Origin of the sequence: Pseudoduganella lurida, from assembly GCF_007830455.1 — a bacterium.
In the GTDB taxonomy this organism is placed as follows: Bacteria; Pseudomonadota; Gammaproteobacteria; order Burkholderiales; family Burkholderiaceae_D; genus Rugamonas; species Rugamonas lurida.
On the sequence record NZ_VLLB01000004.1, the window covers coordinates 229397 to 286362 of the forward strand.

Sequence of the window (56966 nt, forward strand, 5' to 3'; positions counted from 1 at the left end):
TTCGGATCTTCCAGCACCTTCGACATGGCGGCGGTGGCCTGCGGCACCATGCGGTCGACCTCGGCCAGCTTGTCTGTCTTCTGCTGCTCGGTCAGCGTGGTGCTGCTGCGGATCTGGTTCTGTGCACTGCCCCGCATCATCGCCGGCATGTTGGCGATCATCTGCTTCATCATGGCGGCCGTGGTGGCGCGGTAGTTCATCGCCTCCAGCAGGTCGCGCGCGGCGGCACTCGTTTTCGGGTCCGGCGCCACCGCGGCGGGCGGCTGGGTGGACAGCGTGGGCTGGGCCAGGGCGGGCACCGCCAGCGTGGTGGCGGCCAGCGAGACCAGCAGGGTTGCAGCGATCTTGTTCATGGTGGATGCACTCTCGATTGGTCAATGAGAATGGGCCCGGTCCGGCATTCGGAACGGGCCCATCGCCTGTCACTCCTCGGTCGGTCCTTCTTCGGACGCCGTGTTGCCGGCCGGGTCGTCTTCGGCCCGCGCCGCCACTTCGTTGGCCGCCTCGGTGGCCGCCGCGGCATCCGAGGCCGCCGCCGCTTCGGCCAGCTCCTCCTCGTCCGCCTCGACGATGCGCTGCAGGCCGGACAGACGGGTGCCGTCTTCCACCGCGATCAGCGTGACGCCCTGCGTGGCGCGCCCCATCTCGCGGATCTCGGAAACACGCGTGCGGATCAGCACACCGCCCGTCGTGATCAGCATGATCTCGTCGCTCGGTTCGACCAGCGTGGCCGCCACGACCTTACCGTTACGCTCGGTGGTCTGGATGGCGATCATGCCCTTCGTGCCGCGGCCATGGCGGGTGTACTCCGTGATCGGCGTGCGCTTGCCGTAGCCGTTCTCGGTGGCCGTCAGCACGGTCTGCTGCTCGTTCTCGGCCACCAGCAGCGCGATCACGTTCTGGCCTTCGTCCAGGTTCATGCCGCGCACGCCGCGTGCCGTGCGGCCCATCGGGCGCACGTCGTTCTCGTCGAAGCGCACGGCCTTGCCGGCATCGGAGAACAGCATCACGTCGTGCTTGCCGTCGGTCAGCGCGGCACCGATCAGGAAGTCGCCTTCGTCCAGGTCCACGGCAATGATGCCGGCCTTGCGCGGGTTGGAGAAGTCGCGCAGCGGCGTCTTCTTCACGGTGCCCAGGCTGGTGGACATGAACACGTAGTGGTCTTCCGGGAAGGTGCGGTTCTCGCCGGACAGCGGCAGCACCACGGTGATCTTCTCGTTGTCCTGCAGCGGGAACATGTTGACGATCGGCCGGCCGCGCGAGTTGCGCGACCCCTGCGGCACTTCCCACACCTTCAGCCAGTACATGCGGCCGCGGTTCGAGAAGCACAGGATGTAGTCGTGCGTGTTGGCGATGAACAGCTGGTCGATCCAGTCCTCTTCCTTCGTGGCCATGGCCTGCTTGCCGCGGCCGCCGCGCTTCTGCGCACGGTATTCGGAGATCGGCTGCGACTTCATGTAGCCCAGGTGCGACAGCGTGACGACCATGTCCTGCGGCGTGATCAGGTCTTCCGTGCCCAGGTCGGTGGCGTTGTGCTCGATGACGGAGCGGCGTTCGTCCTTGGTGCCGTAGTCCGTCTTGGCCAGGTTCAGTTCGTCGACGATGATCGCGGTGACGCGCGCCGGCTTGGCCAGGATGTCCAGCAGATCGGCGATCTGCGCCATCACTTCCTTGTACTCGTTGACGATCTTGTCCTGCTCCAGGCCCGTCAGGCGCTGCAGGCGCATCTGCAGGATTTCCTGGGCCTGGTCGTCGGACAGCTTGTACAGGCCGTCGGCCTGCATGCCGTAGTGCTTCGGCAGGTGCTCGGGGCGGAAGGCGTTGATGTCCACGTCGCCGCCGTCGCCGGTGCGGGCCAGCATTTCGCGCACCAGGGACGAATCCCAGGCGCGTGCCATCAGTTCGGACTTGGCCAGCGGCGGCGTGGGCGCGGCCTTGATGATGGCGATGAAGTCGTCGATGTTGGCCAGCGCGACAGCCAGGCCTTCCAGCACGTGGCCCCGTTCGCGCGCCTTGCGCAGCTCGAACACGGTGCGGCGCGTGACCACTTCGCGGCGGTGCGACAGGAAGACGGACAGCAGCTCCTTCAGGTTCAGCAGCTTCGGCTGGTTGTCCACCAGCGCCACCATGTTCATGCCGAACGTGTCCTGCAACTGGGTCTGCTTGTACAGGTTGTTCAGCACCACTTCCGGCACTTCGCCCCGTTTCAGCTCGATCACCACGCGCATGCCCGATTTGTCGGACTCGTCGCGGATGTCGGAGATGCCTTCCAGCTTCTTGTCGCGCACGTTCTCGGCGATACGCTCGAGCAGCGATTTCTTGTTGACCTGGTACGGCAGCTCGTCGACGATGATGGCCATGCGGCCGCCGTCCTTGCCGTATTCCTCGAAGTGCGTCTTGGCGCGCATCACCACGCGGCCGCGGCCGGTGCGGTAGCCGTCGCGCACGCCGGACACGCCGTAGATCGTGCCGCCGGTCGGGAAGTCCGGTGCCGGAATCAGTTCGATCAGCTCGTCGATCGAGCAGTCCGGGTTGGCCAGCACGTGCAGTGCACCGTTGATCACTTCGGAGAGGTTGTGCGGCGGGATGTTCGTCGCCATGCCCACCGCGATGCCGGACGAACCGTTGATCAGCAGGTTGGGCACGCGCGTCGGCAGCACCGTCGGCTCCTTTTCCTTGCCGTCGTAGTTCGGCTGGAAGTCGACGGTTTCCTTGTCGATGTCGGCCAGCAGTTCGCCGGCGATCTTGTCCAGGCGGCACTCGGTGTAACGCATGGCCGCCGCAGCATCGCCATCGATCGAACCGAAGTTGCCCTGGCCGTCCACCAGCGTGTAGCGCAGCGAGAAGTCCTGCGCCATGCGCACCAGCGTGTCGTAGATCGACGCGTCGCCGTGCGGGTGGTACTTACCCATCGTGTCGCCCACCACGCGGGCGCACTTCACGTACGGCCGGTTGTAGTGGTAATTACTTTCGTGCATGGAAAACAGCACCCGGCGATGCACCGGTTTCAGGCCATCGCGCGCATCCGGCAGGGCCCGGCCCACGATCACGCTCATCGCGTAATCGAGGTAGCTCTTGCGCATCTCTTCTTCGAGCGAAATAGGGATTGTTTCTTTTGCGAATTGATCCATTAGCGGGCTTCTCTGGCGTGGGTTCCGGCTGCCCGTAGAGGCAGACAATCGTTCGATTTTACCATGCTGGGGAGGTGCTCGGACCGTTTGCTATTTCCACAAGGCCATAGCGCGCCGCCACGGTGGCGGACTGTGCAGAATGACGCTGCAGGGCCGATGCGGAAGCTCATGTAATCGTGCAGACATATTTGCGTTTTATCATCGCCTGTCCCCACAAAATGCGTTGCATTAACACAACATTTTGGTCGGACGCGACGACCGCTCCAGTTGGAACGCGCACATGCACCACAAGGGCGTATGAGAGAATGCAGGAAAGTCAAAGTTGGCGGATGCACAATCTGCCAGCGCGCCCGATCTGCGTGTGCATGGGTGCGGTATCGAACAGAGCAAGCGTTACCGCGTGTTAATATTCGCACTATGCACCAAGGTCGTGCAGCTTCGACCGCCGATATCACACCGAAAGGAAAGAAAAACATGAAAAAATTCATCGCCACGATTTTCGCCGCGTCTGCCGTACTGGCCGGCACCGTTGCCGCGCAGGACAAGCCGACCGCGCCGCCGTTCGCGCCCGTGACGCAGGACATCAAGGCGCCGACGCCGAAAAGCGCATACGTGCAGGATGCCCGCGGTGTGATCGCCCGCAACCCGTTCGGCCTGTGCTGGCGCACCGGCTACTGGACGCCGGCCGATGCGGTGCCAGGCTGCGACCTGCCGATCTGCGTGGAACCGGAACGCCTGGAAAACGGCAAGTGCGTGGCGCCGCCGCCACCGCCGGTTGCACCGGCACCTGAAGCACCGGCCGCCGTGCCAGCACCGGCACCAGTGCCAACCTCGGAAAAAGTCACGTACAACGCCGATGCGTTCTTCGACTTCGACAAGGCCGTGCTGAAGCCGGAAGGCAAGCAGGCACTGGACGAGCTGTCGTCGAAACTGGGCGCCATCAACGTGGAAGTCGTGATCGCCGTGGGCCACACGGACTCCGTCGGCACCGATGCCTACAACGAGAAGCTGGCCGTGCGCCGCGCCGAATCCGTCAAGGCTTACCTGCTGAGCAAGGGCGTGGAAGCGAACCGCGTGTACACCGAAGGCAAGGGCGAGAAGCAGCCCGTGGCCGACAACAAGACCGCCGAAGGCCGCGCGAAGAACCGCCGCGTGGAAATCGAAGTCGTCGGTACCCGCAACAAGTAATCGGGCCCTGCCCTCGTGAAAAATCCCGCTCCGGCGGGATTTTTTTCGTCCCGTGCCGGAGGCGCCTTCGCCTGTTTTGCAGGCGTGCTTTGGAACACGACAAATTACCGCTATGATGCCGATCATGAACGCTAACGCCGACCCACTCGAGATTCAAAAATTCAGCGAACTGGCCCACCGGTGGTGGGACCCGACTTCGGAATTCCGCCCCCTGCACGACATCAATCCACTGCGCCTGGAATGGATCAACGCGCGCGCCCCGCTGGCCGGCCGCAAGGTGATCGACATCGGCTGCGGCGGCGGCATCCTGTCCGAATCGATGGCCCGCAAGGGTGGCGACGTGACGGGCATCGACCTGTCGCAGCGCGCCCTGAAGGTGGCCGACCTGCACAGCCTGGAATCGGGCGTGCAGGTGCGCTACAAGCTGATCGCCGCGGAAGACATGGCCGCCGAGGAAGCCGGCCAGTATGACGTGGTCACGTGCATGGAAATGCTCGAGCATGTGCCGGACCCGGCCTCGATCGTGCGCGCCGCCACGGCCCTCGTGAAACCGGGCGGCCACGTGTTCTTCTCCACGCTGAACCGCAATCCGAAGTCCTACCTGTTCGCCGTGATCGGCGCCGAATACGTGCTGCGCATGCTGCCGAAGGGCACGCACGACTACGAGAAATTCATCACGCCGGCGGAACTGTCGCAGTACATCCGCAGCGCCGGCCTGCAGGTCGACAGCCTGAAGGGCCTGGGCTACAACCCGCTGACGAAACTGTATTCGCTGAACAACGACACCAGCGTGAATTACATGGTGGCGTGTACCCGCCCTGTATGATGTATCTGGCAGGCAATGCCTGCCATTCTTCCCCTCGATCGACTGCCTGCCCATGAGCTTTGCCACCGCCCCGCGCGCCATCCTGTTCGACCTGGACGGCACCCTGGCCGACACCGCGCCCGACCTGGCGGCCGCCCTCAACAAGCTGCGCACGGACCGCAACCTGCCGCCCACTTCCTACGACCTGCTGCGCCCCACCGCCTCGGCCGGCGCGCGGGGCATGATCGGCATCTCGTTCGGGCTGACGCCACAGGATGACGGCTACGAGGCGCTGCGCCAGGGCTTCTTCGACAATTACCAGGCGGCGATGATGCAGCACAGCTCGCTGTTCGACGGCGTGCCGGCACTGCTGGACGGCATCGAGGCGGCCGGCATGGCCTGGGGCATCGTCACCAACAAGCCGGCCCGCTTCACCGATCCGCTCATGCCGCTGATCGGCCTGGATCACGCCGCCTGCGTGATCTCGGGCGACACGATGGCCCACCCGAAGCCGCACCCTGCCCCGCTGCTGGAAGCGGCACGCCGCCTCGGCCTGGCACCGGAGCAGTGCTGGTACGTGGGCGACGACCTGCGCGACATCCAAGCCGGCCGCGCCGCCGGCATGCCGACGGTTGCCTGCCAGTGGGGCTACTGCGGCGCCACCGAGCCGGCCAGCTGGGAAGCCGATCATCTCGTCGCAACGCCGGCCGCCCTGCTGGCCCTGCTGCAGCAAACCGTCCCCGCGACGCGTACGCTGGCAGCTTGAAATCGTTGCAAGGCCACACTGCCGGCTGATTTCGCTGTTGCCCCTAGCCAATAAAAAGGCGTACCATGGAGGTAACTAACGATAAAAACCACGTGATGACCGGAGGAGGCAGCAATGCCTGGTGACGATACGACCGGGCAGGTCCTGACGCCGCGCAGCAGCGCGCCGCAACGCTGGACGGCCACGGTCGCCGAATCGAAATGCTATTGGTACGACCTGCTGGCGACCGGCACCGGTCTGCCGGATTTCCGCGACCCCGTCGGCCGCTACCTGCGGCGCCAGCAGTTCGCCCTCGACGGCACGATGGAAAAGCGCCTGCTGTACTTCCTGGTCACGCGCCCGCGCCTGCGCATCGACACGCAGCGCGCCGTCAGCTGGGGCTTCTTCTCGCTGAAGCTGACGGTGCCCGTGCTGATCGGCGCGGAAGAACGCAAGGGCACCATCACGATCGACCTCGACGTGCCGTTCGACGCCACCTATAAAAAGCCGCTGGTGCAGCTGCAGGACCGTTTCCTGATCCTGAACTGGGGCTCGATGATGGAACCGCTCAGCATCCACGACCTGGTGCAGCGCTACGACACGGGCCTCGACGCCCCCAGCACCGTGCGCTACGTGGGCCAGACGCGCGATGCGGCCGGAAAGCTTGCCAAGGGCGAGTGCACGATCGTCAACCGCCTGCGCGAAGCGCACCGCGCCGACTCCGACACGTTCCTGATGGTGCAGCGCTTCGACATTCAAGTGCAGACAGCCGCGACGGACATGGCCGAGGAAGCGTCGGTACGCACCCGCGTGGACGTGCTGGAAAACGCCCTGATCCGCTACTTCGAAGGCCCCGCCCCCCGGCTGCGCAGCGAGGTGGAACTGGGCACGCGCCGCGAGACCATGGAAGAACTGGTCGATACCTACTACCTGGACGACCTGACGGTGGACCTGGGCTTCGCCGGCGCGGACGGCTTTCACGACCTCGCATCGGAGCATGCCCCCGCCTCGCGCCGCCACCTGTTCCGCTGCGTCTTCGAAGAAGGGCGCGCCCGGGTCGAGCCGATCGCCGCGGCAGGCCGCCCCTTATCCGAACTGAAAGAGTAGGTCTTGCACCGCATCACACGCATCCGCATGCAGCGGGACGCGGATTGGAGTACAATCCTCTTTCCATCTGTGGGGACGACCTGGTTTCGACGTGGGTTGCAAAGCAGAACAGGGCATACCGAGGCCTGGTTACCTCGTAAATACACCCAGAAACAAACTAACTGCAAACGATAACTCGTACGCACTGGCAGCTTAATCGCTGTTAGCTCCACAACACCTCGTCCCTGGGGTGGGCCGTTAAAAGCTGTGGAGTCATTTACAGGGACTCGCGCTCGGAGGGGTCACTTCGAAGAGCGCTAAATCTAAGGTGAATCGTCCTCACGCAGCGTGCTCGTCCGCGTCGTGGGGATTAAATCAAATGGCAGAGCTAAGTATGTAGAACTGTCTGTAGAGTGCTTGCGGACGCGGGTTCGATTCCCGCCGTCTCCACCACCGAACAAAAGGAAATGGCCCAAGCTTGCTTGGGCCATTTCCTTTTGTTCTCCGGTTCCGATGAGGGGAATCCTGCCGCATCCGGTACGGACGCGGGGGATTTGCGGGGTTTCGGCGAGTCCACTCGCCGCCGCAAATCCGGGTTGCGCCTACCAGCGCAACCCTCTTCGATTCGCCCAATCTGCCGTTGCTTCTTATTAGGCCGCCGGGAATCTGTCGCGTCCGGCACGGACGGCGCATCGGGAATCCGGTCCGCCCGCGGCCTGCCCGGATACGCCTGCCGCCACTCCCTTACTGCAAGTTCACGGCCGCAATCTTTTGCTGCGAAACGATATACAGCACGCCGCGACTGGAGATGGCCAGCGTGCCACCCAGCGGATAGGTCCACACGGTCTTGTGCGTACTCAGATCGATCGCCAGTGTCTTGCTCTCGTTGCTGACGAATGCCAGGTTGCTGGTGACGATGATTTGGCGGTAGGTTCCGTCCAGGCTGGCCACCCACTGCGCCACGCCGGATGCCGGATCGCGCGCTTCCAGCACGGTGCCGTTGGCATGCAGCAGATACAGCGCGCTGGCGCTCAACGCCGGCTGGGCAACGGCACCGTTACCCTCCAGGTACCAGGCGATGGCACGGGTGCCGAGGTTCAAGGCGGTCAGGCGGCCGCCTTCATACGCGTACAGCATGTTTTTCCCCAGTACCACCGAGCTATCGGCAGTCCAGCCATGCCAGCTGAAGCGCGGGTCGTTCACCGAAAAGGCAGTCGCACCGGTAGCCCCATCGAGCGCATAGAAATTACCGCCGACATAGGTGTAGGCATACTGGCCGTCAACGGCGGGCGTCCAGCCGTCGTATTGCGGCAGGCCCACGGCCCACTTCTCAGCGGCGGATGTGCCGTCATATTTCGCCATGCCGCCGTAGTAGCCGGCGTCGGAGTAGACGCTGCCGTTGTAGATGGTCGGCGCCATATAGTTTTCCCATTGCGAGCTCATTGCCTGCTTTGCAAGCAAAGTGCCGTTCTTCTGGTCGAAGATCCACAGGAAGGAATCGGCGTGGCCGGTGGAAGTAACGTACACCTTTCCATTGGCGGCAGCTGGAGGATTGACGTTGCTCAGGGTGCCCAGGTCGACATGCCAGGCCTCCTTCCCGGTGTCTTCACTGATGGCTTGCAGCGTCCAGCTGCCAAACCTGCTGCCCAGCACCGCGAAGATCGTATTGCCGTCGGTGGCGATCGTCCTGGCGTACTGGCCGGTGGTCGGCAGGTTGAAGCGGCGTGTGAACTTGGCCGGATCGACGCTGGCGGCGATCGCGCCAGTGTGGCCTGCATTGCCCTGATGGGTGCTCCACGACGGCACCCCTGGGAGCGCGGCCAGCGCCGTCAGATTGACGGTGGGCGACACCGTCAGTTTCAGCGGGATTTTCCATGGAGAACCGCTGACCGGCTGCGCGCAGATCGACGGATTATCCTGGCACACGCGCACTTCCAGGGTGCTGCTGTACTGCCCGGCAGCGAGCGCGCCATTGAGCGGCAGATCGATGCTGTAGCGCTTGTCGCCTTTCGACTGCAGATTGCCGCCGCCGCTGCTTACCAGGCCGGATTTCTCGAACACGCCTACCTGGGCCTCGCCGACCAGTACCCGGCTGGCCACCGCGTTGAAGGTGACATTGATCGGCTCGCCCTGAACGAAGCTCAGGGAGTAGGCGGCCTGGTCGAATTGCAGCGTGACCGGTGCCGGCGGCGGTGGGGTGACCGGCTCGATGGGGGCTGTCGGGGTGGCTGGAACGACGGGATCAGCCGGGCTGGTCGGTGTGGTTGGATTGGTCGGGCTGGCCGGACCGGTACTTGCAGCCGCCACGTTGACTTTCAGCGGCAAGCGCCACGGCGACCCGCTGACCGGCTTGTTGCAAACCAGAGGATCATCTTCGCACAGCTTCACGACCAGCGTACCGCTGCGGCTGCCGGGCACAAGCAGCGGGCTGACGCGCAGCGTCGCGTTGTAGTCGTAAGGCGTTGCACCGCCCGTCACCTGGACATCGGTGGTGATCAAGCCGGTGTCTTCAAAAATGCCGATATTGATAACCTGCGCGAGTGTCTTGCTGGCGTGCGCCTTGATGGTAAACGCAGTCGACTCGCCCTGCCTTGCATCCACTGCGACAGGATTTGGGGTGAAGGTCAGCCAGCTCTGATCGCCGCTCGGAGAGCTGCCGGTTGAGCCGCTGCCGGAAGCCGCACCATCGCCACCACCGCCGCCGCATGCACTGAGCAGCACGCTAGCCGTCAGCGCAGCAAAAGATTTCTGTATTTTCATCAAATTTATCTTATAGAAATTAATTGCACCGGATTCTACCGCCAGATTTACGAAAATGATAACTTTTTCTTTACATGCATTAACATCTGTTGCGCCAGATGCACATGATTTGGGAGGGCGATGAGTTAGTCGAAACGTGTCCAGCGGCTCCAGTTACCTTGCTGATTGCGTGCAAAGTACTGACTGAGGCCGCAATTGCGGGGAAGGTTCGTGCCTTCAGTGTCGGCGGGTGAGTGCATGCTGTCCGGCGAGGGCCGAACTTCGCACTGTGGATGGTGAGCCATGCCGGGCGTTTCACGCACTGCTGCTGTACCGAATTCACAACAGATCCCTGCGATCAAACCTTGTTCTTTTGCAGCGAACCAAGCGCTTTCACTCTACAAGCCTTTGCCACGCCGATACAAAAGATTCCCGAGAAAAATTCACATATGTAAGACTTAAAATCTACTTAAGATTGCACAGTAAATTATAAAAAAAACATGCGAAACTGAAGCCGTCCTGTCGAGACACCTCGGCAGGCCTCCCTCCCCATTTGATGAAAGAGACCCAAATGAACCTGACCAAGTTCTTCCGCACAGCCATCGCCATCAGCGCGCTGTTCGTCGGCGTCGCACAAACCGCCAAGGCGGATATCGTTACCTGGACCGGTGATACCACCGGTGGTCCGACGGTGGACCTGACGCCATTGGGAGCCGATGCCTCGGCGGTGCCTTACGATGCGTGGTCGTTCACCGTCGACCAGAGTGGCGAATACACGTTCCTGCTGACCGCCGTGTACAACATCGACAGCGTGATCGTGCTGTATGAAAACTCCTTCGACCCGAACGATGCCTTCTCCAACAGCATTGCCGCCGGCGACGATGACGTGTCCCTGAATACCTCGTCGACGTGGGCAAGCCTGACGGCCGGCACCCATTACACCCTGCTCGTGGCCGGTTTCGGCGACACGGATTACGGCGCCTACAGCGTCACGATCGGCGGCCCCGGCCTGATCACGGCCGTGCCGGAACCATCGACCTGGCTGATGCTGGGCCTCGGCCTGGCCGCAGTCGGTTATACGGCGCGGCGCAAGTCGCAGCTGTAAGCAGTTCGCTGCGGAAGGCGGCGCCATCAGGAAAGCGGCTGACCATCAGCCGCTTTTTTCATTGGGCGCGCACATTGCCTGCACTCCTACAGTGCCTTGTCGCGCGCGCCTATTCAGCGGTCGTCGCGCACGGCCTACGATGGGAGCTCACCAAATCAACAGGAGACCATCATGTCCAACGACGACAACGCAACGCCAGGCCGCAAGCTGTACCAGAACACCAAGGACGGCACCAGCAGTGCAGGCAGCGTGGGCACGGGCGGCACGGGCGTGTCCGGCACCGATCAGGGCTACGACGAAGCGGTCAACACGCCATGGAATGCCGGCAATGCGCATTCGGCCGGCCGCACCGACGATCTGCTCTCGCCCGGCGATGAAGCGGACCAGGAAGGCAACGGCTTCGTCAGCGGCACGAGCGCCAACGACCTGGGCAACAGCAGCGGCACCGGCGCGGGTAACCGCCAGTCCGACAGGGACGGCGACAAGCAGAGCCTGTCCGGCGGCGGCCGCCCGAGCGATCCGACCGGCCTGCAGGGCGCAGCGGGCAACGAGGGCTCGGCCAGCTATCCGGGCGAGAGCGACCAGTCGCGATAATCTGCCAGCGAAAAATCGACCGGCCGGCACGTCCGGCGCGGCTTCCGGCCCCGGGGAGCCAGGCTTTCCGGGGCGCCGTCGTTGTGGCATTTTTGGCACAATGGTGGCAGGACTCAACACAAACGACACAACAAGGGACATCCCATGACCGACACCATCCACCGCAACTTCAAGACCGTTGCCGATGCCGAATCGGCCCGTGCGGCACTGCTGGACGCCGGCTTCCACGGCTCGGCCGTGCAACTGAACCTGCACACCGCGAGTGCCACGGACACGTCCACCAATGCCGTCAACAACATCTTCGATTCGCTGACGCCGGATGACGCGGACAACACCGACCACGGCAAGGCACGTCCCGCCGCCCTGCTGTCGGTGGACGTCGACACCGATGTGCACCGCGAGCAGGCCAATACGATCCTGCTGCGTTACGGCGGCGTGGAAGCCTGAGGCTTCGGCACCCTTACGCGGCTGGGTGTTCGAACACCTGCCGCAGGTAAGCGAGGAACGTCTCGTCCTTGCTCATCGTCTTGCCCGGCGAGTCGGACAGCTTTGCCACCGACTGGCCGTTGCAGCGAACGAGCTTCATCACGATATTGAGCGGCTGGATGCCCAGGTCGTTCGTGAGCCAGGTACCGATCCCGAAGCCGGTGATGATGCGGTCGGCGAAGTGGCGGTACAGGCAGATCGCCTTCTCCAGGTTCAATCCGTCCGAGAACACCAGCCGCTTCGTGTGCGGATCGATGCGCAGCTTCGCGTAGTGCGCGATCGCCTTCTCGCCCCACTCCACCGGATCGCCCGAATCGTGGCGCAGCCCGTCGAACAGCTTGGCAAAGTACAGGTCGAAGTCGCGCAGGAACGCATCCATCCCCACCACATCGGTCAGCGCCGTGCCCAGGTCGCCGCGGAACTCCTGCACCCAGTCCTCCAGCGCCGCCTTCTGGAAGTCGCGCAGACGCACGCCGAAGGCCTGGAACGACTGCATGTACTCATGCGCCATCGTGCCGATCGGATGGATCCTGCAGTGCATGGCCAGGTACACGTTCGACGTGCCCTTGAAGAACTCCGGCACCTCCGCCACCAGGCGGCGCACCACCTCGTCCTGCCAGGCGGCCGAGAAGCGCCGGCGCACGCCGAAGTCGGAGAACTCGAACGGATTGCGCAGCATCGGCTCCTTGCCGAAGGCCTTCAGCGCGGCGATCTTGTCGTCCAGGCGGCGGCGCCCTTCGGCCAGCGCGGCCTGCTGGTCGAAGCGGCGGAAGTACAGCTCGTTGACGATGTACAGCACGAAGATCTCGAAACCCATCACGTGCACTTGCGGGCCCTCCGCGTGGATCAGCAGCTTCTCGCCGTCCGTCTTCACCGTGATGAAATGGCGCTGGAAGCGGAACACGGTGAGGAAGTCGACGAAGTCGCCCTTGATGTAGCGGAGCGAGCGCAGGTAGTCCAGCTCCTCCTGGCGGAACTGCAGCGTGCACAGGTGGTCGAGCTGGCGCTCGAGTTCTTCCTTCAGTTCGGCCAGCGGATACGCGGGCTGGTTGCGGCAGGCGAATTCGTATTCGGCGATCGCACCCGGATGCCAGTGCAGCAGCGCCTGCCACATGGAGAATTTGTACAGGTCCGTCTCCAGCAGGCTGCGGACGACGGGTTGGAAGGGTGCGGTCATGTTCGGGTGGTCGGTGGAGGGAAAGTTCATCGGTGATACTCAGCGGCCCGCGTTCAAGAGCAGCTCCTGCAGCACTTCGTCGGCCGTGGCGAAGCGCACGCCGAGCTCGCGCATCTGTTCGAAGAACGCGCCCTGCTGCGCCTCGAACCCGGCAACGGGACTCATGCAGTCGCTGATCAGCACCAGGCGGTCCGTCTCGTCGCCGAAGTGTTCGGCGATGTGTTCGGTGGTGGCCTTCACGCAGTGGCTGCCCGCCTCGCCGGCGATGTACACGCGGTCGGCCTGCAGCAGGCTGTCGATCAGCTGCATGTTCAGCTGCGTCCCGGGGTCTGCTTCATCGGGCACTTCGGCCATCACGGCGGAGTAGTGTTCCGTCCATGGATTGGAGCCCTTGGCGATCTTGTCGACCACGCCCAGCGCCGCGTCTTCCCAGCGGTTGTAGGCGGCGCGCAAGTCGTCGTGCACGTTGTGGCCCCACGTGCCGATCTCGCAGTGCACCGGCCACACCATCAGGCGGTAGCGGCCGGCCGCTTCCAGCGCATCGAGATAGGCCAGCGCACGTTCGCGGGCCTGCGGATGGCGTGGCAGGAAGCGTGCGGCGCGCACGTCCTGCGCGGTGATTTCGGTGAAGGGTGCGACCGGGCCGCCATCGCCGGCCAGCCAGAACGTGGGATGGGCGATGTGGTAGCGGTGATGGGAGTCGAGCGTGATGGTGATGGCGGCGAGGCCGTCGCGGCCCCGTTCGATCAGGCGCGCCAGGCGCTGCATGTCGGCATGCGCGCCGGCCACGGGCAGCGTGGGGGCGCGGCGGGCCTGGCCGTCCGCGCTGGCGGAATCGATGGGCCGGTACTCGGGCGGCAGGTCGCAGAAATCGTTCTGCGGGTCGATGACGAGCAGATGCAGGCGGTCTTTCATTCGGAGCTCCGTGGCAGGTAGTGCAACCTTATGGGTGCATGATACCGGCTGCCACGGATTTCTTCAGTACTGGTCGGCAGCGGGTGCCGACCTGCCGCCTCAGTTCGTGGCGAGCGCCTCGATCGAAGCACGGCCCTTGGCCATGGTGTCGGCCACGGCCTGTTCGCCCAGCGCCACGCCTTCGGCCTGCACGAAGCTGATGTCCGTCATGCCCAGGAAGCCCAGCACGGCGCGCAGGTAGGTGGCCAGGAAGTCATAGCCGGCGGCCGGACCTTCGCTGTACACGCCGCCGCTGGCCGTGAACACATACACCTTCTTGCCGGTGACGAGACCGACCGGGCCCGTTGCCGTGTACTGGAACGTGCGGCCGGCGCGGGCGATGTGGTCGATGTAGGCTTTCAGGCCGGACGGCACGGAGAAGTTGTACATCGGCGCGCCGATCACGATCACGTCGGCGGCCAGCACTTCGTCCACCAGTTCATCCGAGGTGCGCACCGTCTGCGCTTGCGCGGCACTGCGCTGGTCCGGCGCCGTGAAGAACGCGCCGAGCATTTCTTCCGTCAGGTGCGGCACCGGATTGGCGGCCAGGTCGCGGGTCACGATGGTGTCGGCCGGGTGATTGGCCTGCCACTTGGCGACGAACTCGGCGGACAGCTGGCGGGACAGCGAGCCGGCGGTACGCACGCTGCTGTTGATGTAGAGGACGTTAGCCATGATGAGCTCCTGAAAGTTGATTGATTGCAGCCATCATAGGACAGGTTTAATATCGATGAAATCCACTTTATATAGATCGAAACAATCGATTTAAGCGATAGGCGAATGGAAGACACATGAGAGACCCCGGCCTGCCCTCCCTCGACCAGCTGCGCGTGTTCATCGCCGTCATCGACCATGGCGGCTTTGCCCACGCGGCGCGGGCCCTGCACCGCACCCAGTCGGTGATCAGCTACACCATCGCCAACCTGGAGGACCAGCTGAACGTGGCGCTGCTGGACCGCAGCAAGCGCAAGCCCACGCTGACGGAAGCGGGCAAGGCGCTGCTGGCCGATGCGCGCGCCGTGTCCGCCAAGGTGGACGACATGCGCGCCCGTGCCCGCGCGCTGGGTGCCGGGCTGGAGGCCGAGATCTGCCTCGTCGTCGACATCATGTTCCCCATGTGCCGCCTGGTGCGGCTGCTGGAAGCGTTCCGGCGCGAGTACCCCACCGTCTCGCTGCGGTTGCATACGGAGGCGCTGGGCAGCGTCACGCAGATGGTGCTGGAAGGCCGCTGCCAGCTCGGCATCAGCGGCACGCCCGTGCAGATGCCGCCCGCCATCGAGCGTCAGCTGGCCGGCCACGTGCTGATGATGCCGGTGTGCGCGCCGGGCCATCCGCTGGCGCAGATCGAAGGCGTGGTGCCGACGGCGGCACTGCGCGAACACCTGCAGCTGGTGGTGACGGATCGCAGCCCGCTGACCTCCGGCCAGGACTTCGGCGTGCTGGGCCACCGCGACTGGCGCCTGGGCGACCTGCATTCGAAGCATGCGCTGCTGCAGGGCGGCCTGGGCTGGGGCAGCATGCCGGAAGCGATGATCGCCCGCGACCTGGCCAGCGGCCGGCTGGTGCGGCTGCGCGTGCAGGATGGCGACGAGCTGCAGTATCCGCTGTTCGTGATTCACCGTACCGATGACCACCTGGGCCCTGCCGGCAGCTGGCTGAAACAGCAGTTCCTCGACCTCGATTATTCGCAGCCGCACGAAGACGACTGACACGCCGGCAGGCCGCAGCAGCGCCCACGCAGATCCTAACGTCTTCAAAACCCTTCCTACAGCGCCGCGGCATGTGCGCTGACACCCTTCCCGCGGCCCCAGGTCTACGATAGCTCCATGCCGGGGCCGCTGCAGGCCGCCCCGTCCCCAGACTCAACCAAGGAGATGACATGACCCGGGAGAAGGACACGGTCAGTACCGAAGACGCGGGCTACAAGACCGAAAGCGGCAACCATGCCGCCGGCAGCCCCGCCAACGACACCACGCAGGTCAATCGCGAACCCAACATCAACGCCAGCCAGCAGCGCAGCGCGGCCGGCAGCCAAGGAGGACACACCATGACGGAACAATCGATCGGCGGACGCAACGCACAGGACGGCATCCAGGGCACCCCATCGGGCACGCAGGGCGGCCAGAGCGGCCAGGGCGTCGACCAGGGCGGCCAGAGCCAGCAGCGCAGCCAGGGCCAGTCCGACTACCTGGGCGGCTCGCCCGGCGGCCAGGGCGGCCCGGCCACCGCGCAGGGGGCCCGCCCGGACATCCAGTACAGCCCGCAGGAAAGCAACCATGACCAGTACGGCGACCAGGAAACCGGTGCCACGTCGGGCCAGGTGGGCGATGGCCGCACGCCGCAGCAGGTGGCGCACAGCGGCAGCCAGCCGACCCAGCACAGCGAAGGCCGCGACGACGGTTCGCTGCCGAGCGCCCAGCGCCTGGGCGGCCTGATCCCGATCCAGGAACAGCAGCAGAAACAGAAGCAGCAGCAACAGCAGCAGCCGCAGCGCGATGCAAAGGGTGGCCCGGGCAGCCCGGATGATGCGCGCTCGCGCCAGTCGGCCGACAGCGACGATGTCGATGCGCTGCAGGCCGATGCCTCTGGCGGCGAACGCGTGGGCATGGGCCAGCGCGGCAACAGCCAGCAGTCGGACAAGGCCCGCAATGCGCAGTCGGATGTGCGCAGCAACCAGGCCGTGCCGGACAACCGCACCGACAACGAACAGTCCGACCGTCATCTGGGCATGCAGGGCACGTCCGGCGAGCCGGGGCACGATATCGACGATATCGGCAGCAAGCACTCGAGCGCTGGCGGTTCCCGCAGCGGGTCTTCGGAAGACCAGCGCTGATCCAGCCTCCTGCTGCAGTGTCGATGCGGTGGCGCCGGCGCATTGGCGCTGCCGGGTGATCGATGCCGGACGAGCGAAGATCGACTCAGGCTGCCGATCAGCGGTGCCGGATCAGTGGCACCGGAACAGTGGCACCGCATCAGTGCTCACGGAACAATGGCGCCGGATCAGTCATGCCGGATGAGTAATGCCGGATCGTTGGCGCCGGATCTTTGGCACCGGATCTTTGACACCAGATCACAGGCGCGGGATCCCTTGGCAAGCCCCCACGCAGCCGGCCGTTTCGACGGCCGGCTGCCGTTCAATACCCGACCGCGCGCAAACGGCGCCGCAAGCGCCGTACCTCGTCCGTCAGGTCCACCACCAGCGCGGCCACTTCCTCGTTTGCTTCGAAATCGCGCTCCACGCGTAGCAGGCTGCGAGCCCGCACCAGATCCACGCTCGTGAAGCGCCAGGCGGTCGGCTCGCTTGTCGGGCCGCCCAGCAGGATGCCCGTCTGCACCCGTTCCACCACCCAGCCCGGCTCCACCGCGCAGGCCCGCGCCAGTTCTTCCAGTGTCAGCGCCGCCTCGTCGAGCGGCACGGCACGGATCGGCTCCTCGTTGGCCATGGTATCTCCTCGTTATTTGAGACCGGCACGCGGGTCGAACCGCAGCTCGCGCGCCATCTGTTCGTAGAAGGCCTTCGCCGCCGGCGTCTCGGCCGGTGGCAGCACCACTTCCAGCAGCAGGTACAGATCACCCGCGGGTGCCGACCCGGCGCCAGGAATGCCCCGCCCTTTCAGGCGCAGCTTGCGGCCACCCTGGGTGCGCGCCGGCACCGTGACCGTCACGCGGCCGGAAGGCGTGGGCACTTCGATCTCCGCGCCCAGTGCCGCTTCCCAGGGCGCCACGGGCACCGTCTCGTACACGTCGCGCCCTTCCACGCGGTAGCGCGGCTCGGGCGCAAAGCGGATTTCCAGATACAGGTCGCCCGCGCCGCCATTGCCGCTGCCCGGCTGGCCCTGGCCGGCCAGGCGCAGCTGCTGGCCTTCCGTCATGCCCTTCGGGATCGTCACGTTCAGCGTGCGCTCGCGCGTGATGGTGCGGCCGCTCTCGTCCTGCTGGGGCACGCGCAGGCTGACCGTGCGCGTGGCGCCCTCGTACACGTCGCGCAGCGCGATGTCGATGGTGGCGTGGCTGTCCTCGCCGCGCGCCTGGAAGCCGCGGCGCCGGCCGCCCACGTGCGCGAACAGGTCCTTGAAAAAGTCGCTGTCGCTGTCGGCGAACGACTCGAAGCCCGAGCCCCAGTCCGGGGGCGGGCGGAACGGCTGGCCATGGCGGGGCGCGCCGCCCATGCCGTTGCCGAGGCCGCTGCCCAGTTCGTCGTAGGCGGCGCGCTTTTCCTCGTCGCCCAGCACGCCGTAGGCCTCGTTCAATTCCTTCGTCTTCGCATCCGCATCCTTTTCCTTGCTCACGTCCGGATGGTATTTGCGTACCAGCTTGCGGTAGGCCTTCTTGATGTCTGCCGCGCTGGCCGTCTTCGGCACGCCCAGCGCGGCGTAGTAATCCTTGTATTCCACGATAGCTTCTCCAGGTCGCAGTCCCGATAACCACAGGTTACAACAATGCGGCCGGCCGCGCGCGCCTGCCGCATTCCAGTGCGCCGCGGTGCCTGCCCCGGTAAAATCGTGGATTCCGCCAAAATTTCAAGAACCCGATGCCTTATTCGTTCACGCTGCCGAACATCCGCAAAGAAGCCGCCGCGCTGTGGCACCTGGCCTGGCCGGTGCTGGTCGGGCAGCTGGCCACCGTGGGCATGGGCGTGGCGGACGTGGCGATGACGGGCCACACCAGCGCCGCCGAACTGGCCGCCGTGGCGCTGGGCACCTCCGTGTGGTCGATCATTCTCGTCACCGTGAACGGCACGATGATGGCGATTAACTCCGTCGTGGCGCATGAGGTGGGTGCCGGTGCGTTCGACAGAATTCCGCACTCGGTGCGGCAGGCGCTGTGGAAGTCGGTGGGCGTTGGCGTGCTGGCCGTGCTGGCCGCCAACCTCGCCACGCTGCTGTTCAATTACCTGTATCTCGCGCCGGAGGTGAATGCGCGTGCCTCGATGTTCGTGCACATCATCAGCATCGGCCTGCTGCCGTTTGCTGCGTACCGCGCGCTGTATGGCTACAGCGCCAGCATCAACCAGACCAAGCCCGTGATGGTGATCGCGCTGGTGGGGCTGGCCGTCAACATCCTCGTCAACTGGCTGCTGATCTTCGGCCAGTTCGGCCTGCCGAAGATGGGCGCGCTGGGCTGCGCGGTGGCCAGCGGCACCGTCGTCTGGCTCGATCTGCTGGCCATCGTGCTGTGGATCCGCATCGCGCCGGCCTACCGCGCCTCGTATCCGTTCGACCGGTGGGAGTGGCCGCACTGGCCGGAAGTGTGGAGCATGCTGAAGCTGGGCGTGCCGATCGGCGTGACGTATTTCGCGGAGGTGAGCGTGTTCGGGGCGGTCAGCCTGCTGGTGGCGCGCTTCGGCGTGGTGACCGTCTCGGCGCACCAGATCGCGCTGAACTTCTCGGCGCTGACCTTCATGGTGCCGCTGTCGTTCGGCATCGGCATGATCACGCGCGTGGGCCAGGCGCTCGGCGAAGGCAATCCGCAGCGCGCGCGCTTCGCCTCGTTCGTCGGACTATGGATGGCGCTGGGCTTTGCCGTGCTGTCGGCACTGGGCATCGCGGTCTTCCGCTACCAGATCGCGGCCGCGTACACGTCGGATGTCGCCGTGCAGCAGATGTGCGCCCACCTGCTGCTGTTCGCCGCGGTGTTCCAGCTGTCCGACGCGGCGCAGGTGGCGGCATCGTGCGCGATCCGCGGCTACAAGGTCACGCGCGGCCCGATGCTCATCCAGACGCTCGCGTTCTGGGGCGTCGCGCTGCCGCTGGGCTGCGTGCTGGGCCTGGCGCCGCAATGGGTGCCGTTCGCGCCGGCCGAGCCCATGTCCGCCACCGGCTTCTGGATCGGCCTCGTCTTGGGCCTGACCGTCGCCGCCGTGCTGCTCGTCGCCTACCTGAACCGCCTGTCGCGGCAGCGCGCGCTGGCGTAATGGCCCGCTACAGCCGAGCCCGTGTCACAGTCTGGGGTCAGGCGTAGTGACACAAGCTCATCGCTAGGGCAGCCAGCACATCACCCTTCACTCTGCGGTTTCGTCTACGGTTGAGTGCGTGTCACTACGCCTGACCCCAAGGAGTGACACGAGCTCGGCTGTAAGGGACTGAACGATATTCACCATGTAAGGTGATATTCCGATTTTTCGCGCCTCGCCACGGGGGGGACGAGTCTGGTATCGTCTTGCGATTTTCGCCCTGCATCAAATTCTTTCAATCAACCGGGATTTCCATGCGCTTCATCCTCAGCTTCCTGGCCCTGCTGGCCGCCGGCTCGGCGTCCGCCGACCGCCTGACCCTCGACCGTATCTATGACGATCCCGCCCTCGCCGGCCCCGGCGTGCGCGCGCTGAAGGTCTCGCCGGATGGCGCCCGCGTGACGTTCCTGCGTGGCCGCGAGGACAACCAGTTCCAGCTGGACCTGTGGGAGTTCAACATGAAGGACAAGTCGACCCGCCGCCTGGTCGACTCGAAGGTGCTGGTCGCCGAGGAAAACCTGTCCGACGCCGAGAAGGCCCGCCGCGAGCGCGAGCGCACCGCCAGCCTGAAAGGCATCATCAGCTACAGCTGGTCGCCGGACGGCAAGCGCCTGCTGGTGCCGATCGCCGGCAATCTGTACCTGGTGGACGTGGCCAAGCCCGATGCGGCCCGCCTGGTCGCCTCCGGCAACGTGACGGATCCGAAGATTTCGCCGAAGGGCAAGTACGTGTCCTTCGTGCGCGACCAGAACCTGTACGTGATCGACCTGGCCACCGGCAAGGAAACCGCCCTCACCACCGACGGCAAGGGCACGCTGCACAACGGCGAAGCGGAGTTCGTGGCGCAGGAAGAGATGCACCAGTACACCGGCTACTACTGGGCGCCGGACGATTCGGCCATTGCCTACCGCCGCTTCGACGAGTCGCAGGTGCCGGTGGCGCGCCGCTTCGAGATCTATGCCGACCGCACCGACGTGATCGAGCAGCGCTACCCGGCCGCCGGCGACAAGAACGTGGTCATCGAGCTGCGCATCGTGAACCCGGCCACCGGCGCGACGAAGGATGTCGACCTGGGTGCCGAGAAGGACATCTACCTGGTGCGCGCCGACTGGACTGCGGATAGCAAAAAACTGCTGTTCCAGCGCCAGACGCGGGACCAGAAAAAGCTCGAGCTGATCGCCGTCGATGCCGCCACCCTGACGCAGAAGACGCTGCTGACCGAAACGTCGAAAACGTGGGTGGAGATCGGCGACGACCTGCGCTTCCTCTCCGGCGGCAAGGGCTTCATCTGGTCGTCCGAACGCAGCGGCCGCAACCACCTGTACCTGTTCGACATGGACGGCAAGCTGAAGCATCCGCTGACCGCCGGCGAATGGGGCATCGACAACCTGCTGGCCGTCGACGAAAAGGCCGGCAAGGTGTACTTCTCGTCCAACAAGGACGCGATCATCGACAAGCAGACCTACGCAGTGGCGCTGGACGGCAGCACGGCCACGAAGCCGAAGCGCGTGACGCAGGCCGATGGCTGGCATGACACCACGTTTGCCCGCAACGGCGAAGTGTTCGTCGACACCTGGTCCGACCCGGCCAACCCGCCGCAGGTCGCGATCCGCAAGCCGGACGGCACGATGGTCACCTGGCTGGAGCGCAACGAAGTCAACGCGTCGCACCCGTACTTCAAGTACAAGTCGGATCACCTGCCGGTCGAATACGGCACGATGAAGGCGAAGGACGGCCAGACGCTGTACTGGTCGATGATCAAGCCCTACCACTTCTCGGCCGCGAAGAAATACCCGGTCTACCTGTCGACCTACGGCGGCCCGACCGCGCAGCACGTCACGCGCAAATGGGGCGACTACTTCGACCAGTACATGGCGCAGCAGGGCTATGTGGTGTTCCGCCTCGATAACCGCGGTTCGAGCCGCCGCGAGCGCCAGTTTTCGGACGCCATCTACCGCAACCTGGGCAAGGTGGAAGTGGAAGACCAGCTGACGGGCATCGACTGGCTGGGCAAGCAAGGCTACGTGGACGCGAAGCGCATCGGCGTGTACGGCTGGAGCTATGGCGGCTTCATGTCGCTGCGCCTGCTGGCTCAGGGCTCGGACAGGATCGCGGCCGGCGTGTCCGGCGCGCCGGTCACCGACTGGGGCCTGTACGACACGCACTACACGGAACGCTTCATGGACCATCCGAAAGCCAACCCGGAAGGCTACAAGGACAGCACCGTGTTTGCCCACGTCGACGGCCTGAAATCGAAGCTGCTGCTGATCCATGGCATGGCCGACGACAATGTGCTGTTCACGAACAGCACGAAGATGATCGACGCGCTCGTCAACCGCGGCGTGCAGTTCGAGCTGATGACGTATCCCGGCGCGAAGCATGGCATCGCCAACCGCGTGCAGCGCAAGCACGTGCAGACGGCCATCGATGCGTTCTTCCGCAAGAACCTGAAGCCGGACACGGAATAATCGCATGTTGGCGGCCGTTGCATTTGCAAACGGCTGCTCAACGTCCCGGGCCCAAAAACAAACAGCCGCCGGATGGTTTGACCCATCCGCGGCTGTTTTGCTATCCGCCGGACATGCAGCCCGGTGGGGAGGGACCTTACAGGCCCTGGCGGTTGTCGCGGCGCACTTGCGCTTCGTCGGCTGCATCTTCCACGGCTTCGCGGGCATCGCCCACTTTCTTCTGCAGCTTGCCTTCGACCTGGTTGGCCACGCCCTTCACCTGCTGCTTCGAGCTGCCCACCAGTTCGCCGGCTTCTTCCTGGATCTTGCCGCCGATTTCCTTAGCCTTACCTTTGATTTGATCGCTGTTCATGATCTGCTCCTTCATGTGTTGGGGGGCGCGAACCGGGATTGGTCCGCCGCCTTGAACACACGCGATACGGCGTGTGGTTGAAGACACTATACGTCCGCCAACCACCGCCTTCCGTTCGCTCCCTAACATTATCAAAGCATTCACCAACCACGAGTCACGAGCCCGCTTACTTCCTGTTTAAGTCAGTCTTAAGGAGCGTCGCACAACCGTTACCAGACCCGCACCCGCTGCTCCGGCGCCAGGTAGAGCTTCTGGCCCGGCTTGACGTCGAACGCCTTGTACCAGTCATCCACGTTACGCACCGTGTAGGTCCGCCATTGCGACGGTGCGTGGCCATCGGTGGCGATCTGGTTGCGCAGCGTGGCTTCGCGCGTCTTGCTGCGCCAGGCCCCCGCATAGCCGAGGAAGAACGGCCGGTCCAGTTCCGGGCTGGCCTTGCCGCCCAGCGAGGCGTGGTAGGCGTCCAGCGCTGCGGCCAGGCCGGCCAGGTCGGCGAGGTTTTCCGACAGCGTCAGCTGGCCGTTCAGCTTCAGGTCCGGATAGGGCTGGTACGCCGAGTACTGCGCCACCAGCGCGCCGGAAGCTTTCTGGAAGTGCGCCAGATCTTCTTTCGTCCACCAGTCGCGCAGGCGGCCTTTCGAGTCGAACTGGGCGCCCTGGTCGTCGAAGCTGTGGCTGATCTCGTGGCCGATCACGGCGCCGATGGCGCCATAGTTCGTGGCATCGGAAGCGTTCTGGTCGAAGAACGGCGGCTGCAGGATCGCGGCCGGGAAGTTCAGCGCGTTCTGCATCGGCATGTTGACGGCATTGACCAGCTGCGGCGGCATCGACCATTCCTTCGGATCGACCTTCGTGCCCAGCTTCGCCAGCTGCTGGCGGTAGCGGTACTCGTCCGCGCGGCGAGCGTTGCCGAAGGCGTCGTCCGGCTTGATCTCGAGCGTCTGGTAGGACGTCCACTTTTCCGGATAGCCCACGCCCACGTAGGTGACGTTCAGCTTGGCGTGCGCTTCCTTCTTGGTGGCCGGCGCCATCCAGTCCAGCTGGTCGATGCGCTTGTGGAAGGCATCGATGATGTTGGCCGTCATCTGCTGGACGCGCGCCTTGGCGGCGGCCGGGAAGTACTTCTCGGCATACAGCTTGCCCACCGCTGCCGGCAGTGCGCCGTTCAGCGAGGCCAGGCCGCCCTTCCAGCGGGCCGACAGCTGCGGCGTACCGGTCAGCGTGCGGCCGTAGAATTCGAAGCGCTGGTCCACGAAGGCTTTCGACAGCGTGCCGCCATACTGGTTGACGGTATGGAAGGCCAGCCAGTCCTGCCAGGTCTGCAGCGGCATGGACGCCACCAGGGCCGCGGCGCCCGTGACGGCGCCCGGGTGGTAGACGATGAACTTCTTCTGCCTGGCCAGGCCGGCGCTCTGGAAGAACGCCTTCCAGTCCAGGCCTGGCGCCTTGGCCGCGAAATCGGCGGCGCTCCAGCTATTGTTGGCTTTCTGGATGTTGGCGGAGTCTTCGCGGGTGGCATGCGACTGGGCCAGCTTGCGCTCCAGCTCGAACACGCGGGCGGCGCGCGCTTCCGGCTCGCTGAAGCCGGCCAGTTTCAGCATCGCCGCGATGTGCGCCTGGTAGGCGGTGCGCAGGCGCGCCATGCGCTCGCTCTCGTCCAGGTAGAACGCACGGTCGGGCATGCCGAGGCCGCCCTGCAGCAGGTAGGGCACGTAGTTGTCCGGGTCGGTCAGGCCCTGGGAGATCCAGAGGCCGAACAGGTTCTCGGTCTGGAAATCGGTGGCGTTCAGCGGGTCGACGTCGGCACGCAGGTTGCCGCCCAGCGCGTGGGCCAGGCCGGCCTTGTCGCGGATCGCGGCGATCTGCTTGAGCACCGGTGCCAGCGGCGCGGCCCCCTTGGCCTCGATGCCCGCTTCGTCCATGTAGGCCTTGTAGTAGTCGGCCACGCGGCGGGCATCCGATCCCGCCGGCTGCGCTGCGGCGCCGTCGATCAGCTTCAGGATCTGCTGGCTGGTCTCTTCGCCCAGCACGTGGAACGCGCCCCAGCTGCCGCGGTCGGCCGGGATCTCGGCGGTGGCGAGCCAGTCGCCGTTCACGTAGGTGAAGAAATCGTCGCCGGGCAGCGCGGCGGCCCCCTGCTGGCTGGCCGCTGGCGCAGCGGCCGGTTGCGCGAAGGCGGGCGTGGCGAAGACGGCCAGTGCGCCCCACAGCGCCAGCGCAACGGTGGTCGCGCGCGGCGGTTGGCGGAATACTCGAAGTGCCTGCATAAAGTCCCTTGGGTTCGGTAGTGTGTAAACTGGATGGCGGGGTACGCCACAATGAACTGTAGCGCAGAACGGGCCTTCCCGCCGAGTCCCGTCGTGCCCTTGAAAACCCTTCTGCCGTCCGCGGAATCCCGCTATAGTTCACATACAGCAACAATGTCCCGGGTCCGGGCCGCAAGACAGGAGAATGCACATGACATTGCAGGACTTGTTCGACACCCCCACTGCGCTGCCGACGGCGCCGAAGGTAGTGGATGAACTGATCGGCAGTTTCGACAAGGCGTCCGTTTCGACCGAAGAGATCGCGAAGAAGGTGTCGCAGGATCCCGTGCTGAGCGCGAAGCTGCTGCGGCTGGCCAATTCAGCCTACTACAACGTCTCGCGCAGCATCGGCACCGTGGAGGATGCCGTGCTCATGCTCGGCTTCGTGGCAGTCCGCACGCTGGTGATCAGTTCCGGCCTGGTCAACGGCTTCAAGTCGGTGACGGGGCTGGACCTGCGCGAGTTCTGGCGCTACAGCATGCATACGGCGGCCGCGGCCAGGTGGATCGCCAAAAAGGTCCGCGCGGACCAGGAACTGGCGTTCACGATCGGACTCATGCACGCCATCGGGCAGCTCGTGATGCATTCCGCCATGCCGGAGCGGGCCGCCGCCCTCGATGCCATGGCCGGGCCGCTGGACGAAGGCCGCCTCCCCGTCGAACAGGCGGCGCTGGGCTTCGGCTACACGGACGTGGGCGCCGAGCTGGCACGCCGCTGGCAGTTCCCGGCCCCCTTCTCCGATGCGATCGCCGCGTTTGCCACGCCGCTTGCTACCGAACCTCTCGACAGGGTTGCCGCCGTCGTCCACCTCGCCGTGTGGCGCGCGCGTGCCGAACGGCAGGCATTATCGGACGAACAACTTGCAGCCACTTTTCCGCAGGCTGTCGCGGATGCACTGGGCATGGAGGCCGGGCTGGTCCTCGCCGACATGCCACCGCTGGACGAACTCGCCGCGGGCCTGGAAGAGATGATGAGCTGACAGCCAGATCGGTTTGACAGGTCCCGCGAGCCGCTACCGCCCCAACGGGCCGTGGCGGTTTTGCTTTCTCGACAATGCCAAAACGAACTTTCAACACTTTTTGCAAATTATTTTCAGGAAACCCTCAAGTTCCGCCCCGCCCTGACGTAAATCCAGACAAGCAGCAATCCATTTACGCTTAGATCACGAATTCAGGGCACACCATGACCTCCCACGAAGTCCTCTCGATGTATGAAAACATTGCCGGCCTCTCCAGCAAGATGGTGGTGGCAGCGCAGATGAGCGACTGGAATGCCCTGGACCGCATGGAAAACCAGTGCGCCGCCGCTGCGGTGCCCACGCTGGGTGGCGTGCCCGCCCTGGAAGGCTCGGCCCGCCAGCGCAAGATCGACCTGTTGAAACAGATCATGGCCAACGACCGCGCCATCCGCGACGTAACCGAACCGTGGCAGGGCCGCCTGAACGGCTGATCGGCCGTCATACTCCGCAACAACGCAAAAAGCACCTTCCGGTGCTTTTTTTACGTCTGCTAAGGCTGTCGAGCCCGTATCCACCCTGGGGTCAACCCCGTTCTCGGACACGGACTGAACAGTAGCCTGGTCAGCCCACCTGCGCTAGAAAGCTTAAAGATGAGCCTGTGTCCATGTCGGGGTCAGACCCCAAAGTGGACACGGGCTCGGCTGTCAGGCCGCCTTCGGGATGTCTTCCGGCGGCGCGGCTTCGGCGACCGGCTCTACCCGCGGGGCATCGTCGTCCTCGTCGCGGCTCCAGCTCTGGCGCACGATCGGGCTGCGCTTGTTCCTGGCCTTGCGGATGAAGTGGACGATCACGCCGAAGATGGCGAGCAGCACGAGGCTGGCAGCAAACAGGAACGTGAGGATCTTCGGACGGGAGATCTTCATCTCTTTCTCCGGCTCCTTGACAGGCGGTGGCGCGACCTTTGGCGGTGCCTTCGGCTTGGCCTCCTCCCTAGGCGCTTCGGCGACGGCGTGTCCGGCTTCGCCAGCGTGTGCTTCCGGCTTGGCGACGGCGCCTTCGGACTTTGCGGAGGCTTCCGAGGTTGCTGGATGGGCCGGAACGGACGCGGTCTCATGTTCGGCCACGGGGGGCCTGGCCGGCCCGGCGGCAGGTGCCTTCGCAGCGATGGCGGCCGGGGCAGTGGCAGCGGCACTCGCATGGCCGCCGGCCGAGGCAGCCGAAGGGGCGGCCGCATGGCCACCAGCCGGGGCAGCCGATGGGGTGGCAGCATGGGCAACGGCCGGCGTCACCGAAGGCGTGGCAGCGTGGGCAGCGGCAGGTGCTGCAACAGCGGCAGCCACCGCCTTCGTGCCGGCCGGCAGGGCCGCCCCGCCCTCCTTCACCAGCGCCTGCAAGGTCTTCAGCTTGCCTTCCAGCTCGGCCAGCTTGTTCAGCATCGCCGCGTCGTCCTGTTTCGGCGCGGCCGGCTTCGCAGGCGCGCCTTTGTCGGCAACCGCGACAGGCTTGGCAGCCTCGGCTTTCCCGGCGACAGCAACGGGCTTGGCAGCCTCGGCTTTCTCAGCAACCGCAACATGCTTGGCAGCCTCGACCTTCTCGGCAACGGCCGGCTTTTTCGGTTCCGCCAGCTTGACGGAAGGATCGAGGCCCGCCTTCGTGGCCCGTGCCGCCTCCGCCAATTCCTCGCGCGACGCCAGCTGCATGCGCGAAGCCGGTTTTGCCGCCGGCTTCGCTGCGGTTTTCTCTTCAGCTTTCGTTTCAGCAGCCGGTTCAGCCTCGGCCACCAGCTCCTTCGCGGCCGCCACCGGCTTCGGTTTCGCGGTGCCACGCTTGAAATCGCTCGCCGTGGACGAATACTTGGCCACCGCCTCCCGCAGCATCTCGGCCGTCAGGATGGGCCGCTTGCCGGTCTCGGCCGCGGCTTTCGGCACGGCGGCACGCTCTTTCGGCGCCCGCGCCGCAACGGCTCGCTCCACCGGCAGTGCGTTTTTGGCAGGTGTAACCTCGGCGGCAGCTCTCACCGGCGCGGCCGGTGCAATGGCAGGCACGGCCACCACCGGCGCGGCCGCGACCTTCGCCGGCGGATTCGGGTCCGGCGACAGCCACAGCGTCACGCTGCGGGTACGATCCTTGCCGCCCGCCGACAGCTGGAAGAACAGATGCAGCAGCTCGCCCTGCACCGGCGCCGCCGTGGTCACATGCAGCACGCGCCGCTGGTCACGTTTCACGATCGAGAACGTCGCGCCGGCCAGTGCGGGATTCATCTTCACGTTGGCGCCTTCGAACACTTCCTGCCGGGCCAGGCGCGCCTGCAGGTCGACCAGGTCCTGCGGCGTCAGGTCCGTCAGCTCGATATCGGCCACCAGCGGCTGGCCCGAGTACGAGCGGACCGTGGCGTCGCCCGGCTCGGCAGCCAGGACGCCCGTCGTCGCGGCGGCCAGCGCCAGCGCGGCAAGACGTCGTGCAGAAGAGGATGAAAGTGACATGGTCGGCCAGGATTTCCGTAAGGTAAGTCTTTAACGGCGGAAATTCGCAGTTTTGTAGAGCCCGAACAGAAATTCCTCGCTGGGTTAAACTTAAGACATCACCCAGACAGAGGAAGCCATGGACAGCAGAAGCGAGCGCGACAGTTTTGGCCCCATCGACGTACCGGCCGACAAGCTTTGGGGAGCGCAGACGCAGCGTTCCCTGCATCATTTCCACATCTCCACCGAAAAAATGGCGCCGGAGCTGATCGCCGCGCTGGCCAACGTGAAGCGCGCCGCCGCACGCGTCAACGTCGACCTCGGCGTGCTCGATGCCACCAAGGCGGACGCGATCACCCGCGCCGCCGACGAAGTGCTGGCCGGCCAGCATCCGGACGAATTCCCCCTGTCCGTCTGGCAGACGGGCTCCGGCACCCAGTCGAACATGAACATGAACGAGGTGCTGGCCAACCGCGCCTCCGAGCTGCTGGGCGGCGTGCGCGGCGAGGAGCGCAAGCTGCACCCGAACGACGATGTCAACAAGGGCCAGTCCTCCAACGACATCTTCCCCACCGCGATGCACGTGGCGGCCGGCGTGGCGCTGGCGACCAACGTGATCCCGGCGCTGCGCCAGCTGCGCGCCACGCTGGCCGGCAAGTCGCAGGCGTTCAACGACATCGTCAAGATCGGCCGCACCCACCTGCAGGATGCCACGCCGCTGACGCTGGGCCAGGAATTCTCCGGCTACGTGGCGCAGCTCGATTACGCCGAGCGCGCCATCGAACACGCACTGCCCGCCGTGCTGCAGCTGGCCGCGGGCGGCACGGCCGTCGGCACCGGCCTGAACTCGCATCCCGAATACGCCACGCGCATCGCGGACGAGCTGGCCTCCCGCCTGCAGCTCCCCTTCAAGACGGCGGACAACAAGTTCGCCGCGCTGGCCGGCCACGAAGCGCTGGTCGCCGCGCACGGGGCGCTGAAAACGCTGGCTGCCGGCCTGTTCAAGATCGCCAACGACGTGCGCTGGATGGCGTCCGGCCCCCGCTCCGGCCTGGGCGAAATCACCATCCCGGAAAATGAGCCGGGCAGCTCGATCATGCCGGGCAAGGTCAACCCGACCCAATGCGAGGCGTTGACGATGCTGTGCGCCCAGGTGTTCGGCAACGACGTGGCGATCACCATGGGTGGCGCCTCGGGCAACTTTGAACTGAACGTCTACAAGCCGCTCATCGCCCACAACTTCCTGCAGAGCGCGCGCCTGCTGGCGGACGGCATGCGCAGCTTCGACGAACACTGCGCCCGCGGCATCGAGCCGAACCGCCAGCGCATCGGCGAACTGATGGAGCGCTCGCTGATGCTGGTGACCGCGCTGGCACCCCATATCGGGTATGATCGCGCCGCGCAAATTGCCAAGCAGGCACAGCACGAGGGCACCACGCTGCAGGAAGCGGCCCTGGCCCTGGGTTACGTGACGGCCGAGCAGTTCGACCAGTGGATCGTGCCGATCGACATGACCCGGCCCGGCGCGAAAGGCTGAGCCAGCCCGTTCGCGGGCGTGCCGGCGGACCGTGTTCGCAAAGTATTAGTAACTCGGCAATACCGTGCGCGCCCGCAAAACGAACGAGGATAAAATGGAAAAAGTAGAGTTTGAACTGACGTCGGAATTCGTCGAGCTGAACCAGTTGTTGAAGCTTGCCGGCCTGTGCGACAGCGGCGGCGCGGGCAAGCAGATCGTGGCCAGCGGCGACGTGCGGGTCGACGGCAAGCAGGAACTGCGCAAGACGGCGAAGATCCGCGCCGGCCAGCAGGTCACGGTGGGCGATGTGCGCATCCTGGTCCGGGGCGGGAGCGGTACCGACGGCGCTTAATCTGTCGCAAATCCCGGCCACAAGCCAAAGTTATAGTGGCCGGATCACTTTTATCCGGAGCGCGTGTATGGAACATCAAGAGCCAACCCAGCAGGGAGGCCAGCTGAGCTCGAACGCGCCGAGCCAGCAACGCCTGATCGGCGACCTGCGCCAGGTCATCGACAACGCCGAAGACCTGCTGAAAAGTACCGACGGGTGCCTGGCCGGCGCCCACCAGTCCGCCCGCGCGAAGCTGGCCGAAGCCCTCGATCTCGCCAACCGCGAGCTGGAACGCTTCGAGGAAGCCCAGGTCTCGCGCATGATCGCCGCCACCCGCGAAGCGAACGCGCGCCACTGCGACAGCACCGGCGAAGCCAGGGTGCTGCGCGCTTTCCACTGATCCCAGCTGCCGGCTAGTTGATCTCACGCGGTGCCGCGAAGGCGCCGCCTGTCAGACAAGTCGCCAGCCACGCCGCCGGATCGAATGCGGCATCGACGGCCAGCGCGGCATCGAGTGCCGCGTCCACCGTCGCTCCCTCCTTCAGCTGCGTGAGCGCCTCGCAGGCGGCGGCGTCCAGCGCCAGCACGTCCACGCGCCAGCCCTGGCGGTGCACCAGTCCGAAGGTCGCCTGGCCGATCTGCGCGGGGAACGGCACCTCGCGGTCCGGCTGGTGCGCCTGCCACAGCGGCACCACGGCGAACGGCGCGGCAAACAGGGTCGCCGCATCATGCAGGCGCAATGTCATCTGCGCGAACGCTTCGGGTGTGACGGCTGCCAGTGCAGCCCCTTCGAGCGCAGGTGCATCCGATGCGTATGCGGTGCGGTGCACCAGCCATTCGAGGCGCGCCATGTCGGACAGGTACGGCAGGTCGGCCACGTGGGGAAAGTCGCGCAGGAAGGCGGCGAAACTGCTGCCGAACGCGTTCAGGTCGGCGTCTTCCGTCGGATGCCGGATGCCATATTCGTGACACAGGGCGTTGAAGAAGTCATCGCCCACCAGTTGCGCGATCACGGGATAGGCGCTGCGCAGGGCGCGGGTCCAGCTGCCCGCCAGGTTATTGCGGTAGATGGCCAGCCGCGATGACGGTGTCGCTCCCGGCAGGTGGCCAGGATCGCTTCCGAGCAGCGCGGCGGCAAAGCCCCGCTGGGCGTCGGCCAGATCGTCCTGGCTGGCGGGCGCGGTGACAATCCCTGGTATGGCTTCCGCGACCTGCACGCCCGACGCCTTGGCCAGCACCTGCGCGGCCCGCGCCGCTTCCGCCAGCAGCACGTCCAGTGGCGGCACGTCGGTATCCCACTCGATCAGCGTGGGCACGGCGCCGAAGCGCGCAATGGCCGCTTCGTACAACGTCCACACCGGCTCCGCGATCGCCGCGCCATGGTGATCGATCACGCCATCCGCTGTCACGAGATGGCCGCCCAGGTGGATTTCGCCGACCAGCCCCCGCGGGATCGCCCCCAGCGCCGCCAGCGCGTCCTCGCCGTGGTTGCACTGGTTGACATACAGGTTGTTCACATCGAGCAGGATGCCGCAGCCGGTCCGCCGCGCCAGCTCGGCCAGGAATGCCGTCTCGCCCAGCGTGTCGCCGGCGAAGCGCACGTAGCTGCTCACGTTCTCCACCAGCAGCCGGCGGCCCAGCGCTTCCTGCACGCGCTGCACCCGTGCGGCGACCAGCGCCAGCGCGGCCTCGTCCAGCACCAGCGGCAGCAGGTCGTGCAGGTGGCGGCCGGGGATGGCGCCCCAGCTCAGGTGTTCGGAGACGAGGAAGGGATCGATGCGGTCGGCCAGGCTGCGTACCCGCTCCAGGTGGGCGGCCGAAAAACCGTGCACGGAGCCGAGGCCCAGTCCCACGCCGTGCAGGCTGACGGGATAGTCGCGCCGCAGCGCGCGCAGCACGTGGGCATCGCGGCCGCCCTCCTCCAGGTAGTTTTCGCTGTGGACTTCGAGCCAGCCGACGGTGGGCCGGTGCGCGAGAAAATCGCGATAGTGCGCCGGGCGCAGCCCGATGCCGACGCCGGCGCTCACTTACTTGGCAGGTGGCGCGTCGGGTGTCGCGGGGGCCGGTGCCGTCTTGCCGCCCACTTTCTCGCAGGTGCCCTTGGCGACCCACTTCCATTCGGTGGGCAGGTTGTCCGCCTTCGCCATCGAGGCGCAGCCGTGCGCGCCGTCCGACGAAGCGCAGTCGTTCTGGCCAGCCTTCGCGGCGCCGTAGCATTTTTCCTTGTCGGCGCCACCGCCCATGTCGGCGTGTGCGGTGCCTGCGGCGCAGGCGGTGGCCAGCGCGGCGGCCAGCATTGCGTGTTTGTTCATCGTGTTCTCCCGGCGGCCCGATTGCCGCGCAACAGGGCGATTCTAGCGAAGTTTGGCTGGGTTCCGGGCAAAAAAAACCCGCGGCACGCGGGCTGCGGGTTTCGATCGCGGTGCAACAGTGTCAGGCAGTCGTGTTGACGTGGTTGCCCAGGTGCGCCGGCAGGTTCGCCGCCGGAATGTCCGGCAGGGCCTGGATCAGCGCGGCGGCGGATGTGGCCTGCGCATCCATCGCCTTTTTCAGCACGGCCATGCTCACTTCCTGGCGCGTGCCGGTTTCGGCGATCGTCGTCGACAACCGCGCGATGCTCATTGCATCCATGCTTTCCTCCGTCGCCTCACAATGAGGCATTTCACCATTTACGGCAGCGCGTGGCCGGAACTTGAGGCCGGCGGCGGGATTTTTTTGACCAGCCAGTCCAGCACGGCCGCGTGGTCGTCCAGGTCCAGCCACGCCACCGTGTCGCGCAGGTCCTCGGGCCGTGCCAGCGTGGACGCCACGGCGACGATGTGCGGGTCGGTCGGGTACAGCGGCCCCTTGTCGCCCACGCCCCGGTGGATTTCCAGCTTGTCGATCGGCCAGGCCTTGAAGCCTTCCACGAGCGTCAGGTCCGCAGGCGCCAGGCGGGCGATCTGTTCGTCCAGCCCCGGCTCGGTGGCGCCGCGCAGTTCATGGACGATGGCAAAACGGAACGGCGAAGCCACCATCACTTCGGCGGCACCGGCATGGCGCAAACGTGCGCTGTCCTTGCCGGGCGGCTCCAGCTCCAGGTCGTGGTGGCTGTGCTTGATCACATTGACCTTCCAGCCGCGGCCCGCCAGCGTGGCGACCAGGTATTCCAGCAGCGTGGTCTTGCCGCTGCCGGAGCGTCCGACCACGCCCAGCACGCGTGCCGGGTCGAATGGGGGACGGTTCAATGGCGATGTGGGATGGCTCGGTTGGTGCATGCCGCATTATAAGCGGCGCCACCGAACCGGCTGGCGCGCTTACTTTTCGGGGCGGAACGGTCCGTCGCCACCGCCGCCGACGAGGCACAGCAGCACGATGCCGGCCAGCAGGACGATCAGCGCGCCCGGTTCGGTGGCGGCGGTGTCAGGCAGGTAAGCGGCGCGCACGGGAGCGGCGACGGCGACCAGCGGCAGCGCGTGGAAGAGGGAGAGTTTCATGGCGGTTCCGGGCAGTTGTCGATAAACCAAGCATGACAACACTTCGTGACCGCACGATGACCCGCGCTCCGGTGCAGGCAGGTAAAAGCGTCAAAGTAGAAGCGTCAATAAGGAACGCGGTACCGATAACCGCGGAACGTGAACACGGCGCCCTTCGGCTCCAGCGCCACCAGCACCACGCCCGGCGCCACTTCCTCGCCTTCGTGGCGCAGCACCTTGTCGATCAGGATCAGCCGGTCGGACGGGTTCGGCGAATACATGTAGCCGCTCATGGCGATCGGCGGGATCGCCCGACGGATCGGTTCCGGCAGGTCGCGCAGGGCCTGCACCGGCTCTTCCGCGGCCGGCGTTTTCGGCGCGGCTGCCGCTGCCTGGGTCGTGATCGGCGTCGGCTGGGACACTGCCTGCGCAGGCGCGGCGGCCGGTGCCTGCGCCTGCACGGGCGCTGCGACGCTGGCGGCGGCGGGCGCCGGCGGCACCTGGAACGGCGTGGTGTCGGCCGCGCGGGGCACGGGTCGCGGCGCGGCCGGCGCCACCTGTGTCACGACCGGCTGCGGCTGCACAGCCGGCGAGACGGGCGTCGCAGGCACCTGCGCCTGCCGCCACACCACCACGCCCAGGCCGGCGATGACGGCGCCCATCGCCACCAGCGCCGCCAGTGCAACCGCCAGCGGCTTGCGCACGCCGTGCCGGCCGCCCTGCCCTGCCGGCCCGTCGAACGCGGGCGCGTGGATGGTCGGCGTTTCACCCAGCTGCCGTTCGGCCTGGGCTTTCTTCAGTGCTTCGAGGATGTAGGACATATCAGTTTTTCCCGCCGGCTTGCGGCGCCACGGCCAGGCGCGGTTCCGGCACGCCACCTGCCTGCGCCAGCCGCATGAAGGTCTTCGGTCCGGCCACCCCGTCGGCCTTCAGGTGCTGGGCAGCCTGGAATTCGCGCAGCCAGTCCAGCGTGGTGCCGGCCAGCGGCTCGTTGTCCGCCGGGCGCCGTTCGCCGCGCAGCTGCGCGAGCCGGAATGCGAGCCAGTCCACTTCCGGTCCGCGGTCGCCGGCCGTCACCTGCTCGCGCCAGGCCCGCGGCGCGCGCCAGAACGTCATGTAGCTGCCGTCGTAGCGGTTGTCCAGCGCGGCGAGGGTGACCTGCTGCCGTTTGCCGCCGACATCGAGCGTGGCGCCACGGTCATCCAGCGCCGTCAGCAAACCATAGGTCGGAACGGCCGGATCGTCGCGCAGCCTGACGGCGGCCGGGCGGTCCAGCGCACGCAGGTCCGCCAGCGGGCCGCGCGCCACCAGGCAGCGCAGGTTCTGGCGCTGGGCCGCGGCACAGGCATCGCCCTCCTCCAGCGTGACGTCCCACAGCGCGGCGAGGCGGCGCAAGGTGGTCGCGCTGTCCGTCGCCAGTGGCGCCGCCGGTTTCACGGCGGGCGTCGTCGCGGCGGGCGGCGCCGAGCGAACAGCCTGCGCGGGCACGACGGGCGCAGCCGGCCTGAACTGCCATGCCGCCGCCGCGGTCAGCACGGCACCGGCCAGCACGCCGCCGGCGACCAGCGGCCAGCGCGCACGCGGCGCAGCGCCCGGCTCGGCGTCAAACACTTCGGCCGCGGCGCGCCGCACGATCTTCTTCGTCACTTGCGCGCTGTTCTCCACGTAGGCACCCAGCAGTGCACGGTCGCACAGCAGGTTGATCCGCCGCGGCACGCCATGCGCCAGCGCGTGGATCATCGGCACCACGCCTGCGGGGAATGGCGAAGCCCCCGCCAGGCCCGCCACGGCGAGACGGTGCGCGATGTACTGGCCCGTTTCCGCCGCCGTCAGGGACCCCAGGTGGTAGCGGGCGATCACGCGCTGCGCCAGTTGTTCCAGTTCCGGCTGCGCCAGCATCGTGCGCAGCTCCGGCTGGCCGATCAGGATGATCTGCAGCAGCTTGCGCTCGCTCGTCTCCAGGTTCGTCAGCAGGCGCAGTTGTTCCAGCACGGGCGCCGACAGGTTCTGCGCCTCGTCGATCACCAGCACGTTGTTGCGGCCCTGGGCGTGGCTCTCCAGCAGGTAGCGGTTGATCGCATCCACGTAGCCCTTCACGCTGACGACCCGCTCCGGCAGCGGCACGCGGAACTCGTCGCATACCGACTGCAGGAGCTCCTCGACGGACAGCTTGGGGTTGAAGATATAGGCTAGGCGGCAGTCGCTGGGCACCTGCTCGATGAAGCAGCGGCACACGGTGGTCTTGCCGGCACCGATTTCGCCCGTGAGCAGCACGAAGCCGCCACCGCTGCCCACGCCATACAGCAGGTGCGCCAGCGCCTCGCGATGGCGCTCGCTCATGAACAGGTAGCGCGGATCGGGCGCGATGGAGAACGGGCTCTGGCCCAGGCTGAAGAATTTCGTGTACATGGACACCTGAAGTGGAACGGCTGCGGTCACGTCGCGCTCACGTCGCCATCAACGCAGGGCGGGCGGCAGCGGCTTGAACTTGGCGCAGAAGATCTTGCTGCGCCGGTCGAAGTAGACGATGCGGCCGCCGGCCCGCGTTTCGCGCACGGGGAAGGCGGAACGGTCGATTTTCGCATACCGCACGCCGTCCTGCTTCGCGATCGCCGCCTCCAGCTTGTCCGGCGTGGTGTCCGACACGGCGCCCACGAAGCGATAGGCATAGGTCTCGTCGCTGACGATGACCTCCTTCACGTCGTAGCCCCACAGCTTGGCCTGCGGCGTTCGGAACCAGTAGGCACCGCCGTCGCGCTTGTAGGGCTGGCCGAAGAAACGCACCATGTAGTCGAAGTAGTAGCGGTTGGAAGTCTGGTCGCGGCACAGCAGGCCGTTGCCCATCACGATGCCGAAATGGCTCGGCACGGCCGCCGATGACATGCCAGCGACGAGGAGCAGGGCCGCGGCGATGCCGGCGGCACCTGTCCTTACAGGTCCTGCAGCCATTTGCGGTTGGCGGCGATCCTGGCCTTGGCCGCCTCCGGCAAGGCCTCGTAGCAGCCCGGATACTGCTTCAGGGCGCTCTCGCGCACATGTTTTTCCTGCCCGTTGATAAGGAAAACATAGAGCACGCCGCCCTGGTCGGTTTTTTTGGTGCCAAGGTATCTGATCATGTCACGCTCCTTCAGGGCGCAATTATGACATTTCCGGACCGGGCCCGGCGCCTTTTCCATGGGACCGGAAGCCTGGTGCGCCGGGCTCGTGCGGGATGCTTTGGTATTAGCCTGACCAGCCTGTTTCGATACCAACCGCAATACCATTCCGACTGGCCGCCAATTCCATACAAAACAATGGCTTATCACGACAATTCAGGCACGGAAGAAGACTTTTCAACAACGATAGACAATACCAGTTAAATACCTGTTGACAAGCTGGTTTGGCCGCCCTTATAGTGGCCCACGACTTTTCATTCCCTCACCATGATCGAATTTCTCATCGGCGTCGACGGCGGCGGCAGCGGTACCAGGGTGCGCGTGGCGGAGGCCGGCGGTGCGCTCGTTGCGGAGGGCAGCGCCGGTCCTTCCGCGCTGCTGCACGGGATCGGCAACGCCTGGAACGCGGTCGAACAGGCCGTGGCCGGGGCGTTCGCCAGGGCCGGCACCGCGCTGCCGGAACGTGCCCGGCTCGCCATCGGCCTGGGACTGGCCGGCGTCCACAACCGCCAATGGGCCGCGCAGTTCATCGCCGCCAATCCCGGTTATGCGGCCGTGGCACTGGAGACGGATGCCTACACCACCGTGCTCGGCGCCCACGACGGCGCGCCGGGCGCCATCATCGCACTGGGCACCGGCAGCGTCGGCGAGATCCTGTGCGCCGATGGCAGCCGCCGCGAAGTGGGCGGCTGGGGCTTCCCCTCCGGCGACGAAGCGGGCGGTGCCTGGATCGGCCTGCGCGCCATCAACCACGTGCAGCATGTGATCGATGGCCGCGCCCGCGGCGGCGCGTTTGCCGATGCGCTGATCGCCGCCTGCGGCGGTGACCGTGACGGCATCCAGGCCTGGCTGGCCAACGCCTCGCAGACCCGGTACGCCCAACTGGCGCGCATCGTGCTCGCGCACGCCGGCAGCAACGACACGGCGCGCGACATGCTGCTGGAAGCGGGCCGCCAGGTAGCCCTGATCGCCGCGGCGCTCGATAACACCGGCACTCTGCCGATCGCGCTGTGCGGCGGCCTCGGTGAACCGATGCGCCCTTTCCTGCCGCTCGAACTCCTGGAGCGCATCGTCTCGCCCCAGGGCGATTCGGCCGCCGGTGCGCTGCGGCTGGTACGGCAGCATCTGGCCGACACGGCCGCCGCAGCGCAGGAGTAGCCGATGCTGGCCCAGTTGCGCGACTTCCATCCCGATGCGGCCAGCGACACGCCGCTCTACATGCAGCTGGCCAACCGCCTGTCCGACGGCATCGCCGGCGGTGACTGGCGCGCCAACGAGGCGCTGCCTTCCGAGCGCGTGCTGTCCGACATGCTGGGCATCTCGCGCGTGACGGCGCGCAAGGCGATCGACCTGCTGTGCGACCGCGGCATGCTCACGCGCCGGCGCGGCTCCGGCACCTACATCACGCCGAAGCTGGAACAACCGCTGTCGCGCCTGACGAGCTTTTCGGAAGAACTGCGCCAGCGCGGCTTCACGGCCGGTTCACGGTGGCTGCAGCGGGAGATCGGCATCGCCGCGCCGCTGGAACTGCTGTCGCTGGGCCTGTCGCCGAACGTGCCGGTGGCGCGCCTGAAGCGCCTGCGCACCGCGGACGACGTGGTGATGGCCATCGAAACCTCCACCATCCCCGCGACCTACATCCCGGATCCGCGGCGCGTGACGGATTCGCTGTACGGCTACCTGGAAGCGCATGGCACGGTGCCGATGCGCGCGCTGCAGCACATCCGCGCCATCAACGCCAGCGCGGAGCAGGCCAGGCTGGCCGATATCGCGCCCGGCACGGCCATGCTGCACATCACGCGCGTGAGCTACCTGGACAACGGCGCCGCGGTGGAACTGACCCACTCCTGGTGCCGCAGCGACTACTACGAATTCGTGGCGGAGTCGCGCCGATGAACGATGCTGCATGCACAACCCGGCATGCCAATCCGGCATACCCAATCTGAAATGAATACCGACGTGAATACCGACGTGAACACCATCCACGGCAATATCCTCACTCCCGGCGGCTGGATCGCCGGCACCCTGTCCTTCACCGACCGCGTGGCCGGCATCGATGGCAGTGCCACCGATCCGCAGCAGAACGGCGGCGACTACATCCTGCCCGGCTTCATCGACCTGCACGTGCATGGCGGCGCGGGCAAGGACGTGATGGAAGGCGGCGACGCCATCCGCACCATCGCCGCGATCCACGCGCGCCACGGCACGACCAGCCTGCTGGCCACGACGATGACGGCGCCGCCGGAAGACATCGACGTGGCACTGGCCGCGATCGGCGCCGTGGTGCGCGAGCGCCGCAAGGGCGAAGCGCGCGTGCTCGGCGCCCACCTGGAAGGCCCCTACATCAACTCCGGCAAGCTGGGCGCGCAGCCGAACTATGCGCGGGCCGCCACGCTGGCCGAGGTCAAGCGCCTGGAAACGCTGGCACCGCTGCGCGTGATCACGGTGGCGCCGGAGATCGCCGGCCACCTGGGCCTGGTGCGCGAGCTGGCCGACGAAGGCGTGCGCGTGCAGATCGGCCACACGCTGGGCTCCTACGAAGACGGCGTGGCCGCGCTGGAGCATGGCGCGGCTGGCTTCACGCACCTGTTCAATGCGATGAGCCCCCTGCACCACCGCGAGCCCGGCATGGTCGGCGCCGCGCTGGCCCATGCCGAATACGCCGAGCTGATTCCCGACCTGCTGCACGTGCACCCGGGCGCCATCAGGACCGCGCTGCGCGCCATCCCGCGCCTGTACTGCGTGACCGATTCCACCTCCGCCACCGGCATGCCGGACGGCGAATACATGCTGGGCCGGCACACCGTCCACAAATGCATGGGCGGCGTGCGCCTGCCGGACGGCACGCTGGCCGGCAGCACGCTCACACTGGACCAGGCGCTGCGCAACCTGGTGGGCATGGGCCTGTCCGTGGCCGATGCATCGGCCCGCGTGTCGACCAATGCCGCCGATTACCTGGGCCTGCCGGAGCGCGGCCGCATCGCGCCACAAGCCTGGGCCGACTTCGTGGTGCTGGACCGCGACCTGAAACTGAAAGCCGTTTATATCGAAGGAGAATGTGTTGACCTCAATGATGCTTAAGGAAGCCCTGTCCGCGTCGGAGTGCGTGGCGCAGCAGCTCGCGCACGACGCCGACCGCTACACGGAACTGGGCCGCAAGCTCGCCGGCACGCCGTTTTCCACCGCGCTGACGATCGCGCGCGGCAGCTCGGACCATGCGTCGAACTACATCGCCTACCTGATCATGGCGCGGCTGGGCCGCGTGGTCGCTTCGCTGCCGATGTCGCTCGTCACGCTGAACAAATCGCCCTTGATCACGCGCGACACGCTGGCCATCTCCGTCTCGCAGTCGGGCCAGAGCCCGGACGTGGTGGAGCCGATCCGCTACTTCCGCGATGGCGGCGCCACGACCGTCGCCCTCGTCAACGACATCGATTCGCCGCTGGCGCAGGCCGCCGAATGGGCGATGCCGCTGCGCGCCGGGAAGGAGCTCAGTGTTGCTGCAACCAAGAGCTTCATCACCTCGCTGGTGGCTGGCGCGCGCATGGTGGCGCACTGGCAGAACGACCCGGACCTGAAGGATGGCCTGGCCGCGCTGCCGGACTCGCTGCAAGCGGCCACGCACGCCGACTGGTCGCCGGCACTGGACGTGCTGGCCCCGGCCCGCAACATCATGGTGGTGGGTCGCGGCATCAGCTTCCCCGTCGCGCTGGAAGCGTCGCTGAAATTCAAGGAAACCTCCGCGCTGCAGGCCGAGGCGTTCTCCGGCGCGGAGATCAAGCACGGTCCGATGGCGCTGATCGAGGAAGGCTATCCGCTGCTGATCTTCGCCACGCGCGGCCCCACGCAGGCGGGCCTGCTGGCACTGGCGGACGAGATGCGCGGCCGCGGTGCGCGCGTGCTGCTGGCCGCGCCTTCCGACGTGGCGCAGCGCGACCTGACGTTGCCGGTCGCCGCCACGCCGGACCTGGACCCCATCGTCGCCATCCAGGCGTTCTATGTGATGGCGGCCAAGCTGTCGGCGGCGCGCGGGCTGGATCCGGACAAGCCACGGCACCTGTCCAAGGTCACAAAAACAAACTGAGCAAACTAACCAGATGAACCTCGTGCGCATGCTGACGGTGCTGGCGGCCGCCGCGATCGGCTTTTCGGCCGTCGCGGCACCGGCCCGGATCGAGTTCTGGACGTTCAGCATGAAGCCGAAGTTCACGCCCTATTTCGACGGGGTCGTGAAACGCTACGAGGCCGCCAATCCGGGCGTGAAGGTTGAATGGATCGATTTTCCCTGGGATATCATCCAGACCAAGCTCGTCACGCGCATCGTGGCCGGCACGCCGCCGGCACTGGTCAACCTGAACGTGCCGTGGGCCGACGAGTTCGCGCGCGACGGGCTGCTGCAGCCGGTCGACAGCCTGCTCGAACGTCCCCGCTACCTGCAGGGCGCGCTCGATGACCTGACGTTTGGCGGCAAGACCTACGGCTTCCCGCTGTACAGCAATGTCGCCGTCATCGCCTACAACACGCAGCTGTTCAAGGCGGCCGGCATTCCCCACCCGCCGCGCAGCCTGGACGAACAGCTCGCGTTCGCACGCCAGATCGCCCGGCGCACCGGCAAGGCCGGCCTGTGTCCCGCGCTCGCCAAGATCGACGGCCTGATGATGCAGCAGGGCCTGGACGTGATCCGCAACGGCCGCGCCGTGTTCAACTCCCCGGCCCACGTGGCGCTCATCCGCAAGCTGGCCGACACGTATAAGGCCGGCGGCCTGCTGAAGGACAGCCTGTTCGCCGAGGATAATTTTCCTGCCGCGATCGATGCCTATAAAGGCGGCCGGCTCGGCATGCTGCTGGCGCCGCCGACGGCCGTGCGGCGCATCGAGCTCGATGCGAAGGATGTGTATGCCGTGACCGACGTCGCGCCCGCGCCGCTGGGCCCGACCGGCATCGCCGATGGCGGCTGGCTGATCCACTTCGCCGTCCCCGCAGGCGTGCCGCGCGCGCTGCTGCCGGAAGTGGGCAAGTTTGCCCGCTTCCTGACCAACGACGCGAACCAGCTGGCGTTCGCCCGGCAGGCCAGCGTCTACCCCGCCGCGACACTGGCCTCGCGCGACCCGTTCTTCCTGAATGTGCCGCCGGGTGCCGCCGCCGCCGAAAAAGCCGTGGCCGCCGGCGCCGTCTCGATGCCCCACTCGCGCACGATGTACGTGGCCGGCATCACCGACTACGACGAGCTGCGCCGCTCGCTGGTGAAAGCCGTCGAAGCGGGCGTCACCGGCCGCCAGGACATCGCCCGCGCCCTCGACACCGCCGTCGCGATCTGGAACCGCAAGCTGGCCAAACAGTTTCCCCATACAGCTCAGCCCGTGTCAACGTCGGGGTCAGTCACGAAAAGTGACACGAGCTCGGCAAGTATTACTGACGAGCTCGTGTCAACTTTGGTGACTGACCCCGATGTTGACACGAACTCGGCTGTTGAGCTGGTGGGGCGCTGATGTCGCGGTCGGTGACAGCCTGGCTGTTCCTGGCGCCGGCGCTCGTGCTGCTGGCGGTGTTTTCGTTCTGGCCGGTGGGCTATGGCTCGTACCTGGCGTTCACGGATTACAGCCTGATCCGCGAAACGCACTGGGTGGGGCTGGACAATTTCCGCTACATCTTCGGGAACGAGATGTTCGTCTCGGGCCTGGGCAATTCGGTGCTGTTCCTGCTGATGGTGCCGATCGTGCAGGTCGGCGCGCTGGCGCTGGCGGTGCTGGTCAATAACCGGCTGCCCGGCATCCGGCTGTTCCGCGCCGCGTTCTACGTGCCGGTGGTGACGACCGTCTCCGTGGTCGGCATCATGTGGGGCTTCATGTTCCACGAACAGGGCGCGCTCAACTACGTGCTGATGGCGCTGCGGCTGGTCGATGCGCCGGTCGGCTGGCTGTCGGACGAGCGCATCGCGCTGTTCGCCATCATGTTCGTGACGATGTGGCGCGGCCTGGGCTGGTACATGGTGATGTACCTGGCCGCGCTGCAGGCCGTGCCGCAGGACATGCAGGAAGCGGCGCTGCTCGATGGCGCGAACCGCTGGCAGCGCTTCTGGAAGATCACCGTGCCGATGCTGCGCCCGACGATCATGGTCTGCTCGATCCTCTCCGTGCTGGCCGCGCTGAAGGCCTACCAGGAAGTGGACGTGCTGACCCAGGGCGGCCCGATGAATTCCACGTTCACCGCGCTGTACTACGCCTACGACCAGGGCCTGAAGCACCTGAAGCTGCCGCGCGCGCTGGCCGCCAGCTTCGTCGTCACGCTGCTGTGCATCGCCATCGCGCTGGTGTGCCTGCGCTACCTGAAGCCGCGCCGTTGAGTACCCATCCGATGAAGACCGCCAGCCACTACCTGCTGCTGACCGCCATCGCGCTGCTGTGCGTCTTCCCGTTCTGGTGGACAGTCGTCACGGCGCTGTCCACCGAGGGCAATGTGTTTGCCTTCCCGCCCACGTTCTGGCCGAAGGCGCCGTCGCTGCGGAACTTCGCCGAGGCGATGGAAGTCATCCCGCTGTGGGACTTCTTCAGGAATTCCGTCATCATCGCCGCCTGCACCGTGCTGTGGAAGCTGGCCCTGTGCTCGATGGCCGCCTACCCGCTGGCGCGCCTGCAGTTCCGCGGCCGCAGGCTGGTGTTCGGCCTGATCCTCGCCACGCTGGTGCTGCCGTCCGAGGTGAACTTCCTCGTCAACTTCATCACCGTGACGAAGCTGTCCCTCGTCGACACCTACACGGGCGTGATCCTGCCGAACATCGTCACGGCCGTGGCGATCCTGCTGCTGAAACAGGCCTTCGAGGAAGTGCCGCAGGACCTGATCGACGCGGCCCGCGTGGACGGCGCTTCCGAGTGGACCATCTTCACGCGCATCATGCTGCCGCTGATCGCGCCGTGGCTGGCCACCGTCGGCATCCTGACGGCCGTGGAAGCGTGGAACGAATACATCTGGCCCTCGATCGTCATGAGCAAACCCAGCGAATTCCCCCTGTCGGTCGGCGTGCTGTACCTGCGCGGCACGTTCGGCAGCAGCACCCGCGTGATCGCGGCGGGCACCGTCATCACCATCCTGCCCACGCTGGCAGCATTCCTCTTCACCCAACGTTACTTCATGCGCGGCATGGACGGAGCAGTCAAATGAATCATCAAGAACTACGAAAAATCGCGGGCCAGCTGATCATGATCCGCTTCCCCGGCACCGAGCTCGATGCCACCACCGCCGACTTCCTGCGCACCAACGGCATCCGCGCCGTCTGCCTGTTCCGCGGGAACATGACGGATGCGGCGCAGCTGTCGAAACTGACCGCTGATTTGAAAGCCGCCCTGGGCGACGAAGCCCTGATCGGCATCGACCAGGAAGGCGGCGCCGTGGTGCGCTCGACCTGGGTGCCCGCGCCACCGGCCGCAATGGGCCTGGGCGCCGCCGACGACACGGACCTGGCGCACCGCACCGGCGCCGCCGTGGCCCGTGCCGTGAAGGCGCTGGGCTTCAACTGGAACTTCGCGCCTGTGCTGGACCTGAACAACAACCCGCACAATCCCGTGATCGCCGAGCGCTCGTTCGGTGCCGAGCCGATCCGCGCCACGCAGCTGGCCATGGCCTGGATGGCCGGCAGCGAGACGGAAGGCGTGGCGTGCTGCGTCAAGCACTTCCCCGGCCATGGCGACACCAGCGTCGATTCGCACCGCGACCTGCCCACCGTCGACAAGCCCCGCAGCGAGCTGGAAGCCTTCGAATTCGCACCGTTCCGCATCGCCGCCCCGCTCGCACCGGCCGTGATGACGGCGCACATCGTCTATCCCGCCATCGATGCCGACAATCCCGCCACGATGTCGCCGGCAATCCTCGATGGCATCCTGCGCCGGGAGTGGAACTACGACGGCGTGATCATCACGGACGGCATGGACATGCACGCCATCGCCGGCCGCTACGGCGTGGGCAACGCGGCCGTGCGGGCACTGGCCGCTGGCGCCGACATGGTCATGGCCCTCGGCACCACCGCAACGCAGAACGAGACGCTCGACGCGATCGCCAACGCCATCGCCGACGGCACGCTGACGCAGGCCCACATCGATGCGCGGCTCAAGCGCCTGGCGCGCCTCGCCAGCAAGTATCCGTGCACGCCGCGCGAGTACACGGAAGATGCCGCCGACCGCGTCGTCATGGCCGAAGGCTGGCAGCGTTCGCTCACGGCGCGCGGCAATCCGCAACGTCCCGCTCCCGGCAGCAAGGTGCGGCTGGTGGCGCGCCAGGATGTGGTCAGCGACGGCGTCTCGGAAGCGGGCGTCTCCGCCGCCAGGGTCGCCGCGTCGCTGGGCCAGCTGTACGACGTGGAGCTCGTCACGTTCGCCGATGCCGACACGTTCGACTGGTCCGCCCTGCCTGACGATGGCCGCTACACGATCCTGGCCTCCACGTCCCGCCTGCGCTACGGCGACCATGCGCGCGCCACCTGGCGGCCGGACCTGCACGTGGCGCTGTGGAACCCGTACCAGGCGCTCGACATCGACGCGCCGGCCCTGATGACCTACGGCTTCGCGGCACCGGCACTCGATGCCGTCAACGCCTGGCTGCAGGGCGACATCGAAGCGGCCGGCCGCTGCCCGGTGCCGGGCTTTGCGTAAAGCCGCCGGACCCGATCGACAACAACAAACCCGAGACAACGACAATGACGACGGCGCAACTGAACAAAAGCCCCCTGTTCTGGGTTCCCACGCTGTACCTGGCGCAGGGCCTGCCGTTCTACGCGATCGCCGTGATCGCGGCGCAGATGTTCAAGAGCATGGGCGTGGCCAACGACGACATCGCCCACTGGACGGCGGCGATCGGCACCGCGTGGATCTTCAAGCCCTTGTGGAGTCCGTTCCTGGAACTGGCGCCCAGCAAGAAGCTCGTCGTCGTCACGTTCCAGGTCGTGGGCGGCATCTGCATGGGCCTCGTCGCCCTGACCCTGCAGCTGCCCGCCTGGTTCGCCGCCTGCGTGGCGATGCTGTGGCTGGTGGCGATCAGCGCCGCCACGCACGATATCGCCTGCGACGGCCTGTACATCGCCAGCCTCAGTAAAAAACAGCAGGCGCAGTATGCCGGCTGGACCGGCACCTTCTTCAACGCCGGCCGCTTCATCTCGATGGGCGGCCTGGTGATCCTGGCCGGCTACCTGGAAAAGACACAGGGCGTAACGGCGGCCTGGACCATCATCTTCGGCATCCTGGCCGCGTCGATGATCGCGCTCGGCCTGTACCACAGCTGGGCGCTGCCGCCGGCGAAGAACGCTGCGGGCGGCGACCGCACCGTGGCGGGCGTGGCGCGCACGTTGCAGGAGGTGATCGTGGACTACGTCAACAAGCCGGGCATCTGGGTGTCGATCCTGTTCATCATCCTGTTCCGCGCCGGCGAGGCGCAGGTGCAGACGATCGGCCCGCTGTTCCTGCGCGATGCCATCGACAAGGGCGGCCTGGGGCTGACGACGGCGCAGGTGGGCATCGTCTACGGCACCTCGGGCACGATCGCCTTCATCGTGGGCTCGATCGCCGGCGGCTATTTCACGTCGTGGCTGGGCCTGCGCCGCGCGATCCTGCCGCTGATCCTCGCCGTCAACCTGCCGAACCTGGTGTTCTGGTACCTGTCGACGTGGCACCCGCAGGACCTGGTGATCATCGGCACCGCGCTGTCGCTGGAAATGTTCGGCTACGGCTTCGGGTTTGTCGGCATCATCCTGTACATGATGCAGGTGGTCGCGCCAGGCAAATACACCACGGCGCACTACGCCTTCTCGACCGGCATCATGCAGCTGGGCTTCGTGCTGTTCAAGTGGATCAGCGGCGACATGCAGAAGGCGCTCGGTTATCAACACTTCTTCGTGTGGGTGCTGCTGGCCGCGATTCCCGTCGCTATCCTGTCGCAGTTCATCCCGATGGATTCGCGCATCACGGAAGACGCGGAAGCACCGGCCGCAGACACCGACAAGGCGGCCGTTATCTGATGGCCGCCGTCACGCTGAAGAACGTCGTCAAGCGCTACGGCGACCAGACCGTCATCCACGGCATCGACCTGGCCATCGCCGACGGCGAATTCACCGTCTTCGTCGGCCCTTCCGGCTGCGGCAAGTCGACGCTGCTGCGCATGATCGCCGGGCTGGAGGACATCAGCGCCGGCGAGCTGCAGTTCGACGGCCGCCGTGCCAACGAGCTGGCGCCGGCAGCGCGCGAACTGGCGATGGTGTTCCAGTCCTATGCGCTGTACCCGCACATGACGGTGTACGAGAACATGGCGTTCGCGCTGCAGCTGGCCAGGCAGGACAAGGCGAAGATCCGCACTGCCGTCGAGCGGGTGGCGGATGTACTGCAGATCACCCACCTGCTGGCGCGCCGTCCGAAGGATCTGTCCGGCGGCCAGCGCCAGCGCGTGGCGATCGGCCGCGCCATCGTGCGCGAACCGAAGCTGTTCCTGTTCGACGAGCCCCTGTCGAACCTGGACGCGAGCCTGCGCGTGCAGATGCGCGTGGAGCTCAGCCGCCTGCACCAGCAGCTGGGCACCACGATGATCTACGTGACGCACGACCAGGTGGAAGCCATGACGCTGGGCCAGCGCATCGTCGTGTTCAACCAGGGCCGCATCGAGCAGGCCGGCACGCCGCGCGAGCTGTACGACGCGCCCGCCAACCTGTTCGTCGCCGGCTTCCTCGGTTCGCCGAAGATGAACCTGATCCCCGCAGCGGATGCGGGCGTGACCGGCGCGGTCACCGTCGGCATCCGTCCGGAACACGTGCGCCTGGCCATGAGCGACGATGCGCAGCGCACCGCCGCCACCGTCACGCACGTGGAATACCTGGGCGACCAGACCATCGTGTACGCCAGCGTGGGTGCGACGCCCGTGGCCGTGAAACTGCCGCCGCAGGGTGCGCCGCTGGCACCGGGCGAGCGCATCGACCTGCATCTGCCCCGCGCGCAGTGCCACCTGTTCGATGCGGACGGCCGCCGCCAGCGGGAAGCATGACGCAGAGGGTGGCGGGAATTTACAGCCCGTTACAAATGCCTCCAGCGGAAACATGCCATTCTTGAAATTTATGGGACAATAAGTGTTTGTCCCCTCGTCCGAAGGATTTTTTCATCATGTCCCAGTTCCGTCTCGCCCGCATCAGCCTCCTGCTGGCCGCCATTGGCCTGAACGCCGCGTTCGCGCCGGTCTTCGCTCAAGACAAGCCTGCCGCGCCGGCTGAAGCGCCGAAGGATACCGTGCGCCCCGAGCTGTTCAAGCTGGTCGATCCGGCCCAGATCAAGCCGCTGATGGATGCCAAGAACTACGCCGAAGTGAAGAGCCGCCTGGCCCAGGCCGACGCGCTGCCGAACAAGACGCCGTATGAAGATTTCGTGCTGAACCGCATGCGCATCTCGCTCGCCTCCGCGACCAGCGACAACGCCACGCTGACGACCGCGCTGGAAGCCGTGATCAACTCCGGCAAGCTGAGCCCGAACGAAACGCGCGACTTCGTGCTGGCCCTGGCGAACCAGTACTACAACAGCAAGGACTACGCGAAAGCCATCACCTGGTTCAAGCGCTACGAGACGGAAACCGGCGACAACAAGGTGCACCAGTACATCGTGCGCGCCTACTACTTCAACAACGACTTCGCCACGGCGAAGACGGAACTGCTGAAGGACCTGGAAACGAACCAGAAGGCCGGCAAGCAGCCAGCCCTGGAAGAACTGCAGCTGCTGGCCAATACCGGTGCCAAGACGAAGGACCAGGCCACCTACCTGCTGGCCATGGAAAACCTGGTGCGCTACTACCCGAACGACGACTACTGGCAGGACCTGCTGAGCCGCACGCAGGGCAAGTCGAGCTACTCGAACCGCTTCACGCTGGACATCCTGCGCCTGCAGAAGGTCGCCACGTCCAAGATGGTCGCGGAAGACTACACGGCGATGGCCGAACTGGCCCTGCTGGCCGGCCAGCCGATCGAAGCTAAACAGGCGCTGGATGCAGGCTTCTCGAACGGCGTGCTCGGCACCGGCACCAACGCCGCCCAGCACAAGAAGCTGCGCGCGCAGGCCGACAAGCAGGCCGCCGACGACCAGAAGAACATCGGCACGGGCGAAGCCTCGGCCCGCAAGTCGAAGAACGGCACCGGCCTGATCAACCTGGGTTACGCCTACGTCACGCTGGGCGAGTACGACAAGGGCATCGCCCTGATCAAGGAAGGCATCGCCAAGGGCGGCCTGCCGAATGCGGAAGATGCCAAGCTGCGCCTGGGCTATTCGTACGCGATGGCCGGCAAGAAGGACGAAGCCATCCAGACGCTGCAGGGCGTGACGGGCACCGACGGCCGCGGCGACCTGGCACGTTACTGGACGCTGTGGGTGAACCGTCCGGCCGGCGGCGCTGCGCCAGCGGCGAAGTAAGCCTTTCAGTTCAGGCTGCATAAGAAAAGCGGGGATGGCCGGTAACGGTCATCCCCGCTTTTTATCGGCGCTTGTTGAACCTTCAGCGCGGCTTGCCCAGTCCCGCCGCGAACGCGCGGCCGAATGCGCCGGCCTGGTCGTCCATGCCGTGACAGGTGGCGCTGGCCCCCTCGACTGGTTGCGCACAGGGCACGTCCCGGTCCAGCGACCACCAGTGCAGGCCGGCCAGGCCCATCGACCGCACGGCCGCGCCCAGCGTGCGCGCATCGGCCACGGTGAAATCGTTGCGCGCCACGTCGTTCACGCCGATCATCGGGGTGACTTCGATCTGCGCCAGCGGGATGCCGTATTTGCCGCTCACATTGCGCGCGGCCTGCACGGCCGATGCGGCCATGTCGCAGGCATCGCCCTTGACGACGCACACATCGGCTTTCGGCGGGCCGTAATCCATCACCATCAGGTTGAACGTCCAGTCCTTCAGGCCGCTTGCACGCACGGCCGCCAGGATCGTTTCGCCCAGCGCGTTCAGGCTTTTCCGGCTGCCGTCGGACGCCGCATGCGTGGCCACCGTGAACGAGAAGCGCAACGCGGGGCGGTGCTTCTGCGCGGTGGCGGCACGCGCCAGCAGCGAGTCGATCTGCTCTGTCGTCTGGCCAGCCTCGATGTCGAAGTCGATGCCGCGCAGGTGCTTCGAATCGTAGCGGTCGATGAAGCGTTCCATGCCGGCATCGGTGGCGCAGGTGAACACGCCGCCCTGCCCGCCGGTGGAGATCACGTAATCGGTGCCGGCCTGCACGAAGCGGGCGACATGGGCAGCGACCTGCGTGCCGGGCCTCTTGCCCCACACTTCGTCGCCGCATTCGCCGGTGGCAAAGGCCCAGGTCAAGGGCCCGGCATCGGCCGGCAGCGCGGTGCCCTCCAGCGGCAGGAATTTGTAGGGGCTGTAGACGAACTTCGGCGCGGCGTGGGCGGCTGTCCCCGTGGCCAGCGCCAGCAACGGCGCAAACACCACCGCGGCGGCGAGTCGTTGAAAAGTCATGCGGAAGTCTCCTGTGAAGCGTAGGCCAGCGCCAGCACCTCGGCCTTGGTGAGGCCAGCGGCAGCCGGCGCGGCCCACCAGTAATTGACCATGGTGTTCAGCACGCCGAGCGATTCGACGTGATGCCACCACAGCGAGGGAATGAACAAGGCGTCGCCCGGTTCCAGCTCGGCGACCAATGCATGATCGAGCGCCTTGCGAAAACGGGGGAAGCGGCTGAAATCCGGCGCACGGAAGGACACGAGGCTGATCGGCGTGGGCGTCGGCGCGAAGTCCAGCGGGCCGAGGTACAGGTTGCGGCCCTGCTCTGGCGGGAACAGGGTAAAACGGCGGCGACCGCTGACGACGCAGGCGATGTTCTGCGACTCGTCGAAGTGCGCGGGCGTGATGACGCCATTGCCGAGCCACAGGCGCGGTGCGGCTGCCGGGTCGATGAACGGGGCGCGGTTCGCGGCCGTAAAACCGGGCAGGCAGTCATCCAGCAACGCACTCTGCATCGCCACGGCCGGCGCCTTCGGAAACTGCGAATAGCGCGCCACCTGCTCGATCACGGCGGACACGGTGCGCCTGCTGTGCACGAAGTTGAACGCCTGCAGGCCCGGCTTGTAGAACAGCCGGCCGCCCTCCTCCGGCGCCATCAGCACCGTGTCGGCGGCCGTGCCGCGATCGAAGGCCATCAGGTAGCGGCACAGCACTTCCGGCGCCCCGCGGCCCTGCTGCACCGCCGGCCAGTCGCGCACGAAACCGCGCAGCACCACCGGGCGCTGCGCGGCCACCAGTGCGGCAAATGCATCGGCATCGATACCGGACAGTTCGGGAACGGCACTCGTCATCGTCTCTCCAAAAAGAAAACCTCGCGCCGGGCGAGGTTTTCATCGTACAGCGTGAACCCGGATACCGGATCAGTATTTGAAGCGCAGGCCCGCGTAGTACTGGGCACCGTTGGCATAGAAGCGTGCCGGCTGGTCCTTGTTGTACACGTAGTTCTTCAGGATCGGCTCGTTCATGTTCTGGCCGGACAGCGTGAGCACCACGTTCTTCGTGATGTTCCAGTTCAGCGAGGCGGACAGCTGGCCCGTCTCGTCCTGGTACAGCGGCGTGCCGCGGTCCAGCGCCGCCAGGTAGGCCGAGCGCCATGCGTAGCCGATGCGGAAGTTGAAGCGGTCGTTCTCGAAGTAGGCGCCGACATTGGCCGTGGTCTTCGAGGCGCCCAGCATGTCGCAGGGGCTGGACGAGGTGACCGTCTGCGTGGCCGGGCAGCTGCCGAAGTCCTGCTTCGAGTCGGACAGCGTGACGTTGCCGTCCACGCCGAAGCCCGCGCCCAGCGGCATCTGCAGCGCCAGCTCGATGCCCTTCACGTTGGCGTCCACATTGACCGGCGACGTGATCGTGTAGTTGGCGAACACGGGCTGGCCGGAGGTCTGCGAGGCCCGGCTGTCGATGAAGCTGCCGGTGCTGGTGCCATAGCCCACGTAGTTATGCAGGTCCATGTAGAACAGGCCCACGGAAGCCAGCGCGCGCGGTGCGAAGTACCACTGCACGGTGCCGTCGATATTGTTCGACAGCGTGGGCTTCAGGCTGGCGTTGCCGCCGTTGCCGGTGTGCGTCTCGTCCGTCAGCGACACGGTGCCGCCCAGCGCGCCGAAGTCCGGACGCGTCATCGTGCGGGAGATGCCGAAGCGGGCCACGACATCGGAGCGCACGTCGAACTTCAGGTTCAGGCTCGGCAGCACTTCCGTATGGTTGTTCTCGATGCGGGTCTGCTGCACGAAGCCGCCCCACGGGAATGCCGGCAGGTTGCCGCCCGGGAGCTGGTTCGGCAGGATCTGGTAGCCGTTCGATTCGCCCTCGGTGCGCACCACGCGCACGCCCACGTTGCCGCTCCAGCCGTCGCCTTCCATTTCCGTGGAGACGTAGGCAGCCTTGGTCTTCTCCTTCAGGTTGAACATGTCCGGATAGTAGATCCGTTCGGTGCTGCGGTTCGAGTGCTCCGCACCCCAGGCCTGCAGGATGGCCGGATCGAGTTCCCAGACGTTTTTCGGGAAGTCGCCGTTCAGGTCGTTGCCGAAGTTCGAAGGATAAGTATTGCCGTTCCAGGCCGGGTTGGTGGATGCGGAACCGGGCACCGTGTTGGCCCAGTTCGGCCCCTGCGAGATGGCGAAGTTGCTGCGGTCGTGGTCCGTGCCGCGCAGGCCGAACTTGATTTCCTTGAACGTGTCGTTCGTCAGGCGGAATGCCGCGTCGATCTGGCCGTAGGTCTCTTCGTCGGACGTGGTGGCCGGGCTGTAGCCGAACACCCAGTCGAGCACCGTGCCGGTGAACTGCGTGGTGTCGATCGACGGGAACTTGACGGTGGCGGGCGAACCGAGGCCATTGAGCTGGTAGCTGACGCCGGAGTTGTTCACGTCGCCCTCGTACACGCCCTGCGATGGCGTGGCGCCGGTGCCGCGGGTCTTGCCGACCGAGGCGGACAGCGACAGCTGGTCGTTGACGCGCCATTTGCCGGCCAGGTCGAGGAACTCGGACTTGGCGTAGGCGCCTTCGCGCACGATGTTGTCGACGATCCCGTAGCGCAGCGGATTGGCCGCCGTGCCCTTGTTGGCGAAGGATGCCGACGTGAGCGTGCCGTTGCGCACGGTGTACGAGTCAGGCACGACATTGCCGCCGATGGCGCCGCTGCCCAGCATGTCCGTCATGTAGTTGCGGTTGTAGTTGGAGGCTTCCAGCTTCGAGTTGAAGTAGGTGCCTTCCAGCGAGAAGTCGCGCGATGGCTTGAACTGCAGGTCCACCAGCCCGCCCTTGCGGTGGCGTTCCTGCGTGAACAGGGAGGAGCCGATCAGGCGCGGGTACCAGACGTTGGCCAGGTCCGGCTTGGCCAGCGCCAGCGCACTGGTGGGCGCGATCTGCGTATATTGCAGCAGTTCCTGGCCGTCGCGGCGCAGGCTGCGTTTTTCCGAGAAGCCCTGCACCATGATGCCGAAGGTGTTGGCTTCGTTCTTCCAGTTGATCAGGCCGGAGAATTGCGGGTCGGTCTTCTCGGCCAGCGTGGAGTACACGGCCTGCACGCTGCCTTCGATCGACAGGGGCTGCTTGAAGTCCAGCGGGTGGCGGGTGATCACGTCGATCGAGCCGGCCGCGCCGCCTTCCACCATGTCGGCGGTCGGCGACTTGCGCACGATGACCTGGCCGACGATTTCCGATGGCAGCAGCGAGTACGAGGTGGTACGGCCGACGGCGCCGCCCACCTGGTCGAGCACGAACCAGTCGCCGGAGGAGACGGCGTGGCCATTGATGGTCGTTTGCGTGAGGGCGGGCGCGGTGCCGCGCAGGCTGACGCGGTCGTTCTCGTCGAAGCCGCCGGAGCCGGCAGCGGAGGCGCTGATGTTCACGCCGGGCAGGCGCTGCAGCGAGTCGGCCACGTTCTTGTCGGGCATCTTGCCCACGTCTTCGGCCGTGATGACCTCGATATTGGCCGCGGCATTGCGCTTGACCGCCAGCGACTGCTGCAGCGCGGCGCGGATGCCGGTGACGATCACCACTTCCGGCTCGCCCTGCGCGGCGGGCTGCGTGGTCGTTTCCTGTGCCTGCGCGCTCATGCTCATGCTCGTGCTCAGGACCAGCAGTGCGGCAGCGGCGGCCGCCGGCGTCAGGCGGCTGCCTGCCGGGCGTTGGGTATGTTGTTGTACTGCCTGGTTGCGCTTCATGTACTCCCCCTTGATGTAGGCCTCCCTCGAGGCCCGGTCCAATGTCATCCTGCACGGTGCGCCGCCCCGGTGCGTCTCCGCGGCAGCGTACGGTGTTCTCCCTGCGACTACAAAACCAATCGAACGCCAATATAACTCCAACCAATACCACAACACTACCAATTTTCGTATTTATTTCACATGTTGTAGTCGAAACACATACCACTTTTGGACATACGGGAAGCTGGCAGGGGCAATACCCCCATAATTGGCTTTGCAAGGATGCGTACCGCTTTATGTATGGTCTTTTTTTGGTATTATCGACGCCGCATTTCCACACGGTCCGCGCAGTCCCGGCGCACCATTCAGACGACCACGCACGGAAGTAAAGGCGATGACCACGGTGACGACGCTTGCAGACCTGATGCGCAACCTGGAGCAGACCAGTTTGCCGCTGTACCAGCAGCTGCAGCGGGCGCTGCGCGAGGCGATCGACCAGCGCATCTTCGGTCCCGACGAAGCACTGCCGGCGGAACGCCAGCTGGCCGCCGACCTGTCGGTATCCCGCATCACGGTGCGCAAGGCCATCGACGGCCTGGTGGAGGAAGGCCTGCTGGTGCGCCGGCCCGGCTCCGGCAATTTCATCAACACGCGCATCGAGAAGAACTTCGCCAAGCTCACGTCGTTTTCGGAGGACATGCGGGCACGGGGCCGCACGCCGCGCAGCGTGTGGCTGAAGCGTTCGGAGGGAACGGTAACGCCGGAAGAAGCGCTGCGGCTGCGGCTCTCGCCGGGCGCGCCCGTGTACCGCTTCAACCGCATCCGCTTTGCCGACGACATGCCGATGTGCCTCGAATACGCGACCATCGTGGCCGGCGCCCTGCCCGCGCTCGATGCGGTGGATGTGTCGATGTACGAGGCGCTGGAGCGCACCGGGCACCGGCCGGTACGCGCCCTGCAGCGGCTCTCCGCGCTGCTGCTGAACGCCGAACAGGCGCAGCTGCTGCAGGCGCAGCCCGGCGATGCGGGACTGGCCGTGGAGCGGCTCGGCTTCCTGCGCGATGGCCGCGCGGTGGAGTTCTGCCGCTCGATCTTCCGCGGGGATATGTATGACTTCGTGGCGGAGTTGAGCACGCCGTAGGAGGCCGCAAGAAACGGCCGTCCGCTCGGAGCTCGATGTTGCAGAGAACGGCTGCGTACGGGGTCTGACCCACAGCGCCCGGGACCTCGAGCCCGGTCAAGACAGCATCGCGGGTCTGACCCCAGCCTTATGCGAGCGCTGTCAACACGCATGCAAACGGCTGGGGTCAGACCCGCGACATTGCCAACAGCTGTGGCGAAAGGTAACGGCGCTGTGGGTCAGACCCCGTACGCTACGGCCGCGGGCGAGATCGGACGCGGTGCGCTACGACCCCTTACTTCGCCTTGTCCTTGTCCCCCGCCATCACCACCACCAGCTTGGCCGGATCGATGTACTTGCGGAACGTGGCGTTCACCTGCTCCACCGTCAGCGCCTTCAGCCGCTCCTCGTGGCGCTTGCTCCACGCATAGGTATCGCCGCGGTCCATCAGCGCGGTCCAGCCGCTGGCCAGCACGCCGTCGCGCGAGCGGTTCTGCATGCGCTGCTGCAGCAGGCCGGACTTGGCGCCCGCCACTTCGGCCGGCGTGAAGCCCTTCTGCACGGCCAGCGCCAGTTCTTCGCGGATCGCGCCATCGAGCTTCTTGAGGTTCTGCGGCGCGGCGATGGCGTTGATGGAGAAGTTCGCGGCCGTGTCGAAGTCGTTGACCGACAGGCCGGAACCGCCGCCATACGACAGGCCGTCCTTCTGGCGGATGCGGTCCATCAGCCGCGACTTCAGGCCGCCGTCGCCGAAGATGTAGTTGGCCAGTTCCAGCGCCGGATAGTCCGGGTCGTCCATCTTCATGGCGAAGTTCACGCGCGCCGTGTAGAAGCCGTTTTCCTTGTCCGGCGTGTCGAGCGTCTTCGACAGCGCTGCGCGCTCGGCATTGCGGTCCAGGATGCGCTCGTAGTGCGCGCGGCTCTGCCAGGTGCCGAGGGTTTCCGCGATCGTCTTGCTGATCTCGTTCTTGTCGAAGTCGCCCACGATCGCGAGCTCGCCGTTCGACGCGCCGTAGAATTCTTCGTGGTAGGCCTTCAGGTCTGCCAGCTTCATCGCCTTCAGTTCGGCGATCTGCTCGTCGACCGTCATCACGTTGCGGGGATCGCCCTTCGGCCACGGATCGAAGTAGGTTTCCAGTTCCTGGCTGGCCAGCGCCTGCGGTTCGTTGCGGCCCGACTCGATGCCCACGATCCACTGCTGGCGCAGCTGCTCGAATTCCGCCGCCGGGAAGACCGGTTCGCGCAGCACGTGCACGGCCAGGCGCAGCGCCGCATCGAGGTTCTCGCGCGTGGTGTCGAAGTGGTACATGCTGCCGCCCATCTTCAGCTTCGACATCGCGTCCGCCAGCTGGGCGCGTGTGTACTTGCTGGTGCCGCGCGCCAGCATCTCGCCGGTGGCGGCCGCGATCATCTGCTTGCCGAACTGGTTCTTCTCGTCGCCCCACTGCAGCCGCAGGTCGACGGTGACCGTCTCGCCGCGGTTCTTCTTCGGCAGCAGCGCCACCTTCAGCCCGCCGATCGTCTTGAGCTCCGTGCGCGCCACGATATTGTCCTGGCTCGGGTCGAAGTTCTCGGACGTGAGCACGCTGTCCTTCGCCTTGAAGTCCTTCAGCACGTCCGCGGCGGTGGGTGCGGCGCCGATCACGGCGCGCTGCGGCGTATCCTCCGGCAGGAACAGGCCGATGGTGCGGTTGTCGCGCTTGAAGTAGCGCCCCGCCGTTTCGGCCACCTGCTGCGAC

Annotated in this window: 52 protein-coding genes and 1 other RNA gene (2 of these 53 running past the window's edge); 30 read left to right on the forward strand and 23 right to left on the reverse strand. The window is 66.1% G+C overall.

The features are described from left to right. Together IP91_RS13435 and gyrA are read right to left on the reverse strand one after the other, a co-directional pair. Positions 1-353 carry the 5' portion of a DUF2059 domain-containing protein gene (locus IP91_RS13435; protein WP_145649545.1) on the reverse strand. It extends 238 nt beyond the left edge of the window, so only the first 353 of its 591 coding nucleotides appear in the window; its start codon is at positions 351-353; its stop codon lies off the left edge, out of view. 69 nt (positions 354-422) lie between these two features. Beyond that, on the reverse strand, positions 423-3131 hold the full coding sequence (gene gyrA / locus IP91_RS13440; RefSeq protein ID WP_229474375.1) for a DNA gyrase subunit A: 2709 nt from the start codon (positions 3129-3131) through the stop codon (positions 423-425). Positions 3132-3605: 474 nt separating this feature from the next. Here gyrA and ompA point away from each other — a divergent pair, with 474 nt between their 5' ends. The 5 genes from ompA (at position 3606) to ssrA (ending at position 7408) form a co-directional block, all read left to right on the forward strand. After that, positions 3606-4319 carry an outer membrane protein OmpA gene (gene ompA, locus IP91_RS13445; RefSeq protein ID WP_145649546.1) on the forward strand — a complete coding sequence of 238 codons (714 nt, stop codon included), beginning with the start codon at positions 3606-3608 and terminating at the stop codon, positions 4317-4319. 124 nt (positions 4320-4443) lie between these two features. Continuing rightward, positions 4444-5145 (forward strand): bifunctional 2-polyprenyl-6-hydroxyphenol methylase/3-demethylubiquinol 3-O-methyltransferase UbiG, encoded by a 702-nt coding sequence (ubiG, locus tag IP91_RS13450; RefSeq protein WP_371860619.1) that lies wholly within the window; start codon positions 4444-4446, stop codon positions 5143-5145. A gap of 52 nt (positions 5146-5197) precedes the next feature. Continuing rightward, complete coding sequence (locus IP91_RS13455; protein WP_145649547.1) at positions 5198-5890, forward strand: HAD family hydrolase; 693 nt, start codon at positions 5198-5200, stop codon at positions 5888-5890. Positions 5891-6004: 114 nt separating this feature from the next. Beyond that, the gene (locus IP91_RS13460) at positions 6005-6976 is read left to right on the forward strand and encodes a hypothetical protein (protein ID WP_145649549.1); all 972 of its coding nucleotides are present in this window, start codon (positions 6005-6007) and stop codon (positions 6974-6976) included. A gap of 71 nt (positions 6977-7047) precedes the next feature. Continuing rightward, positions 7048-7408, forward strand: a transfer-messenger RNA (tmRNA) gene (gene ssrA / locus IP91_RS13465). A 291-nt stretch (positions 7409-7699) separates the two neighbouring features. On the opposite strand, the gene IP91_RS13470 is transcribed toward ssrA, so the two are convergent. Beyond that, a complete protein-coding gene (locus IP91_RS13470) occupies positions 7700-9715 on the reverse strand; it encodes an outer membrane protein assembly factor BamB family protein (RefSeq protein WP_145649550.1) in 2016 nt (671 codons plus the stop codon). Between the two features lie 550 nt (positions 9716-10265). Here IP91_RS13470 and IP91_RS13475 point away from each other — a divergent pair. The 3 genes from IP91_RS13475 to IP91_RS13485 all read left to right on the forward strand — a co-directional run bounded on the left by IP91_RS13475 (position 10266) and on the right by IP91_RS13485 (position 11840). Next, entirely contained in the window at positions 10266-10799 is a 534-nt protein-coding gene (locus IP91_RS13475; RefSeq protein ID WP_145649552.1) for an FxDxF family PEP-CTERM protein, read from the forward strand. Positions 10800-10970: 171 nt separating this feature from the next. Beyond that, complete coding sequence (locus tag IP91_RS13480) at positions 10971-11393, forward strand: hypothetical protein (RefSeq protein WP_145649554.1); 423 nt, start codon at positions 10971-10973, stop codon at positions 11391-11393. Between the two features lie 144 nt (positions 11394-11537). Then, positions 11538-11840, forward strand: coding sequence for a potassium-transporting ATPase subunit KdpA (locus IP91_RS13485; protein WP_145649555.1), 303 nt, complete (start codon positions 11538-11540; stop codon positions 11838-11840). 13 nt (positions 11841-11853) lie between these two features. On the opposite strand, the gene pncB is transcribed toward IP91_RS13485, so the two are convergent. The 3 genes from pncB to IP91_RS13500 all read right to left on the reverse strand — a co-directional run bounded on the left by pncB (position 11854) and on the right by IP91_RS13500 (position 14685). Then, a complete protein-coding gene (gene pncB, locus IP91_RS13490) occupies positions 11854-13086 on the reverse strand; it encodes a nicotinate phosphoribosyltransferase (RefSeq protein WP_229474377.1) in 1233 nt (410 codons plus the stop codon). Between the two features lie 9 nt (positions 13087-13095). Continuing rightward, the gene (locus IP91_RS13495; RefSeq protein ID WP_145649557.1) at positions 13096-13971 is read right to left on the reverse strand and encodes a cysteine hydrolase family protein; all 876 of its coding nucleotides are present in this window, start codon (positions 13969-13971) and stop codon (positions 13096-13098) included. 99 nt (positions 13972-14070) lie between these two features. Beyond that, positions 14071-14685 (reverse strand): FMN-dependent NADH-azoreductase, encoded by a 615-nt coding sequence (locus IP91_RS13500; RefSeq protein WP_145649558.1) that lies wholly within the window; start codon positions 14683-14685, stop codon positions 14071-14073. 116 nt (positions 14686-14801) lie between these two features. Between IP91_RS13500 and IP91_RS13505 the strand changes: the two genes are divergently transcribed. Next, positions 14802-15719 carry a LysR family transcriptional regulator gene (locus IP91_RS13505; RefSeq protein WP_145649560.1) on the forward strand — a complete coding sequence of 306 codons (918 nt, stop codon included), beginning with the start codon at positions 14802-14804 and terminating at the stop codon, positions 15717-15719. A gap of 170 nt (positions 15720-15889) precedes the next feature. Beyond that, on the forward strand, positions 15890-16843 hold the full coding sequence (locus tag IP91_RS13510) for a hypothetical protein (RefSeq protein ID WP_145649562.1): 954 nt from the start codon (positions 15890-15892) through the stop codon (positions 16841-16843). A 301-nt stretch (positions 16844-17144) separates the two neighbouring features. Here the strand turns inward: IP91_RS13510 and IP91_RS13515 are convergent, their stop codons facing one another. Continuing rightward, positions 17145-17453: a chaperone modulator CbpM gene (locus tag IP91_RS13515; RefSeq protein ID WP_145649563.1), complete on the reverse strand. Its 309-nt coding sequence runs from the start codon at positions 17451-17453 to the stop codon at positions 17145-17147. Positions 17454-17465: 12 nt separating this feature from the next. After that, a complete protein-coding gene (locus tag IP91_RS13520; RefSeq protein ID WP_145649565.1) occupies positions 17466-18404 on the reverse strand; it encodes a DnaJ C-terminal domain-containing protein in 939 nt (312 codons plus the stop codon). 137 nt (positions 18405-18541) lie between these two features. Here IP91_RS13520 and IP91_RS13525 point away from each other — a divergent pair, with 137 nt between their 5' ends. Together IP91_RS13525 and IP91_RS13530 are read left to right on the forward strand one after the other, a co-directional pair. After that, positions 18542-19924 (forward strand): MATE family efflux transporter, encoded by a 1383-nt coding sequence (locus IP91_RS13525; protein WP_145649567.1) that lies wholly within the window; start codon positions 18542-18544, stop codon positions 19922-19924. Positions 19925-20217: 293 nt separating this feature from the next. After that, a complete protein-coding gene (locus IP91_RS13530) occupies positions 20218-22431 on the forward strand; it encodes a S9 family peptidase (RefSeq protein ID WP_145649569.1) in 2214 nt (737 codons plus the stop codon). A 136-nt stretch (positions 22432-22567) separates the two neighbouring features. Here the strand turns inward: IP91_RS13530 and IP91_RS13535 are convergent, their stop codons facing one another. Both IP91_RS13535 and IP91_RS13540 read right to left on the reverse strand, forming a co-directional pair. Further along, positions 22568-22783 (reverse strand): CsbD family protein, encoded by a 216-nt coding sequence (locus tag IP91_RS13535; protein ID WP_145649571.1) that lies wholly within the window; start codon positions 22781-22783, stop codon positions 22568-22570. A gap of 209 nt (positions 22784-22992) precedes the next feature. Beyond that, complete coding sequence (locus IP91_RS13540; RefSeq protein WP_145649572.1) at positions 22993-25050, reverse strand: M13 family metallopeptidase; 2058 nt, start codon at positions 25048-25050, stop codon at positions 22993-22995. Positions 25051-25240: 190 nt separating this feature from the next. Here IP91_RS13540 and IP91_RS13545 point away from each other — a divergent pair, with 190 nt between their 5' ends. Together IP91_RS13545 and IP91_RS13550 are read left to right on the forward strand one after the other, a co-directional pair. Next, a complete protein-coding gene (locus tag IP91_RS13545) occupies positions 25241-26068 on the forward strand; it encodes an HDOD domain-containing protein (RefSeq protein WP_145649574.1) in 828 nt (275 codons plus the stop codon). A 203-nt stretch (positions 26069-26271) separates the two neighbouring features. Next, entirely contained in the window at positions 26272-26538 is a 267-nt protein-coding gene (locus IP91_RS13550) for a flagellar protein FliT (protein ID WP_145649576.1), read from the forward strand. 213 nt (positions 26539-26751) lie between these two features. Here the strand turns inward: IP91_RS13550 and IP91_RS13555 are convergent, their stop codons facing one another. Then, entirely contained in the window at positions 26752-28530 is a 1779-nt protein-coding gene (locus IP91_RS13555; protein WP_145649578.1) for a type IV pilus assembly protein FimV, read from the reverse strand. 118 nt (positions 28531-28648) lie between these two features. On the opposite strand from IP91_RS13555, the gene fumC reads away from it, so the two are divergent. From fumC to IP91_RS13570, 3 genes are all read left to right on the forward strand, one after another. Continuing rightward, a complete protein-coding gene (fumC, locus tag IP91_RS13560) occupies positions 28649-30046 on the forward strand; it encodes a class II fumarate hydratase (protein ID WP_145649580.1) in 1398 nt (465 codons plus the stop codon). 94 nt (positions 30047-30140) lie between these two features. Continuing rightward, positions 30141-30377, forward strand: a complete 237-nt coding sequence (locus tag IP91_RS13565) for an RNA-binding S4 domain-containing protein (protein WP_145649582.1) — start codon at positions 30141-30143, stop codon at positions 30375-30377. A 67-nt stretch (positions 30378-30444) separates the two neighbouring features. Further along, positions 30445-30756: a hypothetical protein gene (locus IP91_RS13570; protein ID WP_145649584.1), complete on the forward strand. Its 312-nt coding sequence runs from the start codon at positions 30445-30447 to the stop codon at positions 30754-30756. A 13-nt stretch (positions 30757-30769) separates the two neighbouring features. Here IP91_RS13570 and bufB read toward each other — a convergent pair whose 3' ends face one another. From bufB to IP91_RS13610, 8 genes are all read right to left on the reverse strand, one after another. After that, complete coding sequence (gene bufB, locus IP91_RS13575; protein ID WP_145649586.1) at positions 30770-32383, reverse strand: MNIO family bufferin maturase; 1614 nt, start codon at positions 32381-32383, stop codon at positions 30770-30772. Next, positions 32384-32668, reverse strand: coding sequence for a BufA1 family periplasmic bufferin-type metallophore (gene bufA1, locus IP91_RS13580; protein ID WP_145649587.1), 285 nt, complete (start codon positions 32666-32668; stop codon positions 32384-32386). A gap of 121 nt (positions 32669-32789) precedes the next feature. Next, entirely contained in the window at positions 32790-32987 is a 198-nt protein-coding gene (locus IP91_RS13585; protein WP_145649589.1) for a YjfB family protein, read from the reverse strand. A gap of 38 nt (positions 32988-33025) precedes the next feature. Next, positions 33026-33583 carry a molybdopterin-guanine dinucleotide biosynthesis protein B gene (mobB, locus tag IP91_RS13590; protein WP_371860620.1) on the reverse strand — a complete coding sequence of 186 codons (558 nt, stop codon included), beginning with the start codon at positions 33581-33583 and terminating at the stop codon, positions 33026-33028. Between the two features lie 69 nt (positions 33584-33652). After that, the gene (locus IP91_RS13595) at positions 33653-33832 is read right to left on the reverse strand and encodes a hypothetical protein (RefSeq protein WP_145649593.1); all 180 of its coding nucleotides are present in this window, start codon (positions 33830-33832) and stop codon (positions 33653-33655) included. 104 nt (positions 33833-33936) lie between these two features. Further along, positions 33937-34632: a general secretion pathway protein GspB gene (locus IP91_RS13600; protein WP_145649595.1), complete on the reverse strand. Its 696-nt coding sequence runs from the start codon at positions 34630-34632 to the stop codon at positions 33937-33939. Between the two features lies 1 nt (position 34633). After that, positions 34634-36220 (reverse strand): AAA family ATPase, encoded by a 1587-nt coding sequence (locus IP91_RS13605; RefSeq protein ID WP_145649597.1) that lies wholly within the window; start codon positions 36218-36220, stop codon positions 34634-34636. A 48-nt stretch (positions 36221-36268) separates the two neighbouring features. Then, positions 36269-36760 carry a hypothetical protein gene (locus IP91_RS13610; RefSeq protein ID WP_145649598.1) on the reverse strand — a complete coding sequence of 164 codons (492 nt, stop codon included), beginning with the start codon at positions 36758-36760 and terminating at the stop codon, positions 36269-36271. Between the two features lie 86 nt (positions 36761-36846). On the opposite strand from IP91_RS13610, the gene IP91_RS26220 reads away from it, so the two are divergent. The 12 genes from IP91_RS26220 to IP91_RS13670 all read left to right on the forward strand — a co-directional run bounded on the left by IP91_RS26220 (position 36847) and on the right by IP91_RS13670 (position 49385). Further along, the gene (locus tag IP91_RS26220; protein WP_199754608.1) at positions 36847-37170 is read left to right on the forward strand and encodes a hypothetical protein; all 324 of its coding nucleotides are present in this window, start codon (positions 36847-36849) and stop codon (positions 37168-37170) included. A 63-nt stretch (positions 37171-37233) separates the two neighbouring features. Beyond that, positions 37234-38124: a glucosamine kinase nucleotide-binding domain-containing protein gene (locus tag IP91_RS13620; RefSeq protein ID WP_145649600.1), complete on the forward strand. Its 891-nt coding sequence runs from the start codon at positions 37234-37236 to the stop codon at positions 38122-38124. Positions 38125-38127: 3 nt separating this feature from the next. Beyond that, on the forward strand, positions 38128-38862 hold the full coding sequence (locus IP91_RS13625) for a GntR family transcriptional regulator (RefSeq protein WP_145649602.1): 735 nt from the start codon (positions 38128-38130) through the stop codon (positions 38860-38862). Positions 38863-38913: 51 nt separating this feature from the next. Next, on the forward strand, positions 38914-40047 hold the full coding sequence (gene nagA / locus IP91_RS13630) for an N-acetylglucosamine-6-phosphate deacetylase (protein WP_145649604.1): 1134 nt from the start codon (positions 38914-38916) through the stop codon (positions 40045-40047). After that, a complete protein-coding gene (locus IP91_RS13635) occupies positions 40037-41050 on the forward strand; it encodes an SIS domain-containing protein (RefSeq protein ID WP_145649605.1) in 1014 nt (337 codons plus the stop codon). Before nagA ends, IP91_RS13635 begins: the two co-directional genes overlap by 11 nt. Positions 41051-41063: 13 nt before the next feature. Further along, the gene (locus tag IP91_RS13640; protein ID WP_145649606.1) at positions 41064-42455 is read left to right on the forward strand and encodes an ABC transporter substrate-binding protein; all 1392 of its coding nucleotides are present in this window, start codon (positions 41064-41066) and stop codon (positions 42453-42455) included. An 11-nt stretch (positions 42456-42466) separates the two neighbouring features. Then, a complete protein-coding gene (locus IP91_RS13645; RefSeq protein WP_229474379.1) occupies positions 42467-43309 on the forward strand; it encodes a carbohydrate ABC transporter permease in 843 nt (280 codons plus the stop codon). After that, a complete protein-coding gene (locus IP91_RS13650) occupies positions 43306-44124 on the forward strand; it encodes a carbohydrate ABC transporter permease (protein WP_229474381.1) in 819 nt (272 codons plus the stop codon). Before IP91_RS13645 ends, IP91_RS13650 begins: the two co-directional genes overlap by 4 nt. Continuing rightward, entirely contained in the window at positions 44121-45608 is a 1488-nt protein-coding gene (locus IP91_RS13655) for a glycoside hydrolase family 3 protein (RefSeq protein ID WP_145649608.1), read from the forward strand. Before IP91_RS13650 ends, IP91_RS13655 begins: the two co-directional genes overlap by 4 nt. A gap of 44 nt (positions 45609-45652) precedes the next feature. Beyond that, a complete protein-coding gene (locus tag IP91_RS13660) occupies positions 45653-46966 on the forward strand; it encodes an MFS transporter (RefSeq protein WP_145649609.1) in 1314 nt (437 codons plus the stop codon). Beyond that, positions 46966-47979 carry an ABC transporter ATP-binding protein gene (locus tag IP91_RS13665; protein WP_145649610.1) on the forward strand — a complete coding sequence of 338 codons (1014 nt, stop codon included), beginning with the start codon at positions 46966-46968 and terminating at the stop codon, positions 47977-47979. The genes IP91_RS13660 and IP91_RS13665 overlap by 1 nt, the downstream gene beginning before the upstream one ends. A 116-nt stretch (positions 47980-48095) precedes the next feature. Beyond that, positions 48096-49385, forward strand: coding sequence for a tetratricopeptide repeat protein (locus IP91_RS13670; protein WP_145649611.1), 1290 nt, complete (start codon positions 48096-48098; stop codon positions 49383-49385). 82 nt (positions 49386-49467) lie between these two features. Here the strand turns inward: IP91_RS13670 and IP91_RS13675 are convergent, their stop codons facing one another. The 3 genes from IP91_RS13675 to IP91_RS13685 form a co-directional block, all read right to left on the reverse strand. Further along, positions 49468-50424 (reverse strand): glycoside hydrolase family 18 protein, encoded by a 957-nt coding sequence (locus IP91_RS13675; protein ID WP_145649613.1) that lies wholly within the window; start codon positions 50422-50424, stop codon positions 49468-49470. After that, positions 50421-51257 carry a cupin-like domain-containing protein gene (locus tag IP91_RS13680; RefSeq protein WP_145649614.1) on the reverse strand — a complete coding sequence of 279 codons (837 nt, stop codon included), beginning with the start codon at positions 51255-51257 and terminating at the stop codon, positions 50421-50423. The genes IP91_RS13675 and IP91_RS13680 overlap by 4 nt, the downstream gene beginning before the upstream one ends. Positions 51258-51326: 69 nt before the next feature. Continuing rightward, the gene (locus IP91_RS13685) at positions 51327-54128 is read right to left on the reverse strand and encodes a TonB-dependent receptor (protein WP_158643140.1); all 2802 of its coding nucleotides are present in this window, start codon (positions 54126-54128) and stop codon (positions 51327-51329) included. A 382-nt stretch (positions 54129-54510) separates the two neighbouring features. On the opposite strand from IP91_RS13685, the gene IP91_RS13690 reads away from it, so the two are divergent. Then, positions 54511-55248 carry a GntR family transcriptional regulator gene (locus tag IP91_RS13690; RefSeq protein ID WP_145649616.1) on the forward strand — a complete coding sequence of 246 codons (738 nt, stop codon included), beginning with the start codon at positions 54511-54513 and terminating at the stop codon, positions 55246-55248. A 274-nt stretch (positions 55249-55522) separates the two neighbouring features. Here the strand turns inward: IP91_RS13690 and IP91_RS13695 are convergent, their stop codons facing one another. Beyond that, on the reverse strand, positions 55523-56966 hold the 3' portion of the coding sequence (locus IP91_RS13695) for a M16 family metallopeptidase (protein ID WP_145649617.1). Its footprint extends 1286 nt past the window's final position; 1444 of the gene's 2730 nt are visible here — the last part of the coding sequence; its start codon lies off the right edge, out of view; it ends in the stop codon at positions 55523-55525.

What these genes read in the sequence shown, in the direction of transcription:
- IP91_RS13605 (WP_145649597.1), bottom strand. Translation starts at nt 36,220, where the DNA reads ATGTACACGAAATTCTTCAGCCTGGGCCAGAGCCCGTTCTCCATCGCG.
- IP91_RS13475 (WP_145649552.1), top strand. Translation starts at nt 10,266, where the DNA reads ATGAACCTGACCAAGTTCTTCCGCACAGCCATCGCCATCAGCGCGCTG.
- IP91_RS13670 (WP_145649611.1), top strand. Translation starts at nt 48,096, where the DNA reads ATGTCCCAGTTCCGTCTCGCCCGCATCAGCCTCCTGCTGGCCGCCATT.
- IP91_RS13470 (WP_145649550.1), bottom strand. Translation starts at nt 9,715, where the DNA reads ATGAAAATACAGAAATCTTTTGCTGCGCTGACGGCTAGCGTGCTGCTC.
- IP91_RS13555 (WP_145649578.1), bottom strand. Translation starts at nt 28,530, where the DNA reads ATGTCACTTTCATCCTCTTCTGCACGACGTCTTGCCGCGCTGGCGCTG.
- IP91_RS13640 (WP_145649606.1), top strand. Translation starts at nt 41,064, where the DNA reads ATGAACCTCGTGCGCATGCTGACGGTGCTGGCGGCCGCCGCGATCGGC.
- IP91_RS13485 (WP_145649555.1), top strand. Translation starts at nt 11,538, where the DNA reads ATGACCGACACCATCCACCGCAACTTCAAGACCGTTGCCGATGCCGAA.
- IP91_RS13600 (WP_145649595.1), bottom strand. Translation starts at nt 34,632, where the DNA reads ATGTCCTACATCCTCGAAGCACTGAAGAAAGCCCAGGCCGAACGGCAG.
- IP91_RS13570 (WP_145649584.1), top strand. Translation starts at nt 30,445, where the DNA reads ATGGAACATCAAGAGCCAACCCAGCAGGGAGGCCAGCTGAGCTCGAAC.
- IP91_RS13505 (WP_145649560.1), top strand. Translation starts at nt 14,802, where the DNA reads ATGAGAGACCCCGGCCTGCCCTCCCTCGACCAGCTGCGCGTGTTCATC.
- IP91_RS13495 (WP_145649557.1), bottom strand. Translation starts at nt 13,971, where the DNA reads ATGAAAGACCGCCTGCATCTGCTCGTCATCGACCCGCAGAACGATTTC.
- IP91_RS13565 (WP_145649582.1), top strand. Translation starts at nt 30,141, where the DNA reads ATGGAAAAAGTAGAGTTTGAACTGACGTCGGAATTCGTCGAGCTGAAC.
- IP91_RS13545 (WP_145649574.1), top strand. Translation starts at nt 25,241, where the DNA reads ATGACATTGCAGGACTTGTTCGACACCCCCACTGCGCTGCCGACGGCG.
- IP91_RS13550 (WP_145649576.1), top strand. Translation starts at nt 26,272, where the DNA reads ATGACCTCCCACGAAGTCCTCTCGATGTATGAAAACATTGCCGGCCTC.
- IP91_RS13525 (WP_145649567.1), top strand. Translation starts at nt 18,542, where the DNA reads ATGCCTTATTCGTTCACGCTGCCGAACATCCGCAAAGAAGCCGCCGCG.
- IP91_RS13500 (WP_145649558.1), bottom strand. Translation starts at nt 14,685, where the DNA reads ATGGCTAACGTCCTCTACATCAACAGCAGCGTGCGTACCGCCGGCTCG.
- IP91_RS13680 (WP_145649614.1), bottom strand. Translation starts at nt 51,257, where the DNA reads ATGACGAGTGCCGTTCCCGAACTGTCCGGTATCGATGCCGATGCATTT.
- IP91_RS13585 (WP_145649589.1), bottom strand. Translation starts at nt 32,987, where the DNA reads ATGGATGCAATGAGCATCGCGCGGTTGTCGACGACGATCGCCGAAACC.
- IP91_RS13460 (WP_145649549.1), top strand. Translation starts at nt 6,005, where the DNA reads ATGCCTGGTGACGATACGACCGGGCAGGTCCTGACGCCGCGCAGCAGC.
- IP91_RS13685 (WP_158643140.1), bottom strand. Translation starts at nt 54,128, where the DNA reads ATGAAGCGCAACCAGGCAGTACAACAACATACCCAACGCCCGGCAGGC.
- gyrA (WP_229474375.1), bottom strand. Translation starts at nt 3,131, where the DNA reads ATGGATCAATTCGCAAAAGAAACAATCCCTATTTCGCTCGAAGAAGAG.
- ubiG (WP_371860619.1), top strand. Translation starts at nt 4,444, where the DNA reads ATGAACGCTAACGCCGACCCACTCGAGATTCAAAAATTCAGCGAACTG.
- IP91_RS13595 (WP_145649593.1), bottom strand. Translation starts at nt 33,832, where the DNA reads ATGAAACTCTCCCTCTTCCACGCGCTGCCGCTGGTCGCCGTCGCCGCT.
- IP91_RS13540 (WP_145649572.1), bottom strand. Translation starts at nt 25,050, where the DNA reads ATGCAGGCACTTCGAGTATTCCGCCAACCGCCGCGCGCGACCACCGTT.
- IP91_RS13620 (WP_145649600.1), top strand. Translation starts at nt 37,234, where the DNA reads ATGATCGAATTTCTCATCGGCGTCGACGGCGGCGGCAGCGGTACCAGG.
- nagA (WP_145649604.1), top strand. Translation starts at nt 38,914, where the DNA reads ATGAATACCGACGTGAATACCGACGTGAACACCATCCACGGCAATATC.
- IP91_RS13675 (WP_145649613.1), bottom strand. Translation starts at nt 50,424, where the DNA reads ATGACTTTTCAACGACTCGCCGCCGCGGTGGTGTTTGCGCCGTTGCTG.
- IP91_RS26220 (WP_199754608.1), top strand. Translation starts at nt 36,847, where the DNA reads ATGTTTTTCCTGCCCGTTGATAAGGAAAACATAGAGCACGCCGCCCTG.
- IP91_RS13635 (WP_145649605.1), top strand. Translation starts at nt 40,037, where the DNA reads ATGATGCTTAAGGAAGCCCTGTCCGCGTCGGAGTGCGTGGCGCAGCAG.
- IP91_RS13660 (WP_145649609.1), top strand. Translation starts at nt 45,653, where the DNA reads ATGACGACGGCGCAACTGAACAAAAGCCCCCTGTTCTGGGTTCCCACG.
- IP91_RS13530 (WP_145649569.1), top strand. Translation starts at nt 20,218, where the DNA reads ATGCGCTTCATCCTCAGCTTCCTGGCCCTGCTGGCCGCCGGCTCGGCG.
- IP91_RS13610 (WP_145649598.1), bottom strand. Translation starts at nt 36,760, where the DNA reads ATGGCTGCAGGACCTGTAAGGACAGGTGCCGCCGGCATCGCCGCGGCC.
- IP91_RS13535 (WP_145649571.1), bottom strand. Translation starts at nt 22,783, where the DNA reads ATGAACAGCGATCAAATCAAAGGTAAGGCTAAGGAAATCGGCGGCAAG.
- bufA1 (WP_145649587.1), bottom strand. Translation starts at nt 32,668, where the DNA reads ATGAACAAACACGCAATGCTGGCCGCCGCGCTGGCCACCGCCTGCGCC.
- pncB (WP_229474377.1), bottom strand. Translation starts at nt 13,086, where the DNA reads ATGAACTTTCCCTCCACCGACCACCCGAACATGACCGCACCCTTCCAA.
- IP91_RS13515 (WP_145649563.1), bottom strand. Translation starts at nt 17,453, where the DNA reads ATGGCCAACGAGGAGCCGATCCGTGCCGTGCCGCTCGACGAGGCGGCG.
- IP91_RS13480 (WP_145649554.1), top strand. Translation starts at nt 10,971, where the DNA reads ATGTCCAACGACGACAACGCAACGCCAGGCCGCAAGCTGTACCAGAAC.
- IP91_RS13625 (WP_145649602.1), top strand. Translation starts at nt 38,128, where the DNA reads ATGCTGGCCCAGTTGCGCGACTTCCATCCCGATGCGGCCAGCGACACG.
- ompA (WP_145649546.1), top strand. Translation starts at nt 3,606, where the DNA reads ATGAAAAAATTCATCGCCACGATTTTCGCCGCGTCTGCCGTACTGGCC.
- fumC (WP_145649580.1), top strand. Translation starts at nt 28,649, where the DNA reads ATGGACAGCAGAAGCGAGCGCGACAGTTTTGGCCCCATCGACGTACCG.
- IP91_RS13510 (WP_145649562.1), top strand. Translation starts at nt 15,890, where the DNA reads ATGACCCGGGAGAAGGACACGGTCAGTACCGAAGACGCGGGCTACAAG.
- IP91_RS13655 (WP_145649608.1), top strand. Translation starts at nt 44,121, where the DNA reads ATGAATCATCAAGAACTACGAAAAATCGCGGGCCAGCTGATCATGATC.
- IP91_RS13455 (WP_145649547.1), top strand. Translation starts at nt 5,198, where the DNA reads ATGAGCTTTGCCACCGCCCCGCGCGCCATCCTGTTCGACCTGGACGGC.
- IP91_RS13665 (WP_145649610.1), top strand. Translation starts at nt 46,966, where the DNA reads ATGGCCGCCGTCACGCTGAAGAACGTCGTCAAGCGCTACGGCGACCAG.